The organism is Neorhizobium sp. 2083 (genome assembly GCF_031455615.1).
Classification (GTDB): Bacteria; Pseudomonadota; Alphaproteobacteria; order Rhizobiales; family Rhizobiaceae; genus Neorhizobium.
Genome location: NZ_JAVDTC010000014.1, coordinates 1 through 56,279 on the forward strand (window position 1 = coordinate 1; position 56,279 = coordinate 56,279).

Here is a 56,279-nt window from a genome sequence, read left to right on the forward strand (position 1 = left end):
GACATGAAGTTCGCGGACTACAGCGTCCCGGGAAAAGCCATGGCAGTCGGTATCGCTCTGCATGAGGGCGATCTCGGCGGCGGCTGGAATGTCGCACTCAACACCGTCTTTTGTCTCTCAGTTATCTTCCTGTCCGTCAGCGGGATCGTGATGTGGTGGAAACGCCGGCCGTCGGGAGCAAGCCGGCTCGTCGCGCCTGTCGTTCCGGAAAAGATGGCGGTCTGGAAAACCGGCGCCCTCGTCATGGTCGCGGTCTCGCTGCTGTTCCCGCTGACCGGCATCGTTCTCGTCAGCGTGCTCGCTCTCGACATGCTGCTTATCCGCCACGTGAAGCCGCTAAAGCGCGCGCTCAGCTAACCCCGCGCCGAACATTCCATGGAGCAAACCATGATACGAAATTTTGTCCAACTGGCCACCGTGATCGTCTTTCTCGCACTGCCCCGAATGGTCTTCGCTCAGGAATTCAAGGTCGGCGATATTGAGATCACTCAGCCTTACGCGCGTGCGATGCTCCCCGGCGCCAAGGTCGGCGGAGGATACCTCAAGGTCATCAACAGTGGCTCAGCCGACCGGCTTGTCAGCGCCACAGCCGAACGCGCCGCGTCCGTCCAGCTCCACGAGATGAAGATGGATGGCGGCATCATGGTGATGCGCGAGCTCAAGACCGGGATTGCCATCCCCGCCAACGCTATCACCGCGCTGAAACCGGGCGGTTACCACGTGATGTTCATGAACGTGCGCCAACCCTTCAAGGAAGGCGAAACTGTCAAAGCGACGCTCACCTTCGAAAAGGCCGGTCCGGTCGATGTGGAATTCATGGTGGGCCCAGCCGCCGGCGGCATGCCCAAAATGAATCACGATGATCAGACAAGCTTGCACGGCAGCCACGCTGACCATGCGACAATGACCGGCTCCGATCCCGTATCGAGCGACCCGCAGCAGGCGATCCCTGTAAAACTCAAGGCTATGTTCGAGACCGCCGGCAAACCACTGACTGTCGAGCCGGTCGTCGTCAAGGGTGACTGGGCCATTGCTGGATGGGCTCAAGATGGACGTGGCGGGCGAGCGCTTCTCAAGAAAAAGGATGCCAGCTGGAGCATTCACCTTTGCAGCGGCGACGGGCTGAAGCAGGCTCAGGCTCTGCGGATGATGGGGCTCTCGGAAAATGATGCTGCGGCGATCGCAGCCAAGCTCGCCGAGGCCGAGAAGGGCATGGCCCCGGAAAAGCTTGCCCTGTTCGCCAGCTTCGAAGGAACCGTCATGGTCGAAGGCGACGAGGCCAATGCCGGTCACCAACACGGGGGGCATGGCAAATGAACGCACGGAATCCCTTCGTTCTTGCCGGAGCCGGCCTGACGGCTGTCTTCATGGCGATCCTGATCGGTGTGATGATCTGGGTCGGGACCGCAAATGCCCGTCCAGGGCCATTCCATGCCAAATTTGCGCTCCTGGACGACAGTGGCCGTCCGGTCGACCAGTCGATTTTTAAAGGCGGCCCTTCGCTCGTCTACTTCGGCTATACCCATTGCCCGGAAGTCTGCCCCACGACGCTTTACGAAGTTGCGGGATATCTGAACGCGCTCGGCCCGGAAGGCAAATCGCTCAAGGCGTTCTTCTTCTCGATCGATCCCGAGCGGGACACGCCGGATGTCATGCACGGCTACGTCACTGCCTTCACCGATCGGATCACCGGCATTACCGGCAAACCGGATGAGATGCAGAAGGTCATCGACGGCTGGATCATCCACGCCGCCAAACTTCCAAGCGAGGATGGCGACTATCACATGAGCCATACGACCTCCCTGCTTCTCGTTGGCGCGGACGGTCGGCTCAAGGGCCTCCTGCCTTATGGTGCCGATCAGTCCGACGCTCTCCAGAAGATCCGCGACCTCCTCCTGAAACACGCCTGAACGCTTTGCCGCCCGACTTAGATGTCGCCGTGAAAGGAAACGATCATGAACCGCCGAGACTTTAATCTGCTGCTCGCCGCGACCGGCGCAGGCCTTCTCCTGAACTCTGAAACGTCTTCTGCACAAGGCATGTCTGCCTCTTCCGATGGTCCGGTTTTCGCCTTGCTGGTTCATCCCAAGATGATCCTGCTCGACCTGGTTGGCCCGATGACGGTGTTCAACATGACGATGGGCAAGGTTCATCTGGTCTGGAAGGACAAGACGCCTGTGCCAACCGAAGTCGGCGTCTCGGTGACCCCAACCACCACGTTTGCCGATTGCCCGAGGAAGGTCGATGTCTTCTTCATTCCGGGCGGGCTCGCGGGCTCGACGGCGTTGATGGAGGATCCGGAGACGCTGGCCTTCGTGAAAGATATGGCTGCGAATGCTCGCTTCGTGACGGCCGTCTGCACCGGCTCGCTCGTCTTAGGCGCTGCCGGCGTGCTGAAAGGCAAGCGCGCCACGACGCTCTGGAACGTCCGCGACATTCTGCCGACCTTCGGGGCGATCCCGGTCCATGACCGGGTCGTTGAAGACGGCAACATCATCACCGGCGGCGGCACGACCGCAGGGCTCGATTTCGGGCTCGATATCGTTGCGAGGTTGCGCAGCGAGGACGTCGCCAAGCGCATCCAGCTGATCATCGAATACGATCCGCATCCGCCGTTCGACGCCGGCAGTCCCGAGAAGGCCGGACGCGAGATTACCAACGCGTTCCTGAAGGCGCGCAAACCCGTGATGGACGATGCCAAAGCGGCGGCCCTCAGAGCCGCGGAGCGCCTTAAAGGCTGAATAGCTGACCGACGGCTGCTCAGATCAACAACCTCATCCAGTACTCATGAACGGATAAACCCATGCGCAAACTTCAGACGACCTTGCTCTCAATCGCTACCTGCCTGCTGACGTTTGGAACGCCACACGCGGAGGACTTTGCCCTCGGCGACCTGAGAATAACCAATCCCTACACGCGGGCCATGGCTTCAAATGCCCCGGTGGGAGCAAGCTACATGACGATCACCAATGTCGGAAAGACCGACGACCAACTCCTGTCGGCCCAGTCAGATCGGGCCGGGGAAGTTCAGATCCATGAGATGAAGGTGCAGAACGACGTGATGGTCATGCGCGAGATGCCGAAGGGGCTGATCATCCCGGCCGGCAAAACCGTGGAACTGAAGCCAGGCGGCTATCACGTCATGTATTTGAAGGTTCCCGTGCCGTTCAAGCAAGGTGAGACTGTCAGGACCACCCTGACGTTCGAAAAGGCGGGAAACATCACGCTCGACGTCCCGGTCGGCGGGCTTGCCGGAGAAAAGCCGGCGGCGATGAAGATGCCGGATACGCAGCCGGCGCAGTGAACTTCGCCGCGTGTCCCCGGCCCGTCTCGTTCCATTAGCGACGGTCAACTTCTTCTTGAAATGAGGTCATCATGTCGAAACTCAGAGCATACGTTCTCATTGGCTGCGCAGTTGTGTTCATCGCACTTGCCGGCCAGCTCATGTATTTGAACTTTTTCAGCCGCCCGTCGGTGTCGTTGGCAGGCGCCGGGGCGTCCATTCCCGACGAACAGATTACCTACAGCTTGATCGACGATAGTGGAAAAAGCTGGACGCCAGACCTGCTGAAGGGACACCCTTCGCTCGTTTATTTCGGCTATACGCATTGCCCCGACGTCTGCCCCACGACGCTGTACGAGATGGCGACCTGGTTCAAGACGCTCGGTCCACAGGCCGACGGGGTGAAAGCCTATTTCTTTACCGTCGATCCGCAGCGCGACACGGCGCCAATGATGCACACTTATATCTCCAACTTTACTGACAGGATCACCGGTGTGACCGGTGATCCCGCTGAGATGGAGAAAGCGGTCAACGCTTGGCGGATCTATGCCAAAAAGGTTCCGGCCCCCGACGGAGGTGACGACTATACGATGGACCATACCGCTTCGGTGATGATGGTCGATCCGGATGGAAAGCTGAAGAGCACGATCTCCTACGGAGAAGATACCAACGTGGCCTTGAAGAAGATCCAGAACCTTCTGACGCGGTAAGCATCGATGTCTGGACATGGCGGCTTTCCACAAAGCCAGCATCTATACGGCTTTAGTCGCTGATGCGTTGAGGGTCGAAAACTCTTTGGACCCGGAGGGATATCTATTGAAAAAACTTCTCATTTTGTCAGGCGCAGTATTGGTCTTGGCTGCCGTCGTCGGGATGCCATATGTGACCCACGATGAGACAGGAGATGAGTCTGAGGTCGCGTCCTCCCCACAGCTCGTGGCGCCGCCGCCAAAAGATACATTTGCCCCTGTCTTCGCCCCTTGCGCCCACTGTCATCAGATCGGTCCAGGGGCACGGAACTCGACCGGGCCGGTGCTAACGGGCGTGATTGACCGTCCCGCCGCATCGACTGCGTATCCATATTCGTCGGCCATGCGCAACAGCGGCCTTGTCTGGGACGAAACGACGTTGCACGCATTTCTCAAGAACCCTCACAAACTTGTTCCTGGAACTAGGATGGCGTTGGCAGGCCTGAGCGATGCTCAGATCGATACGTTGCTGGATTATATTCGTTCTGTTGGATCATCTCCGTAGTGAGCGGTCGCCCGTTCCCCGCGATCTCTCGCAAAGTTTTTCAAAGCAGCCAGTCCAGTAGCCGTTTGCGCGACTGTCTCACGAACGAAGCATCAGGCCCATGGCCGCATTCTCAGGGTATCAAATGAAGCAGGTCACAATACTTCGATGGTTTGCTCTTGCCGAGGCCACGACTCTTCTTGTTCTGGTCTTGGTGGCAGTACCTCTCAAACATTTTGCGGGCATTCCCGATGCCACACGTGTAATGGGCCCCATCCACGGCTTGGCTTTTCTCGTATTCTGCTATGCCGTGATCCGATCCGCGAGCGAAGGGTGGCTGACAAAAGGCGAGGTCGCACGATTGCTCATCGGTGCGTTCATCCCCTTCGGGGGCTTCGTCAACGAGCGCTGGCTCAAGGCGAAAAAAGCGGACGGTCAATCTTGAGTCGTGACGTGGCATTACGACGCGCGACGCCGGGGAGAGTTGGCCTAGCTCCACGTGTGCTTAGCTTACTGCGTGGTGCTGTCAGCCCGTAAGCGTACCGTATTCGGAACTTGAGCCTTTGCATTAAGTTCGAGGGCGTTCAACAATGGAGTCGTCATGACTTTTCTCGGTCTCGAAGCAGAAATGCTGGCGCGGCTACAGTTCGCGTTCACCGTCTCGTTTCACTTCATTTTTCCCGCCTTCTCGATCGGTACGGCCAGCTATCTCGCCGTCCTGAACGCGCTCTGGCTCTCGAAGCGTGATGAGGCCTATCTTAGACTCTTCGACTACTGGAAAACGATCTTCGCGGTCACCTTCGCCATGGGCGTCGTATCTGGGATCGTGATGAGCTACCAGTTCGGTACCAACTGGTCAGCCTTCTCCGACAAGGCAGGCCCGGTCATTGGACCGCTGATGGGATACGAGGTCCTTACCGCCTTTTTCCTTGAGGCAGGCTTCCTAGGCATCGCCTTGTTCGGCCGCAAACGCGTCGGAGACACGGCGCACATGGTGGCTGTCGCCATGGTCGCGATAGGAACTCTCATTTCCGCGACGTGGATCACGGCGGCCAATAGCTGGATGCACACACCTGCCGGATTCAGCATCGACGCCAACGGCGTCTTCGTGCCAGAAGACTGGTGGCAGATCATCTTCAACCCCTCCTTCCCCTACAGGATGACCCATACCGTGATGGCGGCTTTCCTGACCACTGCCTTCGCCGTGGGCGCGGTTGGCGCCTGGCACCTGCTGAAGGACCGGGCAAACCGCCAGGCCCGTATCATGTTCTCGATGGCGATGTGGATGGCAGCAATCGTCACTCCGATACAGATCTTCGTCGGCGACCTACATGGTCTGAACACGCTCGAACATCAGCCCGCGAAGATCGCCGCCATGGAGGGACATTACGAGACACACAAGAATGGCGCTCCTCTCGTTTTGTTCGGCATACCGGACGACGACGCGGAGACCACCCGCTACGCGATCGAGGTTCCGAAACTCGGTTCGCTGATCCTGACGCATGAGCTGAACGGCGAGATCAAGGGTCTGAAGGAATGGCCGCGCGACCAGCGTCCTCCGGCGCTCATGCCGTTCATCACTTTCCGGATCATGGTCGGCATCGGCTTTCTGATGCTCGGCGTCGGGCTCTGGTCTCTTTGGGCGCGCTGGAAGGGAAAGCTGTATGACACGCCCTGGCTCCACCGAATCTCGGTAGCCATGGGAGGTTCCGGCTTCGTGGCGGTGCTTGCCGGCTGGTACACAACCGAAGTGGGCCGTCAGCCCTGGACGGTCTACGGACACCTGCGGACCGCCGACAGCCTCTCGCCCGTCTCCGCCCCCGCTGTCGGTACGTCCCTGCTTATTTTCATTGTGGTCTACTTCATCGTCTTCGGCGTCGGGGTCTATTATCTTCTAAAGCTGATGCGGCGGCCGCCTAGTCCTCTCGACGGGGATCTGGAACTGAATGCAGGACCGATCCGGACGGCGGGCATTACGCCGGGTGCGGCGCAGGACCATCCGCATGGAGGACACCATGACCATTGACCTTTCGTTCATCTGGGCAGGCATCATTGCCTTTGCAGTCCTTGCTTATGTCGTGCTCGACGGTTTTGACCTCGGAATTGGCATCGTGTTCCCGTTCTTCCGCAAGAGGCGCGACCGGGATGTCATGACGAACTCCATCGCGCCTGTCTGGGACGGCAACGAAACGTGGCTGGTGCTTGGCGGCGGCGGCCTCATGGCCGTGTTCCCGTTGGCGTATGCGATCATCATGCCCGCAATTTATATGCCCATAATCCTGATGCTGGTCAGCCTGATCTTCCGGGGCGTCGCTTTTGAATTTCGATGGCGCACCCATCACGAGTCTCATCTCTGGGACTTCGGTTTCTGGATCGGGTCCTCGGTCGCTGCATTCATGCAAGGGATCGCGCTAGGAGCCCTGGTTCAAGGCATTGCTGTGGAGGGCCGTCAGTATGCGGGCGGCTGGTGGGACTGGCTGACGCCATTTTCGATCCTGACCGGCGTCGCCGTTCTTACGGGGTACGCGCTCTTAGGGGTCACATGGCTCAACTTGAAGACAACCGGCGACATTCAATCCCGTGCCGCATCTCTCGCGCGCCCTTTCTGCGTTGTACTTCTGGCGCTGATCGGTGCGGTATCGCTGTGGACGCCATTTATCAACGAAATGTACTTCGAACGCTGGTTCGGCTGGCCAACCGCCTTCTTCTCGTCATTCGTGCCGCTGTTGCTTGCTCTCTGCGCCTTCTCGCTCTGGCACGGCCTTACTCACGGGAAGCACCTGCAGCCCTTCCTGTCGGCGCTCGGCCTGTTCGTCCTGAGCTTTGCGGGCCTCGGGATCAGCTTCTACCCGTACATGATACCCGGTGTGCTTACCATCGAAGACGCAGCAGCTCCGGATAGTTCCTTGAAGTTTCTCCTCGCCGGGACGGTAGTTCTGGTGCCGATGATCTTGTGCTACACGGGCTACGCCTACTGGGTCTTCCGCGGAAAGCTCGATCCGGAGGAAGGGTATCACTGATGAAAGACGCGTTGCAAAAGTCCGCATGGTTCCTGGCGCTGTGGCTGGCTGGGGTCGGCACTGTTACAATCGTCGGAATTTTGATCCGCAGCCTCCTCATGTAGGTCGCCGGACCCTTGGCCGCCTTTCCCAAAGTGAACATTCCCCTCCTCTTATCCAAAAGCCAGGCGCTCTCTAAATTGCAGAAGTCCTAGTTGGCATGACGACCTTGATCGACCGGAACAACCTTCCGAACGACATGTATCCGTGAAAAGCGCCGCGTCGTTGGCACAAAAGCCGAAACCAACGGGATCAGAACGCAGACTGCTCCCACTGCGATGAGCAATGCGTCCCGTCCAAGGACACGGGCCAGTGGTGTCATCAGCGTCAAACCTGCGGGAGCAAGACCGTATGAAAAGAGAAAGTCGATCGACGACACCCGCGACAATCGGTCCGGCGGGATTTCGTTTTGGACGGACGTGAACCAGCGGACGTTGAAGATTTCGATCCCGACGCCAGCGACTAAATAGGCGACGACTGGAACGATCCTGCTTTCTGCAAACAACAGGCTGAACGGGATGAGCCCGTACAAGGAGAGCCCGGCCAACGCCACCCAGCCTCGACGTTGCGGGTGCCAGCGTGCCATGATCACGGCGCTGATCAAAGCCCCGAACATATAAGCCGTGGCCGTCGTCGTCATGAGTGTAGCGCTACCGAACGCTTCCTGGCTTATGCCTGGCAGCAGGACCGCCGTCACCGAGTAGCCTGCCGCTATGGTTACGGTGAGCGATGCAAGCCCCGCCACGAACCAGGGATGACGACGAGCCTCCCGCGCGCCCTCTGCGAACTCCCGGATCAACCTGCCGACGGTGAGATTTTCGGGTCGCGACGACCCGGCGGGTATCGCTGTTGCTTTAGGCGGAGCCACTGCGCTGATAAGCCAAAGAAGTGCGATTACAATGAACGCGGCGATCGTTCCGCTCATAAGCGCTATGAAGCTGATTATGGCTGGGCCAAGGATGCTCGTCACGCGAACCGCGATGCTCATTATCGCGTTGGCGGCTTGAAGCCGATCTGACGTTACGATCTCGGGGATGATTGCCTGATAGGCTGGTCGGCACGCGCCCTGCCCAATACCGACAGCCGCCGCTCCTGTTAAGAGCAGCAGAAGGCCGCTGACCCCGGGAACAGATAGGCCGATGATCATCATCGGCACGCTGATCGCCGCGATCATCCCGGACGCAAAGATGATCATTCTCGGACCTCTCTGATCGGACAGGACACCTGCTAACGGTACAGCGACCAGGAAGCCTATCGTGCGCGCCGCAAGAGCAATGCCGAGGTCGCTCGCGGTAAGATCGCCTTCCAGCGTAGCAAGCCCAAGAACGAAAGGTAGAGCCCAGGTCGCAAGCCCGGACGCTGTGCTGCCGAGCCACACGCGCACGAACGCCGGATAAAACAGTGCCTTCATACAGTCATGGCCCGGCATCAGTTGAAGTTTGCTGCAATGATAAATTCGAGATGGCATTCCTGAAGCCTGCGATCAGCCGCTCGGACCGGTCCGGATCCGCAAACACCGAAACATCGGCAAATAGGCGGTCGGACTCTCCCCGGCTCATAAGTCCACATTCAACCGCAGCTTGACCGACTGCGATACCATGCAGCGCGGCATGCTTTACAACTTCTGAAGCAGCCGGGTACCCGTAGATTGCGGCAAGGGCGGTCGATAGAGCGAGCGAACCAGACGCGTCGGCCCGACCACGATCGACGTTTGCCTGGACACCAGAAAGGCAGCGATCAACGAAAAGCGGAATGCCACGCCTCAGAAGGCGAATGGACTCACTGATCGCCTCGAGAATGATCGATTCCCACACATTGAGGTCGAGTTCGCCCTCGGCGGCGCGGGTCACCGTAGCGTCATTGCCCAGCACCCGGAATGCGACTTGCATCATCATTTCCGGCATCACAGGGTTTACCTTGCCCGGCATGATCGAGGAACCCGGCTGGACCGCCGGCAAGGAGATCTCGCCAAACCCTGCGCGCGGCCCCGACGACATGAAGCGAAGATCGGCGGAGAGTTTCGAAATGGTGACGGCGATCGCCTTCAGGCAAGCCGAAACGCGTATCCAATGATCGGCATTCTGCAACGCGTCGAACAGATTTTCTTCCGGGTGATAGGACTTGCCGGTCAGTTCCTGCAACTCACCATAAACGAGGCGTCGGTATTCGGCGGACGTGCCGAGGCCGGAACCGACGGCCGTTGCGCCAAGCGGAAGCCCGAGGCATCCCGTCTCAACAGCCTCAAGCTCGTGCGACTGGCGCTCAAAAGCTGCGCGATAACCGGAAAACTGCTGCCCGAAGGTAATCGGCAACGCGTCCTGCAGGCAGGTTCGCGCGAGCTTGACGATCTCGACCAGTTCGCGCTCTTTGTCCACCAACGCCTCGACAAGGTGGGAAATCGCGTCCTTCAGCTTTGCCAACTCGGCTCCGATCGCAATCCTCATTGCCGCCGGGATGACATCGTTGGTCGACTGGCTCATGTTGACATGCGTGTTGGGATGAACGGGATCCGCACCTTTGCGACCGCTCAAAATCTCGCTTGCACGGTTCGCCAGCACTTCGTTGACATTCATGTTGGCGGCTGTGCCTCCCCCGCCATGATAGATGTCGACTGGATAATCCTCGCGGCGTATTCCTCGGAGCTGCTCGATGGCCGCAACCTCGATTGCGTGCGCTAGACGCGCATCCAGATCGTCAGCCTTTCGGTTGGCTCTGGCGGCAGCCAGCTTGATCGTGAGGAGTGCAGGAACAAAGCCTTCGACATCTGCAATCGTCCGGCCGGAAATGGAGAAATTCTCAGCGGCGCGCGCGGTCTGAATACCATAGGCAACGAAATCCGGTATCAGGCGCGGGCCGAGCGCGTCCTCCTCCAGCCGCATCGAAACCTGCGCGGGATCCTCAGCCTTCCCTGTTGAAGTTATTGGCATTGGCTGATCATTTCGCAGGAACATGGTTTCGGATCTCGTCGAAAATCCTGACCCAGCTCCGCACTCCCTTCCTAAGTCGTTCCGTGTCGTAGCGCTCGTCAGGTGCATGGATCGCATCGCTCGGCAGGATGAAGCCGATAACAACACACTCGGCGCCCAGCACGTCGCTGAACTGCTGCACGAGCGGTATGGCGCCGCCGGTTCCGCGCAGGATCGCCGGCCTGCCCCACTCCTCCTGCAGACCGAGCGCCGCCGCGCTGAGGAAATGGCTATCCTGCGACAGAACGACAGCGGAACTGCCACCTGAACCTACGAATTCAACAGTACAGCTTTCTGGAAGTTGAGAGCGGACGTGCTGCTGAAAGCGCTGCCGGATAGTCTCCGGCGTTTGGCCCCCGACCAGGCGGAATGAGAGACGGGCCGTCGCAGACCCCGGCAAGACCGAGCGCTCGCCGGGGCCCTGGTTTCCGCCGGTGATGCCGTTAATGTCGACAGTCGGCCTCCCCCACATGGCTTCGAGAGCGGAGTAACCGTCTTCGGTGATGCCACCGGCCAAGTCTACGCCACCATAAAGATCCGGCTCCTTCGCCAGTTCCCGCCACTGCTTCCGGACGGCAGCCGGAAGCTCTTGGACGCCGTCGTAGAAGCCATTGATCGTTACCCGCCCCCGCTCGTCATGAAGACCAGCAAGAATCGCACTCAGGATCCGGATAGGATTGGCAGCGACCGCCCCGTAGTGACCCGAATGGAGGTCGGGGTTCGGCGCTGAAATCGTCACACGCTCGTGCACCAGTCCCTTGAGTTGGGTCGTGATTGCCGGCTGTGTGGGGGACCACATCTCAGCATCGCAGATGAAGGCGACATCGCAATCGAGTTGGTCTCGATAGTCCTCGATGAACGCCGGCAGGCTTGGCGAGCCGCATTCCTCCTCGCCTTCGAGAAGCACGATGATGTCGGCCGGGAACTCCCCATGCGTGTTGTCCCAGGCACGCAGTGCCTCGATAAAGGTCCAGAGCTGGCTTTTACTATCGGACGCCCCGCGCCCATAAAAACGATGGACGCCATCTTCCGCGACCACACGCGGTTCGAACGGAGGATGGGTCCACTGCGCCGGATCGCCAACAGGCTGAACGTCGTAGTGTCCGTAGAAAAGCAGCCGTGGACGCTTCACGTCGGAGGAATTCGACGATCGAGCCAGAACCAGCGGATTGCCTTTTGTCGGGATGACCTCTGCGGGCAGCCCGATCGATGCCAACTCCCGCTTCAGCCAGGCGGCAGCCCGATCTATGGCACCTCTGCCTTCTGGCTCGCTCGAGATCGACGGAATCGAAATCAGTTCAAGTAGCTTTCTGAGCGCGACATCGAAATTGCCGTCGATATTGCGCAGCACGTCTTCCATATCTGACACGCGTCTTCCCTTCCTCAATCCTCGAAATGTGGGCCGGTCTAAACTAGCCGCGGCCAACAGCAGGATGCTCGTCGCCACTCGACGTGCCGTTCACGCCCGCTTCTAGGCTTGCAAGCAGCCCCTCGATGTCGGCCCACAACTCGTTTTCGTCCTCGAGACCGACGCTCAGCCGCAGGATGACGTCCGGCCCCGACCAGGATGTGGCGCTCCGAAACCCGTCGATCGACATCGGCGCGGCGAGGCTGCGGGTTCCGCCCCAGGACGCGCCGATCGCAAACACCTTCAGTGTATCCAGTGCGGCCGGAATGTAGGCTATCGCCTCCTTCTTGAAGAGGATGCTGAATACGCCGCTCGATCCGAGAAAGTCCCTTTTCCAAAGGGCATGCTCAGACGAGGATTCAAGCGCTGGATGCAGGACCTGCTTAACGAGCGGATGACGTTCGATCTTTCGGGCGAACGCCAGAGCCACACGCTCCGAGTGTCGCAGTCGCACGCCAAAGGTCTCGAAGCCTCGCAGGACCAATGAGGTGTCGTCGGGCGAAACACCGATCCCCATTCGGCCGATCAGAGAGCGGATCGGCTTGAGCAACGCCATATCCTTGATCGTGATCGATCCCATCAGGACATCGGAATGACCGGACACGAACTTGGTCAGCGCCTCCGTCACGATGTCCGCACCGTGCTTGAGGGGTTTGAAGTTGAGTGGTGTCGCCCAGGTGTTGTCGACGCCAACCAGCGCGCCATGCTCGTGCGCGATCGCCGCGATCCTCGGCAGATCCATAATCTCCATCGTCGATGACCCCGGGCTTTCGCACCAGACGATTTTGGTGGTCGTCCTAATTTTCGATGCGACGTCATCCGGTGACTTCGGTTTAAAGAAGTCGACCTCAACGCCAAGGCGACGCAGATCGGTTTCCGCGAGATCGCGCATCGGCGGATAGGAGGTATCGGCAATCAGGATGTGGTCCCCTGCCGCCAGAAACGGCAGGACTGCTAATGCGTTTGCAGCCTGCCCGGAAGGTGCCAGGAAAGTCCATACGCCGCCTTCAAGGCTTGTCAGCTTTGCCTCAAGGGTGCGCGTCGTCGGCGTTCCGTAGAGCCCGTAGGAATAGCCTTCATGACCGCGATCGCCTCGAGACGCATAGGCGGCTGCATCCTTGAACACAATCGTCGATGCACGGTGCACGCCAACGCCAAGCGGGTCGAAACCTTCCGTCGGGACTTCAGGTGTGAGGACACATTGAGTGAGATCGTTCATGAACGGACCTTTCTAGAGCGGTTTCGATCGCCCGAGGAAATCATCCCGAGGCGAGGCCCTTCGCGGGTGCTATTCGCGGGATTTATTGACGATAATGCAGACAGCGACGGAGCATCCCTGGGTGAAGCGAGAACGTCCTTCGACAGTCACACCCCGCTCACAGCACCTTGGATAGAAATGCCTCGGTACGGGGGTTCTTGGGGCTGGCGAGCATGGTGCGGGGATGTCCCTCTTCGATAACCTGTCCCTGGTCCATGAAGACAAGGTGGTTGCCGACCTCGCGAGCAAATCCGATTTCGTGGGTGACGACGACCATGGTGATACCGCTTTGTGCGAGATCCTTAATGACATCGAGGACCTCACCGACGAGTTCCGGATCAAGTGCCGAAGTCGGCTCATCGAACAGCATCACTTCCGGTTCCATCGCGAGTGCGCGGGCTATCGCAACCCGCTGTTGCTGGCCACCGGAGAGTTGCCCCGGGTACCTGCCGCCGAAGCCGTCCAGTCCGACACGTTTCATGAGCTCGTTTGCCTTTTCACGAGCCCGCTCTTTGGGCCAGCCTTTGACATGTAAGGGCCCTTCCATGACATTATCCAGCGCAGTCATATGAGGAAACAACTGGAAGCGTTGGAACACCATGCCAGTCAGCCGTCGCTGAGCAGCGATCTGGGCCAATGACAGCTGATGAAACCGGCCAGCGCGTTCGACGAAGCCCTGCAGTTCGCCCTTCAGGAATACGCGACCAGCCGAGATGCTCTCCAACTGGTTGATGCATCGTAGAAGCGTCGACTTGCCGGAACCGGACGGACCGATCGCAACGCAGACCTCGCCGCGCCTAACCCGCAAATCGACACCCTTCAGGGCATGCACCGGACCATAGAACTTGTGGATGTTCTGCATTTCGACGCAGAATTCAGAGATGTTCGCATTCATGGCCTTACTCCGCTCGCGCCGGATGAACGGAAACGCCCTTACCGAAATGGCGCTCGAGGAAATGCTGGCCGACCATCAGAAGGCTCGTTATCGCGAGATACCAGGTTCCAGCAACCAGCAAGAGCGGGATCGGAAGATAGAGGCGATTGGAGATCGCGTTCGTGGCGAACGTTAGATCCAATGTGAATGGGATCGCCAGAACAAGGGATGTCATCTTGAGCATGCCGATAGTCTCATTTCCTGTCGGTGGAATGATCACGCGCATCGCCTGCGGCATCAGGATCCGCCACCAGATCTTTGGCGGTTTCATTCCCAGTGCCTGCGCCGCCTCTGCCTGACCGCGGTCGATCGAGTTGAACCCCGCCCGGAAGATCTCGGTCAAATAGGCAGACTCGTTGAATCCGAGACCAAGGATGGCAGCTATGGCAGGCGTCACGATGTATTTCGTCTCGACGCTGATGATGTCGGGACCAAATGGAATTGCAATGCTCAGATTGGGAAACAGAACTGCAAAGAGGCCCCAGAAAAGCAACTGCGTATAGATCGGCGTGCCGCGAAAGAACCAAACCCAGGAATAGGCAAGGCCACGCAAAATTGGGTTATCGCTGTCGCGCATGATAACCAGCAGTCCCGCAACAATGATCGCCACGGTCATGGCAACCACCGTGAGAAGAAGTGTCCAGCCGACGCCCCGAACCACCTGAGGGGCGAACAAATATGTCAGATAGACATCCCAATGAAAGTTAGGATTTGCAGCAATCGCCTGGCCGATCTGAAGCGCGAGGATTGCGAGGAGTGCAATAGCTAGCCAGCGCCCCGTATGACGCCGTGGGGCCACGACATTGCGGGTGATTTCTGGTTTGTTGAAGGAGACCGGCGTTACGCCGGCCCCCAGGTTTTCGGTATCAATGGCCATGATTCTAGATCTTGACTTCGGGGTTGACCAACGCCTTCTCGACGATCACGGAACCGATACCCCATGTGTCGAGGAGTGATTTGTATGTTCCGTCAGCGATCAGTGAGTTGATCGTATCCGCTATGAGCTCTGTCAAAGCCATATCCGACTTGGCAACGGCAATTCCGTTTGGACCGTGTTTGCTCAGTGGTCCGGATGTCGACTTCAGCGTTTCGAGTTGACCTCTCGACTGCTTGGCTGCGTAGCCGATGCCGGCCTCACCAGAGACCGTTGCATCTGCGCCGCCGGCTGCAACACGCGTTAGTGTTTCAGGCTGCTTCGAAAACGGCAGGATTTCGATTTCTGGTTTGCCTTCGGATTTGCACCGAGCGTTTTCTTGATTGATCGATCGCTCGAAATAAGTCCCGGACTGGATGGCGACCTTCCGGCCGCAAAGATTTGCCGGATCGAATTTCGTGGGATTACCAGCTTTGACCGCCCATAGGCTCCCCGTGTCGGCGTAGCTGACGAAGTTGACAGCCTTCATGCGTTCGTTCGTGATGGAAAATGCCGATACCCCGATGTCGAACTTCGTACCCAAGGCGGGAAGAATTGCTTCGAATGCCGACGTCTGGAAATCGATCTTTACGCCGAGCTTCTTGCCGATGGCGTTTGCGATGTCGACGTCGATGCCTTCCGGCGTCTGACCGTCTTTCTCACTCAGAAATTCCCAAGGCGCGTAGGACGTGTCCGAACCGATCGTCAACACGCCGGCTGATTTGATTTTTGCCGGAAGGCGAGCCGCGAGAACCTCATCGATTTTGATCGACGAGGTGTCGAAACTTTGCGCAGATACTGTGGTGTTTGCAGCAGACATAGCCAACGCTGCTATGAGTGGCAGGCGAATGATATTTTTGAACATTGATGTTCCCCATCTTGTTATTGCAACGGATCACCAACTCTCTGGGGAGCCGGACTATGTATCCGTTGAACGCAATATGGTAACGAAACGCACCTCACGTCCAACAATAAAATTCGGGCAATCAATTCCTGTAGGTTATAGCATTGGCCTCCATTGGATTGCCTGTGTTTGGGGAATGCTTGCAGGACGCGCGGGTGGCGGCCGGCGCTGCGGGCATCTTCGAAAAAAGGTTTCAGGCTTCCGAGACGGGAATACGACGAGCGACAAAGTCAGCGACAGACGCCCGTACTTGGCCTATGGGTTCCGGCTGAGAACCGGTTGAGACTAGAACGATGGGTTCGATGGCATGAGCATCGCTGATCCGTACCCGGGCAACCTGTAAACCGTCATATGTCATGGAGCCTGGCGGATTTGTATAGCTTATGCCGTAGCCCTCTCCATTTGCAGACAAACTGCGGAGCAACTCGATCGACGCCGCTCGGTGTTTTACAACGGGATTGAAGCCAATGGCGTGAAACAGGCCCAGGATATGCCGGATCGACAGGCCCTGGTCAGATAGGATGAGCGGGAGATCCGCGATTTCCGCGAGAGTGATGTCGCTGCGAGTTGCGATTTGGGTGTCAGGAGCGGTCCATATCCGAGGGGCTACGCGAAAGAGAACGTCCCGATCGAAGCTGCCATCGAGCCCCAGATCATAGGTCAGTCCGAGATCGATCTGTCCTGATAAGATCGCCCTGGTAAGCGTGTCGAACGACAGTTCGAGGGCGCGGAATTCGATGTCTGGATATTCTTTCGTGAGCCGCACGAGAACCGGTGCGAACCATACCGGCGCCAGTTCCTCAAGGATACCTAAGGTTATCCGGCGTTGGCGTCGCTGGGACAGAACCCCAGGCTTCTCCAATCGTTCGGCGTCATTCAGAAGCGTCTCCGCATCTTTAAGGAAAACTCTCCCGAACGCGGTCGGAAAAATGGGCACACCCTTGCGGCGAATGAACAGCGGCTCTTCCAGACGGCCCTCCACGTGCGTTATAGCCACTGAAATCGCCGGCTGCGATACGCTCAGGAGCTTTGACGCGGCCGATAAGCTACCTGCTTTGCCAACTGCCACCACGTATTCCAACTGGCGCAGGGAAACATGCAACATGAAGTTATACCTCTCTTTCGAAGATATTATTAGAAATTAATTCCTCACTCGTCCACCGTGCAAGCTCAAGCATGGAGGGACACCCAATTGACACATCCGCTTCTCACACCGGACCACATCACCACGTTTCAAAATGACGGCGTCGTTTTGATAAAAGGATTGTTCAAGGATCATGTTGAGACGCTCAGGCGAGGGGTCGAGGTCAACATGGCGGAGCCTGGTCCTTACGCCGCTGAGAACCTGAAGGCAGGAGACAGCGGCCGGTTCTTCGACGATTACTGCAATTGGCAGCGGATCGATGAATTCAGTAGGGTCATCCACAACTCACCGGCGGCAGAGGTAGCGGCAGACCTTATGTCATCGGACACGGTGCAGCTTTTTCACGACCATGTACTGGTAAAGGAGCCCGGCACCGCAAAGCCGACGCCCTGGCACCAGGACGGCCCGTACTACTTCGTCGAGGGACGACAAACGGTTAGTTTCTGGTCACCGCTGGACCCCGTCCGTGAGGCGTCGCTGCGCTGCGTCGCTGGTTCTCACCTCTGGGATAAACCGGTTCTGCCGACACGCTGGTTATCGGAAGAGAACTTTTATGCGGACGACGATCTTTACATGCCAGTGCCGGACCCTGATGCCGAAGGAATGCCCGTACGGGAATGGGAAATGGAGCCAGGCGATGCGGTCGCGTTTAACTATTACGTCCTGCATGGTGCGCGCGGCAATCAAAGCACGACGAGACGTCGCGCGTTCTCGCTCAGGCTCATCGGGGACGACGTCCGATACGTTGAACGTCCAGGTCGTACCTCCCCACCCTTTCCAGGCCACGATATGAAAACAGGGGATCGGCTCAGGGAAGACTGGTTCCCGGTCCTCTGGCGCCGCCCCGGCTAGCAAATGAGGAGATCGAACCTTCACCGAAAGTGGAGGTTCGGTTGTCGATCTGGAGAGAAGGGCGGAGCAACTTTGGTGCCGCCGCTAACCCGATTGCTCTCCGACGCGTAATGACTAGATAGCCTGTTTGAGATCGTTGATGAACTCTTCAAGATGTCGCGAGGCAATCCGGTTCGGTGGCGTGATGAGTAGCGTGCGGAAATACAACCCAGTCTCGAACGGGATCAGTGTCAGACCGCGACCGATATAGGGTTCGGCTGTCAGTGGATCGACAAGTCCAACGCCGATGCCTGCCGCAACCATTGCGCAGATCGTTGTCGAGTACGGTGTCTCCATCACGACCCTCACCTTTACGCCGAGCTCGTCGAAAACGGCTTCAGCTTCTTCTCGGGTGGTATCCTCCGGCGCGAGAGCGATAAACGGGATGCCATCGAGATCTTGCGGGCGTATTATCGCTAGCTTGGCAAGCGGATGACCGTCCGGCACTCCGACAGCAACTCGAAACTGGGAAAATTCAGCGACCGTGACGCCCGTCTGGTCTATTTCATCGGCGACAATACCAAGATCGAACTGGCCGGAGGCGACGAGGTCGCGAACCGTCGACGACATCCGCGCCTGAAACGTGATGGCAACATTGGGGTTACGAGACATGAACGCGCTTAATGCCCGTGGAAGAACATTCGTGGATAAAGCCGAAAGGCAAGCGATTCTCAACTCGCCGGATCCAAAATCCCGAATACGCGCTGCAGCCCCTCGAAGATGACTCAAGCCAAGATAGGCATGTTCGACTTCACGATAAAAAAGTTGCCCTTCGGGAGTGGGATGCAATCTCCCTTTTATTCGGCTGAACAGGTCGAAACCAAGAGACCGTTCAAGATCCTTGATCATTTTGCTGACCGCAGGCTGAGAAACATGCAGTACTTCGGCCGCTCGGGCCGTGGTCCCATTCGTCATCACAACTCTAAAGATCTCCACCTGACGCAAGTTCATCGCATACTTCCAACAGTTCGTAATTGACGTTCGGATCCGATATGCCACTCAATTTCATTTCCGCCGAAAATCAAGGCTTCAAATCTAGAGATCGATCGATGCCTCCCACTCAATGCAAGCAGCTTGCCGCGGCGACTTAGCTGAGCTATCCGGTCACCCTCGCACGGGCAATCCAACCTCCACTTTCGTTTCAAATCTCTGTCGGATAACGAACCGTCTGGGCAGAAACCGTTTATGCCAGATTGGAACATCATGCTTTCAAAGGTCGCATTCATTGGAACCGGCGGAACGATCGCCTCTCTGGGCAAAGACCAATTCGATCTCCTGGATTACAACGCAAGTAACCAAAGGGTTGATGCGGCTTCCTTGATTGAGCACGCCCGCATTCAAGGCAAAATAGCCGAGATCATTCCGATCAACTTTCGGGAAATTGACAGCACCGCTTTGACAAATGAGGATTGGGCAGAACTCGCGGAAGTGTGCTTTGGACTTATGGAGGATCCAGATCTTGCAGGGATCGTGATCGGACATGGCACAGCAAGTCTGGAAGAAACCGCCTGGGTTCTCTCCCTCGTGCTCAAAGCGAAGAAACCGGTGATACTAACGGGGTCCATGCGGCCGCTGACTGGCATATCGACCGACGCTCATGCCAATCTCGCGGCGGCAGTTCGCGTTGCGTCGACATCTTCCATCACCGGAGTTCTGGTTGTTGTGAATGATGAGATTCACTCGCCGAGGTTAGTGACGAAGACTCATACGTTGCGGGTCGGCGCCTTTCAGTCCCCTTGGGCAGGACCGGTCGGGTATGTGGATGGTCCGTTTGTGCGGATGTCGAAATCTGATAATGCCCCGCAATCGGTCTTTCCCCATTTGCTCCTTCGATCCCTGCCAAGAGTCGATATTACTTACAGCCACATCGGGGCCGATGGAACCGCGGCTCGCGCGTTTGCCGCGGCCGGTGCAAAGGGCATTGTGTCCGCGGGTTTCGGGCCGGGAATGGGAACGCCCGCTGAAACGGCCGCCCTAAGGGATTTGATAGAAGCCGGGTTGGTCGTTGTTCAATCGTCGAGGACTGGTTCCGGACTGATAGTCGATAGTGCCCAGCACAGACAGCTTGGAATCATTGCTGGCGGCGATATCGGCCCTGAGAAGGCGCGGATCTTGTTGGCACTGTGTCTCGCGCGAGGTGACAGCCGAGATGATATTGAGCGCTTGTTCCTTTCGCTTTAGCGGTTGGGTTGCGGATCAGGTGAAGGAAGAACGCCCTATCCCGGGCCTTTTATCTGGGGTTTGAGCTCCCCTGCTTTTGAAGGGGTGTGAACCCGCGACCTGCCAAACATTTGGCGCCTACGCGACATCACGAGCTTGGGCGTTACCGGCACTCCTTGAAGCGATGCGGTATCGCTCGGCTATTTTGAGGAAGTTCCATGGGATGTCTTTGGTTTGATCGTCCGCTCTTCTCTTTGGGGCGGTCCTCGCGGCCAGGCTCCCTGTGCCACCCCAGGAAGCACCAATCACGAAGATTTTTCTAGGTTGCTTCCGCCTCTTGTTCCAAGACCTCGCTAAAGACGCTCGTTGAGCTGCCGCAATCACTCCCAGAATCTACGGACCGGAACAAAGGAAGGTCCGGATGCAATATGCACGCGAGGACAGCGCCGATTTCTTTCGGTGCGGAAAAAGTTCATAACAGTTGGCCACACATCGGGTTATAAAGAGAGCGCAATCTAGACATCATCGAAGATCTATCTGATATGAACGAAGGCGAATTTACCCCGCGAGAAATCGAAGCATTTGCTGCCGTTATGTCCCACGGGACAACGACAAAGGCAGCTGACGCCCTTAATATTACCCAGCCAGCGGTCAGCAAGATGCTGGTTAATCTGACAAACAAGGCTGGCTTTCCACTCTTCAGGAACCATCGCCAGCGCTTGATCCCGACGCCTGAAGCGCACATGCTGTATGCCGAAGTCCAGCGCATGTTCGAAACCGTTCGCGGCATCTCGACGGCAGCCAAGGAAATCCGCGAACTCCGCAGCGGCCGCCTGAATATAACCGCGCTGCCGGCATTCGGTTTGACATTGCTGCCGTCGATCGTCGCCAGCTTCACCAGGGAGTATCCAGATGTGGCTGTCACAATCGACATCAGAAGTTCGTCCACGATCGTCCAACGCGCCAGCCGCAACCAGCTCGATATTGGTGTTGCCGCGGAGGTCAATGATGAAACCTCCTCTGTCGTTCGTCGCACGCTGACGGCGACCCCACCCGTTTGCATCATGCCGAAGGGCCATCCGCTCAGCCGGCTTTCCGTCATCCAGGCTGACGATCTCGATGGCTTGGATTTCGTTTCTCTGGGCTCCGGAGATCCGATGCGCCGGCAATTGGACGCTCTTTGCGAGGAGCGCGGCATCAAACGCTCGCTCAAAGTCGAGGCGGCGTTGTCAAACACCTGCGTCAATCTAGTGGCCAATGGCGTCGGGGTATCTGTGATTGACAGGCTGTCAGCCTGGATGGCGCGCGATCTGCCGATCGAAATACGCGACTTCCATCCACAACTAGACATCAATCTCAGTGTCTACAGGCCGTGGGGGACAATCGCGTCTTCAGTCGCCGAAACCTTCATCGAGCACCTTGTCCAAGCAACGCGGGATGTCATGAATACTGTCGATCGGGAGATCAAGTCGCTGAGCGAACGATGAGGGCCAAACTGGCTATCACCAGACGCGGCCCGCTTGTCACGACGTCAAGGCTTCGACGAGTGAAAACAGGCGCGCGATATCCTGTTCATCGTTATAAACATGCGGCGTGATCCGCATCTTGGTCCCACGAATCGTGACAATCGCCCCTGCTTGCTTCAGCTGGCTTGCAAGCTCCGGCCGGAACTTGTTGCCGAGCTCTACCACCGAAATATGCGGTGCGCGCAGCTTTTCGACTGGCCCGGTAAAACCATGCCTCTCCGCCACGGTCCAGATCAGCTTGTTGAGGTGAACGAGACGCTCGTAGACTGCGACCGCTCCCCAACTCTGAAGCAGCTCAAGCGACTTGATCGCGACCGGCAATACGGCGAAGTCGGACCGTTCGCCCATATCGAGCCGACGCGCTCCTGGCAGGTAGTCAGGCATGGTCTGCAGGTAAAAATCCGAGCGTTCGCCGCCTACCCGGTTCCAGGAGTGGAATTCGATCGGTCGTCCTTCTGCCTGCCACCTCTTGCTTGCGTACAGAAAAGCCAGCCGGTATGGGCCAAGAAGAAACTTGTAGGTGGCGAACGACAGGAAGTCCGGGCGAATGCGCGCCACATCGAACGGTACCGCGCCGACCCACTGCGTCCCATCCATGACAAGGCTCGCACCAACATCGCGCGTGGCCTCGGCAACCGCCTCGATGTCGACGCTGGTGCCTTCGAACCAGTGCACGATGGTGCCGGCGACGACCGAAACCGGGGCGCTCGACGAGCGGATCGCTGCAGCAAGTGTCGCACCCCATTCTTCGCCCGGTTGCCGTGGGACGGTTACGACGATCGCCCCTTTGGCCTTTGCCTTTTCATACCAGGCATAGCGATGGGAGGTGTGCTCGTTTTCCATCATGATGATGACGGAGCCGGGAGCAACCGGCACGTTGGCCGCAGCAACGGCAATCCCATAGCTGGTCGCTGGTATAACAGCGACGTCGTCGATCGTTGCGCCGATAAAGGAAGCGGCCAACTCTCGGGCCCGTTCGACCTCGTCGTAATAGTTACCAATCGTCATCTCCCAGGGAGCTGCTTTGACAAGCGTACCCTGCTTGCCCGCCTCCGCGGAGATATTGGGGATCGGCGACATATAGGCCGCATCGAGATAGGTCACATGATCAGGAATAGAAAACTCATGTCTTTGGCTGGGAAGCATTTCAGAACCTCACAATGAAACTTCTGTGCCAAGACCAAGGTCCACGGCTTTTTGATAGATGAAATTGGCAAAGACGATATCCTGGGCGGGAACGCCGAGGGAACGGTAGAGCGTTATCTCGCGGTGGTTGTTGCGCCCGCGGATCGAACCATTCAGCGCGCTACCGATCTCGCCGATCACTAGCGACTGATCGATGATCCCCCTGGAAAGCGGTTCGAAGATATCCGACGCCTGCGTCATAGCCATCGGCATGTAATCGACCCAAATGCTTGAGCGCTTGACGCAGTCCAAGTCGATTTCCTGGAGCGCTGCGACGCTGGCGCCAACGGCATTGACGTGTGTACCCGGCGACAGCCATTCCCCCTTCAAAACAGGAAATTGCGCGGAGGTGACGGTGCAGACAATGTCCGCGCCGTCCACCGCATCGCGAGCGGTGTCGAAGGCGACGACGTCCAGCCCGCCTCGGCGGTTTTTCTCGGCGAAGGCTTTCGCCTTGGCGAAATCCCTTCCCCAGACGCGCACCCGCGACAGGGCGCGGATGGCGCCGAGCGTCTCGATATGGCGCTCAGCCTGCTCGCCATAACCGAGGAGCGCAAGTTCGCACGCGTCTTCCCGTGACAACGTCCTGGTCGCGACCGCGCTTGCCGCCGGTGTTCGCATTCCCGTGACGGCGCTGGCATTGACCAGCGCCACCGGTCTGCCCGTCTCCCGTTCAAACAAAAGAACGCCGCCCTGATGCGACGGCAAGCCGCGCTCGAAGTTCAGCGGCGCGACCGATTGTACCTTGGCGCCGAAGTGCGCAATATCTTCCACCGAGCCATACATCATCGAGAGGCAGCGGCCCGCCTCACCTTGCAAGTCGAGTGTACGCCTGATGTCCTGATGCGCCGTTCCGTCGGACGTCCGGCGCAGGGCGATCTCCGCGAGAGCGATGGCCTCCTCCACGCTGACGAGGCGGTCCGCGGTCGGCCCGTCGATGATGAGCAGGCGTGATCCGGCGGGTGATTTACGTGGTGCGGAAGATGCCATCGTCGCCTCGAAGATTGTCGTCTGGTTTGAAATAACATTCTTCGCGCGATCGATGCCGACGAAGTTCATAACTCGCCGCCGCCAGTTCAGGCCGGTTTGTCATAACTTATCGGCCAATTCCCGAATGCAGCGGGGTCGTCACCAGCTTCATAACTATTGTTTATGAGCAGCCCCTCCTCGGTTGTTTGACCCTGACTGCTCTCGTCTCGCATAGATCGAGGCATCGTACCCGGATCGCAGGCGCCTTTAACGGTAAGCCTGCTCCGCTGAAATCGATAATAGACAGGAGAAGGACATGCGCGTCGTTGTAATAGGGTCGGGGATCATCGGGAGTTCCGTGGCCTATGAGGCGGCTAAGGCCGGCGCTCAGGTAACCGTGTTGGAAGCAGGCAGAATTGGCGGCGGAGCATCGGCGACCAGCTTCGCATGGACAAATGCTACGGGGAAAAGACCGCAGCCTTATTTCGCGCTCAATGTCGCTGGTATGCGCGCCCATCTCGATTTGGCGCGCGAATTCGGTCACGCGCCGTGGTTTCATCAGAGCGGCAGCATCGAGTGGTATTCCAACGAAAGCGACTGGGCCGCGCAACGCGACAATGCCGACCTGATGAGCAATTGGGGCTACGGCGTCGAATGGATCAGCAAGGCGCGCCTGGCAGAGCTCGAGCCTGAGATCGACCATTCCGCCATCAGCAATTCGCCGATCGTCTATTATCCCGAAGAAGGCTGGGTGCACCCGGCTCTCTACGTTGCCTGGCTTCTGCGCGCAGCGAAGGAAAAGTGGAACGCCGAGGTCCGGCCTTTCTGTGGCGCCGCATCGATCGACGTTCACAACGGCGTAGCGAAGGCGGTGAAGACTATCGACGGGTCGGTCTATGAGGCCGATGCGATCATCAACTGCACGGGAAGCTGGGCGGCGAACGGTCTGGACGGTGTGCCGTCGATCCCGATGGCATCGAACATGGGTATCCTGGGCTTCACCCTGCCCATCGCGACCACGCTTCGTCGCCAGTTCCACATGGACGATCTCGACGTGCGCCCGGACGGCGCGGGTCGTCTGATGATTCACAAGATCTCGGTCGATTCCACGGTTACCGAAATACAGCCACTGGATCCGGCGGGCGAGCAAGCCTTGCTTCTGCTCGAGGCCGTCCAGAAAGTGCTGCCAGCGGTCCGCAAGGGAGACATGGAATCCATTCGCACGATCGTGCGGCCAATCCCGAGCGACAACCTGACCTGCAGCGGCTGGATCCCCGGTGTCGAAGGCTATTACGTTGCCGTGACGCATAGCGGCGTTTCGATCGGGCCTCATCTCGGCAAGGCAGTCGCGCAAGAGGTCGTCGGTGGCCAGGCTCACGAGAGCCTCACCGATTTTCGCCCGGATCGATTCCTGGCAGCCAAGAATGGAATGGGAGCGCGGTCATGAAACCACAACGCATCGACAAGACCGAACGCCTTAGCCGCGTGGTCGTCCACAACAAGATTGCCTATCTCTCTGGTCTGACTGCCGATGACAAATCTCTCGACACGGTCGGGCAGACCACGCAGATCCTGGCAAAGGCCGACGCCTACCTCGAAAAAATCGGATCGAACCGGTCAATGCTTCTGAGCGCCACGATTTGGCTGCGTGACATCGGCGATTTCGACGGGATGAACAGAGCTTGGGTCGATTGGATCGACAAGGATGAGCCGCCCGCGCGCGCGACAGTCGAGGCCGTCCTCGGATTGCCCGACATCCGCGTCGAAATCCAGTTCACCGTCGCGATCCCATAAGGACGCCTGGCAATAGGTGGAACACATAGGACGCACCCAACAGGGCGGAGCCGGATTTCTCCGGCTCCGCCCTGTTGTTTGAAAACAGACGCGATCTCCCGCACCACGCCCGCAGCGGCGCGATCAACCCTAAAAGGGGACCGGCAATGACAGAATCCCAAGCGCAGAAGATGACCGTGTCGGCGACCGATGTTGCCGTCGAGATCGTCAACATGAACAAGTGGTATGGTGATTTCCACGTGCTGCGCGACATCAACCTGAAGGTGATGAACGGCGAGCGCATCGTCATCGCCGGCCCGTCCGGCTCCGGCAAGTCGACGATGATCCGCTGCATCAACCGTCTGGAAGAACACCAGAAGGGTCATATTTTCGTCGATGGCACGGAGCTGACCAACGATCTCAAGAAGATCGACGAAGTGCGCCGCGAAGTCGGCATGGTGTTCCAGCACTTCAACCTCTTCCCGCACCTGACAATCCTCGAAAACTGCACGCTGGCGCCGATCTGGGTGCGCAAGATGCCGAAGAAGCAGGCGGAAGAGATCGCCATGCACTTCCTCAAGCGCGTCAAGATACCCGAACAGGCCAACAAGTATCCGGGCCTGCTGTCCGGCGGCCAGCAGCAGCGCGTGGCGATCGCCCGCTCGCTCTGCATGAACCCGAAGATCATGCTGTTCGACGAGCCGACCTCGGCGCTCGACTCTGAGATGATCAAGGAAGTGCTCGACACCATGGTCGGACTCGCCGAAGAAGGCATGACGATGCTGTGCGTCACCCACGAGATGGGCTTTGCCCGCCAGGTCGCCAACCGCGTGATCTTCATGGACCAGGGCCAGATCGTCGAGCAGAATTCGCCGGCTGAATTCTTCGACAATCCTCAGCACGAGCGCACCAAGCTGTTCCTCAGCCAGATCCTGCACTAGGGCCTCGGCGTCCTAGTTTGCAATAAAAGGCCCGACGCAACGAAGCCGGGCCTCATTCGTATGTCGAGTCTGCGTATCGGATCCAGAATCGACCCTCTCAGTAGCGGGGCATTCGGTCTTCCATGAACTTGAAGCCGGACGTGATGATCACCGCAAGCAGGAAATAAGCCAAGGCTGCGGCAAGAAGCGGTTCGTAGACCCTGAACGTCTGGGACCTGACGAAGTTTGCCGACGCCATCAGTTCGAAGACTGTGATCGACGCTGCGAGCGCTGTGCCTTTGAGCAGCAGGATGTTCTGGCCACCGATAGACGGCAACGCCAGGCGGAACGCTTGGGGTAACAGTACCGAGCGCATAATCCGATACTTTGAAAGCCCGAGAGACAGGCCAGCCTCGCGTTGTCCTTGCGAGACGCCTAGAATTGCACCACGCCAGATTTCCGCGCAATATGCTGCAGTATTCAGCGACAATGTGACGAAGGCATAGGTGTTGGCAGTGCGAAGAAGCGGCCAGAACGCGCTGTACCGGATCGCAGGTATCGTCGCCAAAACCTGACCGATCCCGAAATAGAATACATAGAGCTGGACGAGTAGCGGTGTTCCTCTGAACAGCAGGATGAAGGCAATCACAGGGTATCGCAGCCACCGCCTCTCCGAAATCCGCGCCAGCGCAAGCGGGAGGGCCAGGAGGTTTCCGGCGGCCGCGCAGGCGATGAACAAGATAATGGTCGTCTGGAGCCCTGAAAATATCTGCCCTGACAGGTATGTAGCGAAATCGCTCATGCTTATCTCCGCTTCCAGCTATGGTAAGCCCTGACCTCGATGAAGTGCAGGATCATGGTCGATAGGCCCGACATGACAAGGAAGATGACGCCGACCGCGCAGTAAAACAGAAGGTAGTGGCGAGTTGCTCCGGCAGCCATCTTGCCGGCAAGAACGAGCTCGGTGAAGCCGATCAAACTGACCAACGAACTTTCCTTGAGCACGATCAGCCACAGGTTTCCGAGGCCAGGGAGTGCTAAGGGAAACATTTGCGGCAGGATAACCAAAAAGAAGGTCTGCCAGCGCTTCAATCCGACCGCATAGGCCGCCTCCGATTGACCCCGGGGCACAGCGACGATCGCCCCGCGCAATACCTCAGTCGTATACCCCCCTTGAACGACACCAAGTGACAGGGCGGCAGCCTCGAAGCCGTTCAGCTGAAAGTCCGCGGCCAAACCCGTCATAGCCAAGACAGATCGGACTGCATCGGTTGCCGTATAGTAGATCAGGAATATGATCAGGATGTCAGGCACCGAACGGATGACCGTCGTATAGACGCTTGCGGCCACGATTGCCGGGCGGTTCTTCGAGATTTTGGCGACCGCTCCAAGCAACCCGAGCAAAAGACCGATCAAATAGGCCGTGACCGAAATGCCGATGCTCAGATAAGCGCCTTTCAGGAGCTCATCTCCCCAGCCTTGATCTCCATAGCTGAGCAGACCCAGCCAAGACAGTGTCGAATCCATACGGGGCTTCCAATTCAATGAGACTGGTGCCGGCCTCCCGTCAAGGAGCCCGGCACCTTTGCGAGATCAGAAGATCATTCCCCATAGATATCGAAATCAAAGTAGCGCTTGGTGATCGCGTCGTACTCGCCGCTGGCTCGAACCGCCTTGAGAGCTTCATTCAGGCGATCCCGAAGGGCTGTGTCTTCCTTGCGGACGCCGCCACCGTCGCCATAGCCAAACATCTTTTCCTGTGGCAGGGTTACCTTGACCTCGTACGCCTGTCCCTCGGGCTTCTTCAGGAAGTCAGAGATCTGGATTCCTGAAGCAGCGATCAGATCGGCACGCCCGGCCTGAAGGTCGGCAGTTTCGTCATCGAGCGTCGGATAAATCTTGAGGTCTGCGATCCCCGTCAGCTTCTGCTGGAGGTAGGTTGCCTGAAGACTGGCCGTTTGGGCGCCAACGGTGACACCCTTGAACGTTTCGGGCTTCGTTACGTCGAAGACGCGCGTGTCGGCTTTCGCACCGACGAGCACATTTGGTGAGAAGTAGTATTTATCGGTAAAGTCGATGACTTTCTTACGCTCGTCCGTGATCGACATCGAGCTCCAGATGACGTCGAACTTCTTTTCCAGCAAAGCGGGAATGATACCGTCCCAGGCAATATCAACGACCTCGCACTTGGCTTTCATCTGCTTGCAGACGGCGTCCATGAGGTCGATCTCCCAGCCGGTCCATTTTCCGCTTGCGTCCTTGACGGAGAAGGGTGCGTAAGGCTCGGCGGCAACGCCGAAACGAATGACACCATCGGCCGCATGGGACGGAGCAGCAACGCCGAACGTTGCCATGATGACCGAGGCGATAAGTGCAAGTTTCTTCATTTTATTCCCCTTTATGATTGTTCGGATGGAATCTTACCTGAGGTGTTAGCTCAGATGGCTAAGCGCTTGCGCAGCCGAAAACAGTGCCTCCTCGTTACTTGAAAGGGCTGCAATCTGGATGGAAGCCGGAAGGTCGCCAGCAATCGGCAAAGGTATTGCGATGCTTGCGACGTCGAAAAAATTTGCCCAGCGCCGGAAGCTACCCCCTGCCGTTCCGTAGGGGACCCAGTCTGCTCCCACGCGGGTCATTTCATCACTGAGGCGGGGTGCCAACCCCGGTGCAACCGGCGAAGCAAGGACATCAACAGAACCGATCATTTGCTGAAAGTGAGACATGACATCAGCACGATAGGCTAGTGCGGAGCGATAACCGTCTTCTCCAATCGACAGGCCCTCCGAAACGAAATTCCTGACAGCCTCGCCGACCTTCTCCGGATGCGCATTGATGAGGGGGGCGTACTTAAGCGCGAATTCATACATCAAGATCGCTTTGCCGGCCTCTTTAACCTCGTCAGACTGCGCGAAGTGAAGGACCTTTATCGTTGCCCCAGCGCTTGCCGCCGCCTCGAGCCATGTTCTCTGAGCGCTCCCTACTGCAGGGTCGACATCCGCATTGTTGAGGTCCGGGCAAACACCGATCTTCAGGCCGGAGAGTTCGACTTCTCGCAGCTTCGAATCCGGGTTGCCTCGCATGGCCGAGTAGACGAACCACGCATCGCGCACGGTGACGGCAATCGGGCCAATGGCATCGAAAGTTGGCGCGGTCGGTAGTGCACCGGCGTTGCTGACCGCACCCCTTGCGGGCTTGTATCCGACGAGGCCGGTGGCAGCGGCAGGCGAGCGGTTGGATCCTCCGGTGTCGGTCGCGATCGCGGCAACACAATAGCCGGCCGCAACAGCCGCCGCTGAACCGCTGCTGGTGCCACCCGTTCCGCGTTCTGGATTCAGCGGATTGACGACCTTGCCGAACCAGGGGTTCCCGTGTCCGCCGACGGTCAATTCATGCAGGTTCGTCTTGCCGATGATGATGGCGCCGGCCTCTCTGAGTCTTGCGACGCAGTCGGCGTCCTTCTCGGCGACATGGCCCTCGAAGAGCTTGGAACCGGCTGTCGTTGGCCATCCCCTAACATCAATGACGTCTTTGACGGCGATAGGAATGCCATGAAGCGGGCCTCGCCGCCTGCCAGACCGGATTTCGGCGTCCGCTATCTTGGCCTCAGCAAGAGCTTCTTCCGCCTCGACCAGGATCATCGCCCGCGTCTTATGATTAGTCTCAGCGATCCTTCGCACGCACTCCTCGACCACTTGAACCGGCGACACTCCGGCTGTGAAACCAGCCTGGATTTGATCGATGGTTCGGGGAGCAAAACTTACCATTCGGGTGGTTCGTCTCTATTTGATATTTGTCAATGCAAACGCTAGCAGTTCACTTCATCGCATTCCAATTCCCCGCAACGTGCGGATAATCACCAATAGTTATAACTTCGGCAGGCACTACTAGGGTGGATCGCGCGAGAATGATCGATCCGCAGATGAAAGTTCTCTTCGTCGTTTAAGGAAGGGGTCGCGACACCTATCGCGGGTTGCTCCTCAAGTATCGTTAGGCCTTACCGTCGATGGTCGAGTATTGCGAACATCGAGCAGTGCCGACACGAATGCGCGCACCAACCGCGCCTTCTGAACATCTGGACGGAACAGAAGATAGCTTTTGAAATAGACTGCAGGTTCGAACGGCCGGAACACCAGGCCACGTTCCGCAAAGCCATCGATCGCCAGCGGATTGACGATGCCGACGCCGACACCTTCCAGGATCAGAGCGCAGGCCGTGATTGCATAGGGAGTTTCGATGATGAGGTTCGGTTTCGCGCCAGCGTCCTCGCAAAGGCGATCGAACTTCAACCTTGCCCGATCTTCCGGCGACAGGGCGACATAATCTAAGCCATCGAAATCTGCCGGGCGAATAATGTCCTTTGCAGCGAAAGGATGTCCCTTTGGAAAAGCGCAGAGCGCCGGGAAACTGCCGAAGACCTGATGCTCGAGGCCGGAGAGGTCGACCTCGTCAGCAGCAAGCCCGAGATCATATTCTCCATCAACGATGTGATTGCGCACTGATGCGGACGTCATGATGCTGAGCGTCACGACCGCGGACGGAAAGCTTTCGCGAAACTTGCGAACGGCTCGCGGCACAATCGTCGTTCCGGCCGCTGCAAGGCTCGCGACTCGGATATGACCCGAGCCGAAATCTCTGATCCGCGCCGCTGACGAGCGGAGCTTGTCCAGCCCTCGAAAGCTTTGGTCGACATCGCGATAGAACGCCTGCCCCTCTGGCGTCGGGATCAAACGGCCCTTCACTCGATCAAACAGCGCAAAGCCTACTGCCTCCTCCAACTCGCCGACGAGGCGACTGACGTTCGGTTGCGTAACTCCCATTAGCTCCGCGGCTCGCGAGGTGCTGCCGCTCAAGATGACTGCTCTAAACGCCTCGACTTGCCTGAAATTCATCGCACGCTCCTATGCGTTTTACGCATGAAGCTAGACGCCCAGGTCAGTTGTTTGTCTAGGTCATCTACCTCATGATCCTTCAGAATTTACGATGTGAAGGAGAAAAGATGCGCGACAACACGCTCTGCGTAAAACATCCCGCCATATCCCATGACGGCTATGCCAGCCTGGCGACTGCGACGTATCGCGCATCAACGATTGTGTTCGACAGTGCGGAGGCTTATGCCAATAGGTCGAAGCGCGGGCCGGACGGCTATACCTACGGGCTGCACGGGACCCCGACGTCACGCACTCTGGAAGCGTCCATCTGCACCCTCGAACAGGGACAGCGGACCGTCCTCGTGCCCTCGGGACAAGCGGCGATCACGATCGTCTTCCTCTCCGTTCTTCTGCCCGGCGACAGCGTTCTCATCCCCGATTCCGCCTATCCTCCGGTCGCCGGTTTCTGCGAGAACTTTCTCAAACCGCGCGGCATTTCCTACCGCATCTATGATCCGATGATCGGTGCCGATATTGCCGACCTGATCGACGATACGGTGAAGCTAATCTGGACGGAATCCCCCGGCTCGACCACGATGGAAGTCCAGGATATCCCGGCCATCGTGGCCACCGCCAAGACGCGCGGCGTGCTGACGGGCTGCGACAATACCTGGGCAACGCCGCTCTATTTCAAGCCGCTCGCATTCGACATGGATTTCTCGTCGATGGCGCTGACGAAATATGTCGGCGGCCATTCCGATCTCCTGATGGGATCGATCTCCGTCAAGGACATCACCCTGCACCGCAAGCTCAAGGACACGATGCGGATGATCGGCATGGGGCCATCTCCTGACGACTGCGCGCTGGCGCTTCGCGGCATGGAAACGATGGGGGTCCGGCTGGCCCATTCCGGCCGCGTCGCCCTCGATTTTGCCGGGCGCATCGCATCCCGGATAAAGCAAGGTCTCGTATTGCATCCCGCGCTCGAAGGCTCGCCGGGACACCCAGTCTGGAAGCGCGATTTTTCCGGAACGAGCGGTGTCTTCAGCATCGTCATCCCTGCGCACGCGGAGGCGGCCCTGCCCGGATTGCTAACCGCGGCAAAGACCTTCTCCATCGGTGCATCCTGGGGCGGCACACACAGCCTGCTTGCGCCGATGACCATAACGCGCGCAACGGATGATCAGGCCCACAAGGGAACAATCCTGCGGATCAGCATCGGCCTGGAAGACGAAAACGACCTGTGGGCAGACCTGGAGCCGATCGTTGCGGCGATCGCAAGCGGTGACGCAGCCCTCGCCAGATCCGCCTGACGCTTCTTTCAATCATAATCATAAAGGGAACGGACAATGAAAAACTGGAAGATACTCTCGCTAGCGGCAGCGGCCCTCTTGCTGGCAACGGCCGCTGCCCATGCGGGCCCGACGCTCGATGCGGTCAAGAAACGCGGCCATGTGGTTTGCGGCGCAAGCCAGGGCACGATCGGTTTCGGCGCGCCCGACGACAAAGGGTACTGGAAGGGGCTCGATGTCGAGACCTGCCGCGCCGTGGCGGTGGCCGTGTTCGGCGACAAGGACAAGGTCGAGTTCGTGCCGCTGAGCGGCCAGCAGCGGATCCCCGCTTTGCAGACCGGCGAAATCGATCTCCTGCCCCGCACGCTCACCTGGACGCTGCAGCGAGATGCCAACGGCGTCAATTTCACCACCCCGAACTATTACGAATTCACCGGCTTCATGGTCGCCAAATCCTCCAGCGTCACCAAGGCCGAAGACATGACCGGCGCATCCGTCTGCGTTCAGACCGGCTCGACGACCGAAGTGGTGGTCAACGACGTCTCCAACAAGCTGAAGCTCGATCTCAAACCGGTCGTCTTCGACAATGTGGCGGCGACGCGTCAGGCATTTTTCTCCGGCCGTTGCGACGCGCTCATCACCGACGCCTCCGCGCTTGCCTCGGTGAGGGCAACTCAAGCGAAGAACCCCGACGATTACGTCATTTTCCCGGCCAACAAGTACATGGACGCGCTGACACCGGCCGTCCGGCACGGGGATGATCAGTGGCTGGATATCGTCAACTGGTCCATCCAGGCTCTGCTCAATGCCGAGCTCTACGGCATCACCCAGACAAATGTCGACCAGATGCTGCAATCCGACGACCCCCGCATCAAGCGTTTCGTCGGAACCGAACCCGGCAACGGCAAGGCGCTCGGGCTCGACGACAAATTCGCCTACAATATCGTCAAGCAGCTCGGCAACTATGGCGAGATGTACGACCGGAATGTCGGCAAGAACAGCCCGCTCAAGCTGGACCGTGGCCCGAACAGGCTGTTCAACGAAGGCGGGGTGATATTCCCGATGTCGTTCCAGTAATCACACGGAGAGACCCGATGATCACGGCTCTACTGGACAATCGTCGGTTCCGGAATTGGTGCGGCCAGGCAATCCTGCTGGGCGGTTTCGCCGCCCTGCTCGTCTGGCTGGTCGTCAACACCAAGGCAAATCTGAATGCGCGCGGCATTCGCGTCGGCTTCGATTTCCTGTTCCGGCAGGCGAACTTTCCCATTTCGGAAAGCGTGCTCCCGTACAATCCGTCCGACCCTTTCCTCTGGGCCTATGTCACGGGTCTCGGCAACACGCTTTTCATCTCGGTGCTGGCGATCTTCTTTTCGACCGCCCTCGGCGTCGTGGTCGGCCTCGCCCGGCGGTCGAAGCATCCGCTGACATCAGGCGTCGCCGGCGTCTTCATCACGACGATGCGCAACATGCCGCTGATCGTGCATCTGCTCTTCTGGTATGCGCTGGCGACGACCATGCTGCCCGCACCCCGGCAGGCATTCAACCCGCTTCCGGGTGTCTACCTTTCTCTCAGGGGTCTCTATCTTCCCTCGATCGAGATGGATCGCCCGGCAGCCCTGATCCTATTGGCGCTCGTATTGGCGATGATCGTCGTCTCCATCCAGCGCAGAGGGATAGCTCGTTCCGTCGGACTGAATAAGCGCTACGCGACCGTAGCATGGACGGCGCTTTTCGGAGTTGCCATCGCCGTGACGCTCTCCAATGCGTCCGCGACCGTCAGCATGCCCGGCATGAAAGGCTTCAATTTCTCGGGCGGCATGCGTCTTTCGCCGGAATTTGCGGCCCTGATGCTCGGCCTTATCATCTATACCTCCGCTTTCATCGGCGAGATCGTCCGCGGCGGGATCGATGCGGTTCCGCTCGGACAATGGGAGGCAGGCCGCGCCGTCGGTCTTTCGGAACGACATACGCTGACAAGGATCGTCATCCCGCAGGCGATGCGGATCATCATTCCACCGATGACCTCGCAATACCTGTCAACCGTCAAGAACACGACACTGGCATTGGCGGTCGGATATCCGGAACTTGGCTTGGTCGTCGGCACCGTCATCAACCAGACGGGCCAAGCGATCGAGAGCATCACCCTGCTGCTCGCCATATTCCTGACGATCAGCATCGCGGTTTCCGCATTGATGAACTGGTACAACGCCCGCGTGGCACTGGTGGAGGCACGATGACCGTTATCGAAGCAGCGCCGGCCATGAAGCTGCAGGCTTCATCCGCCCCGCCAAAGCCACCCCGCAAGCCGCTCCTCCATCTGTTCTTCGGCGATCTGGTGGCGACATGCCTGACGGTTGCGACGGGCTTCTTGATCGTATCGATGCTGCCGGCACTCAACTGGGCCGTATTCGACTCCGTCTGGTCCACCAGCGATCCGGCCGCTTGCCGGAATGGCGGTGCGTGCTGGGCCTTCATCGCGGCAAAGTTCCGGTTCATCATCTTCGGCGTTTATCCGCCGGATGAACAATGGCGACCGCTCGTCGTCATGGGGCTCATCCTTGCGATGATCCTGGTGTCGCTTTCGCCTCGCCTCTGGGGCATCCGCCTTGTCTATGCCTGGATCGCAAGCGTCGTGGTCATGCTCGTCCTGATGTGGGGCGGCGTGCTGGGGCTCTCACCGGTGCCCAGCTCCAGCTGGGGCGGCCTTCCGGTGACGCTGCTACTTGCCTTGCTGTCATTAGGCCTCGGCTTTCCGTTCGCCGTCGTCCTGGCGCTTGGCCGCCGCTCGGCTCTTCCGATCCCCCGGCTGATGTCGGTGCTGACCATCGAACTGGTTCGCGGACTGCCCTTGGTCGGGCTACTGTTTGTCGCCTCGATCCTGCTGCCGCTTCTTCTCCCGGCCGGATGGACGATCGACAAGCTTGGCCGAACGCTGGCCGCATTGACGGTGTTCGCCGCCGCCTACCTCGCCGAAGTGGTGCGCGGCGGCCTGCAGGGCGTGCCGCCCGGCCAGGTGGAGGCGTCCAAGGCGCTCGGCATGCCGGCCTGGAAAACGGTCTGGCACATCGTGCTTCCGCAGGCGCTTCAGAAAGTGATCCCGCCTCTCACCAATACCGCGATCGTCATGGTCAAGAATACAAGCCTCGTCCTGATCGTCGGCGTGTTCGACATGCTGAGTGCCAGCCGCGTCGCGGCCACCGATCCGGTCTGGCCGGCGCCTTACGTGGAAAGTTATGTCTTCGTGGCGGCGATCTACTTCCTCATCTGCTTCGGCATTTCCAATTACGCGCGCTGGCTCGAAACCCGCGTCCAGGCAAGGAGCTATCGATGAACGGCAACCACGCGGAACTCGCCATTGCGATCTCGTCGCTCAACAAATGGTATGGGACATTCCAAGTCCTGAAGAATATCGACCTGCAGATTGCTGCCCGCGAACGGATCGTCGTCTGTGGCCCCTCCGGATCGGGCAAATCAACGCTGATCCGCTGCGTGAACCGCTTGGAGGAACATCAGGGCGGCAACATATCGGTCAACGGCATCGCCTTGAACGACAGCGCCCGAAACCTTGACGCCATCCGCCGCGATGTCGGCATGGTGTTTCAGAACTTCAACCTGTTCCCGCATCTCACGGTGAAGGAAAACTGCGCATTGCCGCAAATCCTGTCAAGAGGCACGAAACGGAAGGATGCAGAAGAGCTGGCCATGCATTTCCTCACGAAGGTCCGGATCCCCGAGCAGGCCGATAAGTATCCGGGACAACTTTCGGGCGGCCAGCAGCAGCGTGTGGCGATCGCCCGTGCGCTCTGCATGACGCCCAAGATCATGCTGTTCGACGAACCGACCTCGGCGCTTGATCCCGAAATGGTCAAGGAAGTCCTCGACACCATGATTGCATTGGCCGAAGACGGCATGACGATGATCGTCGTCACGCACGAAATGGGTTTCGCCCGCAAGGTTGCCGACCGGGTCGTTTTCATGGAAGCAGGGGAGATCGTGGAGATGGCGAGCCCGCAGGAGTTTTTCGACAGCCCGAAAAGTCAGAGGACGAAGAAGTTTCTTGGCGATATCATGCACTAAGTGAGCAGCATCTTGGATCCGCTCTTGCTCTTATCAGGAGTCGAACGCATGACCCTACAATCTCTTAAAAGCGAACGCCTTGAGCAGAATCGAACCGTTGGCCGTGTCTTTAAGGCAGCGATATCGAGAGCGAAATCAGCGCCTTAAACGCCACGGGCTGTAAATGATTCAACATTGGTACCTGTCCCTATCTTCAATTGATGAAATTCCGGCGGTGCGCCTTACAGGAAGCCGGCATGCTCGCCAGGCGGAGTGTTCTCGTCCCAGTTTATTTGTCCGATCCGATCGCTTTCGCCGGAAAGCTTTCCGACTTCGGAAATACCGGAATCGCGTGGTTCGTCCTGAGAGTGAGCCTTTGCCTCGCCGGACTTCTCGCTCTCCAACCGCATGCGTCTTTCAAACGCCTCGTTGATCGCTCCTTGCCGCACTGCGACCCATCGGCCGTCAGGATCGGAGAAGATCGAACTGGTCTGGTTGATCTCGACCTGTCATGACGGCGCGACCGCGGAAATCGGCATCACTTCCTGAATTCTGCGTCTAGTCATGAACTGTGATCCTTTGATTCAGCGTGCGAACGCCTCAGATGCCGGCGTACCATTCGTAGCCACGGTCTTCCCAATAACCGCCGTTCCCGCCCCACAGGCCGGCGAAGCTGTCGACCAGTTCGATGCGCATGATGTACTTTGCCTGTTTGTAACCCAGCTGCCGCTCGACCCTCAGGCGCAGGGGGGCACCGTGGCCGACGCTGAGATCCTGGCCGTTCATCTGGTAGGCAAGGATGGTCTGTGGATGAACCGCGTCGATGAGATCGATACTCTCGTAGTAGCGGCCGCTGCCATCGAGCGTCTTTTCGAGCTCGTCTGCACAATGCAGCACGACATAGCGCGCCGTGGGCTTGAGCCCGGTCAGATGCAGCAGGCTGCCGAGCGGAACTCCTGTCCATTTGCCGATCGCACTCCAGCCCTCGACGCAGTCATGACGGGTTATCTGGGTGCGGGAGGGAAACGCCCTCAGATCGGCCAGCGAAAGCGACTGAGGCCGATCGACAAGACCATCTATCTTCAGCCGCCAGTCTGCAAACTTGCCTTCCAGCAGTTCCGCATATTCCTCGCTATCGGGAGCACTCGTTCCATTGACGCGGAAGGACGGGGAAATGTCCTTTTCATCAAACTCACGCGCCAGTGCATCGCGCCCTTGAAGCAGTCTCTGGGCCTTCATTGTCAGTTGCTCGGCTGAGCGAAGGACATTCGCGATGTCCGCGTTCTGGTCCAGCAGATCACATCCGGAAAGGGTCAAAGCACTGGCGCCAAGTGTGCCGCCGATCAGAAAGCGGCGTCTGGTGAGAAACGTGCTCATGCATTCGGTCCTTCCTCGTGGATGGCGTAACGTCCGGTGATCATCGAGCGGATATTGTTCCAGGTCCCGGACAACACGACCATCGCCACATGCACGATGACGAAGATGACCAGCGCCGACGCTGTGATGAAGTGGATGGTGCGCGCGGACTGGCGTCCGCCGAAAATATCGACCAGGGCGGGGAAAGCAGCGTCAACCCCGGGTGACATGGTCAGCCCCGTCAGCACCATCAGGGGCAGCAGAATGACAATAACCGCAAGGTAGGTCAGCTTCTGCAAGGCATTGTAGTGCTTGGCCTCCTCCCCTTTCGGAAAGTGCAGCCGAGCATGGTCGAGGACTTCACGGCCGAGGTGGCTCGGCGAGAGCTCACGCGCCGTAGGAGCCAAGTCGCGCCTGAAATGTCCGCTCAGCACGCTGAAGCCGAGATAGACGATGCCATTGATGACAAACAGCCAGGCGAAAAAGAAGTGCCAGCGCCGGCCAGCCGCAAGATCCTGAAACGACGGGATCGTTGCCCAGGACGGGAAAGCGCGTGCAGTCGGCTCCCCACCAACATTGGAAAGACCAAGCACACCGGTCGTCGGTATCTGTACCCCCGCAACACGCACGAAACCGCTTCGCTCGGCGGCATCATTGGCGCCAATCGTCAACACAGCGGGATCGCCATCCGCACCGTAATGACCCCAGTAGAGCTCGGGATGGGCATTGAAGATCTGCAGCCCGCTCAACAGGAGAAAACTAAGGCAGAGCACGTTCAGCCAGTGCGTGAGCCGTGTCACAACCGAGTGGCGGCGGATGAAGACCCTCCGCGGGTAGCGGATATTATCGTTAGAAGCTTCTGCGCTCATCTTAGCGTCTTTCTTCAGTGACATCTCACGGCTGCAGACAGGCAGCATCAATATCTAGTCGCTGGCCGGAGCAGTGGGGCGGGTGCTCCGGCCAGTGACGGCGTGGTCTTCACATGGGGGGAACCACGCCATTCTTGCCGACGACCACCTGATGGGCGATGGGGCCAGTCGCAGCCTTTTCGGCGGTGATGAAGACAACGGCGCCGGGAACGAGATCATCCTTGGCTGCCGCAGCAATGGTCACGACAGGGGTGCCATCCGGGATGGCGATTTTCTTCTCCTTGCCGTGATAGGTCACAGTCACAGTGCGTCCATCGACGCCCTTTACGGCATCAGCAACCGTCGCATTGGTCATGCTGCTGTCGGGTTTGAGATCCCAGCCATAGCTACCTTCGCCCGTGCCCTTCATGGCCGGCGGGAAAATCAGAACCTCGAGCGCGCCATCACCGCCATCGGCCTTCGGCAGAGATGCGATGCCGACAAAATCGCCCGGCTTGATGTCGGTGACCTTTGCGTTGGCCACGCCCGCGACTTTCCAGTCGTCCGCAAGCGCGACATCGATTGTCTCGCCTTCGCGCGTTTTCACTTTGAGCGTTGACCCCTGGTAGTCGACGATGCTGCCGCGAACATGGATCGGGGCGGCTTTCTTATCCTCGGCAGAAGCGAGTGTCGAAAGGACAGTTACAGAAAGGATGCTGGTCAGCCCGAGGGCTAAAGTTGGGAAAACATTTTTCACTCTTATCTTCCTACTAGTTGGTAGTTTTGTTGGACGCGATTTACCTGAGCAGCCTCGCCACGCAGGATTAGTGAGAGACGGTCGGCGTGAGCCGGTTGAGGACAGGTGCGAGGATCATCGGGAAAACATCCGCTTTCCCATAGGCTCTTGCCGACAGCATCGCCCCATAGACGGTCGCGAGAAATGCTTCTGCTTCGACGTGGGGCTCACTGGTGAGGATTAGTGCGCCTTCCCTGGAGCCACGCTCCATCACAGATGTCAGCCACGAAGAGATGAAGCGGAAGAACGCCGTAACCTCCTTGGCGACCTCCGGCGGCAGGGACGGAAGCTCACTGGCAAGCAAAGCGCACACGCAGTAGGGTCGGCCGGCATCCTCGATGCATTTTGCCCAGTGGTTGGCATACACTTTGAGAATGTCCAAGGCGTCAGGGACGTTTTGCTCAAGGATCGCCACAGTTGCCTGACCATCTTCGCGATAACGTTTGACCAGCTCACGCACTAGATCCACCTTGCTGGGAAAATGATGGTGGATGCTGGCCTTGCGGATCCCAACCTCTTCCGAGATGTCAGCATAGCTGAAGCCATTATAGCCCCCGTTCATGAGGAGAGTTCGGGCAGAAGCCAAAATGTCGTCGGAAGTGGTCGAAAGATTGCTCATACGCTCCATCTACCTTTTAGTAGGTAGAAGGTCAAGAGCAAAATGCTTCTCTATTTCCGCCGTCGGTGGGCATCGACGTTCCGTCGCTTGAGCGGCCATGTTGACCAGACAGAACACCCATGACCGGGCTGGCCATGGACGCACGCAAGCTCGAGGCCAACCCGTTGCGTCAGGAAAACCCAACAACCGCGTGTGGAATGTAGTTGATCTCGAGAGCTTGTATTTCAGCAGCGGTGAGCCTGACGTCTAGCGCAGCGGCAGCATCGTCCAGGTGATACAACTTGGTTGCGCCAATGATGGGTGCCGTGATCTCGGATTTAGATAGAACCCATGCCAACGCAATCTGTGCTCTGGGCACTTCCCTCTCCTGCGCAATCCTGGTAACCGCCTCCGCCACGCGTCTGTCGGCGTCGTCGGTGGTTCGGGTGTAAAGACCCTTTCCGATCTCATCGGTTTCGGAGCGCTCGCTCTGCGCGCTCCAATCGCGGGTCAGACGGCCACGTGCGAGTGGGCTCCACGGGATAACGCCGATACCGTCTGCTTTGCAAAGCGGGAGCATCTCTCTCTCCTCTTCACGATAGAGCAGGTTTAGGTGGTTCTGCATGGAGACGAACCTTGACCATCCGTTCGCCTGCGAGACGGAAAGCATTTTCGAGAACTGCCACGCGTACATCGACGACGCACCGATGTAGCGGGCTTTGCCCGCCTTTACGACGTCATGCAAAGCTTCCAGCGTTTCCTCGATCGGCGTGTGATGGTCGAAGCGGTGGATCTGGTAGAGATCGACATAGTCAGTCCCCAACCGCTTCAGGCTGGCATCGATCTCCGAAAGAATAACTTTGCGGGACAGACCGGCGCCATTTGGTCCCGGCTTCATCCGGCCGTTGACCTTCGTCGCGATGACGACGTCGTCTCTCGTCGAGAAGTCCCTTATAGCGCGGCCGAGAATTTCTTCGCTCGTTCCATCAGAGTAGACATTGGCGGTATCGAAGAAGTTGATCCCCAATTCGATCGCTTTGCGGATAAAGGCGCGACTTTGCTCTTCCGTCAGCGTCCATGGATGACTGCCACGATCGGGTTCCCCGTAGCTCATGCACCCAAGGCAAAGGCGAGATACCTCAAGGCCGGTATTTCCAAGGCGCGTATATTCCATATCTATCTCCAATTTTGCAGCGAGAGCGTGGTTTGCCAATCGGCAGGTCTCGCCTTGCCTAATGATCAAGCGCTTATGCCGCCATCGACGAGAATGCCCGAGCCGGTGATGTAACCAGCGCCCGGCCCCGCAAGGAAGGCAACGGCCTCTGCAACCTCTCGAGTGCGACCGTAGCGGGCAATCGACAGGCTCGGCAGGATAGCAGGCGCCAGGGCGCCGTTGGCGGGGTTCATGTCGGTGTCGATTGGGCCCGGCCGTACCAAATTGACAGTAATCTCCCGCGGACCCAGTTCGCGCGCGAGACCACGGGTGAAACTTTCCAGAGCGGACTTAGTCGCTGCATAGACCGCAATCCCTGCGAAGGGGACAGCTAGGCCTGCATTGCTGCCGGTACTGATGATGCGGCCTCCGTTGGGGATATGCTTTAGCGCCGCCTGCGTCATCAAGAAGACGCCGCGAGCATTGACGTCCAGCTGCAATTGAATTTCCTCCAAAGGCTGAGTGGCAAATTCACCAGCAAAAAGGACGCCGGCGTTGTTGACCAGTATGTCGAGGCCGCCAAGGTCACCGACAGTCTTATCGACAGTGGCCGTCGCGGTCTCGACTCTCGCGGCATCGGCCTGGATGGCGGCAGCTTTGCGGCCCAGCGCGACGATCTGTGCGGCGAGGGCTTCGGCCTTTTCGGCCGACTTCTCGTAAGTGATCGCAACATCGGCGCCATCCTCAGCCAGCTTCAGCGCGATGGCCGCACCGATACCGCGTGCTGCACCGGTCACGAGTGCTCGCTTCCCGGCAAGAGGAAGGTTTGGGGTGATGTCCATGGACGGTTACCTCGAATTGATGCGTTTTACGTTATGGGGAGATGATTGTGTGCAGGTTGCAGGTGAGGCATTGGCAGCGGTCTCGCCCCCAACGGACAATCCGATGATCAAACCCGCCGAGGCTCGCGCTCATCGGACGACCTCTTTCTTCGGTCCGAGGTCGGCAGAAAGCCAACCTGCAATGAGAAGACAAAGACCGATCGCGACTGCTGCAACGCAGTAGGCATGGCCAATCGATCCGACATCGTTCGATGAGCCCAGGATCGAAAAGAACAATCCGCCGATCAGAGCTGTCGCTAAAGCGCCGCCAATCTGAAGCATCGAATTGACCAGGCCGGACGCCAAACCAGACTGCGTCGGGTCAACCCGCTGGACGACTGTCCTCACGAGATTTGGAAGGGCAATTCCTTGTCCGGCACCTACGACGAACAATGCAACGAAAAGATACTCCGGCGTCCCGAACGAGATCAGGGCTGCCGTGCCGAACAATCCGGCAGCCTCCAGGGACATGCCTGCCGCGGTGGAATATCGACCGAAAAGGCGGAAAATGTACCCACTCGCAAATGGCCCCAAGACGAAGCCAACCGCCGCGGGAAGGATTGCAAGCCCGGCCTCAAATGGTGTGCGACCAAGGCCGCTTTGTTGATAAACCGAAAATGTCAGCCAGAAGGCCGCAAAGGCATAGAAGAACAATGCGGCGAGTAGCCCGCGCTTCAATCCCGGAACCTGAAGCAGGCGCGGTGCGAGGATCGGATCTCTTCCAGCCGCCTCCACCTTCTGCTCGTACTGCCAAAACAGGACTAGAAGCGGCAGCGAAGCGGCAAGCATCAGAAGTGACCAGACCGGCCAGCCATGCTCACGGCCCTCGATGAGCGGCCAGATCAGCGCACAAAGCGCGAGTGCAATCAGCACAGCTCCGCCAAGATCCAGTTTGCTTGCGTGCTCAGATCGCGTCTCACGCAATACCATCACCGCGGACGGCGCCGCTATGGCGATCACGGGAAGGTTGATGAGGAAGATGGCCCTCCATCCCAGCCCAAAAATATCGAGCGCAATCAGAGCCCCACCGAGAAACAACCCCGCCATAGATGCGATACCGAATGTCAGCGCGTAAAAGCTGAGCGCCTTTGATTTCTCGTGCTCGGGAAAGATTGCGTTGATGGAGGCCAAAGCCTGCGGCGCCATGATCGCTGCAGCGAACCCCTGAAGGATCCGGCCGAGAACCAGTACCGCTGGCGACCAAGCAAAGCCGCATAAGGCGGAGGCGCCTGCGAACGCGACCATCCCTGCCAGGAAGACATTCCGACGACCGTAGAGATCCCCAAGTCTGCCGCCAGTGATCAGCATGACGGCGTAGGTGGTGGCGTAGCCCGAGATGATCAGCTGCATTGTCGATGCAGCGGCGTGGAAATCCTCACGGATCGAGGGCAGCGCCACGTTGACGATGAAGAAATCCAGGGGCGGCAAGAACGCCCCGGTCAATAGAATGACCAATGCGGTCCATCTGCGCGGGTCATTGGCTTGCTCAAGATTACGAACATGTTCCAAAAGTCTCTCCATGTCGATTGGCAGAGCCGACCAATCGGCTTGTACAGATGCGTCTTTTAGGAACCATTTGGTTCCAAATTAAAGTCAGTCGAAAGGTTTCAGCGCGAAGTCGACCATTGCCTTTGTCGCGTTGCGATCCGCTCCTGCTTTCCCTAAAACTCTCATTCCTTGAATCTGACACACGAGGAACCGCGCTAGCGTTCGATCGTCCAGTTCAGGATCAATCTCACCCAGGGCTTGAGCTCTTATGATCGCCGCCGCGTATAAATCTTGCAGTCGCCGAAACAATCGCGCAATTCGAGCAGAAACCTCTTCGTCTGCCGGAAGCATTTCCACAGCCGACAACACGACAAAGCATCCACGCAGTCCCTCCTTGCCGGAAGACTCTTCGACTTGCCGCGAGAATGCTTCTTTGATGGCAGCTTTCGGCGACGAGTTGGAATGCAGGATTTCCCCAGTCTTTCGAATGGCATCGTCGATGTAGACATCAAGCGCACGGAGATAGACGCCCCGCTTGTCTACAAACGCCTTGTAGAAACTGCCTCTCGATAATTCCATGCCTTCGAGCAAGTCAGGCAAGGAGGCATCGTGATATCCACGATCCCAGAATACGCCCATCGCCTTGCGCACGGCGTCATCAAGCTCGAATTCGCGAGGGCGTCCGGCGGACGGGGATGTCTGACTGTGTTTAACCATGAAGCCAATATGGAACCATTCAGTTCCTATTGCAAGTGATGTTTTCTGTGATTATGGAGAAAGGCCGTTACGTTGAGGCGCCGCCTTTCTCTGACTGGGCCGCCTCTCTCTAAGAGGAAAAGGGCAGGACGATGGATCGAGAAGTCATCATTCCGGAGGAAATGCGCGAAATCGTGGCACGCGCAGGATATGCCCCGGCGGTTAAGGTCGGCCACACGATCTACGTCGTCGGGCAAGTCGGCCGCACGAGGGACCTTGAGGTGATTGAGGACGCGCAAGAGCAGTTTCGCGCCATGTGGGAAAACCTGCGCATTGTCCTTGAGGCAGCGAACTGCACCTTTGACGACGTGGTGGAGATGACTAGCTATCATGTTGAGATGTCGAAGCACATGGATATCTTCCGGACGGTGAAGAACGAAGTCTTCCCAAAAGGAACCTACGCATGGACGCGCATCGGCGTATCCGAGCTTGCACATGCGGGCTTGCTTGCCGAGGTGAAATGCGTCGCGGTAAAGCAATCGCAGACAACCTCAAGCTGATTGGCCAAACAGGCTCAGCCAGCCACTCCGCCTTGAAAGGATTCGAACCCTCAACCCAATTTGTGGCTTTCTTAGTATCAGATATCAAACGCCTGAAAACAAAAGGTTATTGCTGCAATCCGTTCGGTTGGTTCATGAGACGGCGCGACTGCGGCTTAGCGGAAGCGGCGCCGACGTGAATGCCCTGCGTTCATGTTCGTCCACGTCCTTCTTCGCTTCTTCTCTTTCTTTCTCAATCGGGTGGTGTCGGCCGACCCGTCGGTTATCAGCTTGCGAATAACTGTCTGGGCGGAACTTTGTACCCGTCACCCCTTCCGGATCGAAAGGTCGTCAACCCTCTCCGCTCGCTAGGTCTCGCCGCGCTGTTAAGCTTACCCCGCCCTTTGCATCGGGGTTCACCGCTCCAGCCTCACCCTCAATCGACGCGCCCGTTCCTTGAAGGCCTCCTCGCCGCCTTCGAGGATATCGCAAACCTGCTTACGCATGTCGGCATCTTCGAGGCCACCGGAAACATAAGTGATTGGCGGCAATTGACCGGGGGTGTGGGTGCCGGCGCTTGCGACGATGATCTGGTCCGCGTCTGTATTGATAACAAGATTGGCGTTGTGCGTCACCATGATGACCTGGCGCTTCGCCTTGGCGGCGATGAACAGGCTGACGAGTTCGTCGAAGATGGATTTTGGATCGAGATTTTCCTCGGGCTGATCGATGATCAAGGGCCGATGATCGCTTTCGTCGAGCGCGAGATAAAGCAGTAGCAGGACTATGCCGCGCGTGCCTGGCGAGAGCTTGGTGATGTCTGTACCTTCATAATCGATGCCGTACTCGATCTGAATGTGATCGGTGCTGAACAGCCACTTAGCAAACCGCATGAGCCAGGCTCGGTATGCCGCCTGATCATTTGACGCCACGTTGGCGACAGCGAGCAACTCGTCCTGCCAGGCCTCGGTGAAGCGCTGGATCGCTTCATCAACCGCGGCGACGTCGCCTTCCTCCCAAGCCTTCCGCAGATTCGTGTTTGCCCACTGTTCGAGCGTTCCCTTGCCCTTGAAATCACCGGCGCGACGAAGATCGAAAAGTTTTTCGCCGAGTGAAGCCCACTGCTTGACATCGGCATGCCGTCTTGCGGAAAAGGAAAGCTTCTGCAGCGTGCCCTTCGCGGTCTGAAGGCGATCGACCAGTGGCTGATACAGGTCCCGCAAGACCTGTTCTTCGGCGATAAGCGAACCAAACACGCGAAGGTAGGTTTCCCGCCGCTGCTTGCTTAATTCAGTCATCCGTTCCGCCGCGCCTTCGCAATCTGACAGCCTCTGGCGCGTGTTCTCGATCTGCGTGTTTTCTTCCGCGATCCGCTTTACGAGGTTGCCGAACTTGGTCGCTGTCTCGGTGTCGATGTTGATGAGCGCCTGTAATCGCGCTGCCTCTGCCTCAAGGACTGCGAGCGGCGATTTCTCGGGATCGGCATCCGCCGCGAGATAGGATTGGTTGGGGTCGGTCAGAGGCGTTGGCGCAACGCCACGCCAACCAGCCGCGTTCTTGCGCGCGGTGTCAATCCGGGCCGCAAGTGCAGCATCGACGTCACCCTGATATTCGAGAAGAAACGCCTTCCAGTCGGCATCGTCCAATCGAGCGGCAACGAAACTCGCCTTGGTCTGACGGAGTGCTTCGGGCGCCTTATTCTGCCGGAAGGCTTTCACTTCATCCTGCAGGGCAAGGAGCGACGTTTCTTGGTTCGCGAAGAAGCGCAGGTAGGAACGTACCTTCTCGGCCACGTTAGCGATGATGGTGAGGCGGTCGGCGCGCACTTCGCTGCCTTTGACAATGAGCTTGTCCCGATCCGCTTCCAAGCCCTTGACTGTTTGTTCCTTCTGGGTGAGCTGCTGTTTGAGCCCAGGAATCTGCCGTCTTTTTTCACGCTCGAGCCCGATCTCATCCGACAAAGTTCCGATCGCCTCTTCCTCGCGCTGGCGGGCCAGACGATGGCGTGTGGCGCGCAGCTCGAGAAGCTGATCGAACCTGAATGTTCCATCCTTCTCTGGATGCGCCTCAAAGATCACCCGCTCGATCTCTCTGAGCAGGGCGTCGGTTATGCCATCGGCCGAGCAAAGTTCCTCGACGAATTTCTGAGAGAGATATCGTGCCCGGGGAAACCGTCCGTCCAGCTCCGGATCGTATTCATAGTCGAGGAGGTCGCACAACGAAGGATCGCCGCTTCCCCAATCCAGCTGAACACTGGCGCCGTTCAAAAGGTCCCCGGCGCGAACGAGAAAGGAAGCGGGGCTCAGATGCTCGGATGCCGCATCGCAGCCGGCAGCGATGGCGTCAGCAAGCGCGGTCTTGCCGGAGCCGCGGGCACCGATGATCGCAACCAGGCCGGGATTGAGCTCAAGCGTTGGCGTCGTCGCCCAAACGGCATCCCGAATCGTGACACGGGAAATTACCTGCGACGGTGTCGCCCGAATGGGAGGCGCGGCGCCGACGAACGCGCGACCTGCTGGGTCGATCACAGCTTGTCGCAACGAATCGAAATGTGCTCCGCCCTTGACCCAGGAGTAACGATCGCCATCGGGCGCGCCGATTTTCCCTGTCTCGTGGGCGTCGCTGCCGTGCAGACATGGCTTAAGAGCTCCATAGCGGGAGCGGATATCATCGGGACTGGCGCTTGCCTTCCTGCCCAGCCAGAAATCGCGTTGGGTGGCACTGCTGGCGAAGATGACGTGCGCGAAGCGTTCGACCTCCTGTCTTTGTGCGCCCTCCGCCTCGCCTCGCATTCCGGACGTCCCGTCATGCTCGCTGCCGGCAACAGCGATAAGAATGTTGTTTTTGGCCCAGTCGATGGCGCGATAGAGTTCTGCCAATTGTTCGAAGCTGACCTTGAACTGTGTCGCGCCACGCGCGAGAGCGGCTCGCCCAGACAGGCCGGCGTCGATTTTCGAACCGAGGCGGGTCAACTCGTCCGGCGTACAGGCGAACCTGTCTCCGGAATATTCAAAAGTCAGCTGTGAGAGGAACCGCTGTGTCGCGCCGATGTGATCCGGATCCTCGGGATTGATGAGGAGATGACAGTTAACCCAGTTGCCCTTCACCGTACCGAAAGCCAGACGCAGCTCGACATTCGGAAAAACAAGATCGACGCCGGGGAGACGTCCATCGCGGTGCTTCGCATCACGAACTCGCTCATAGGTATCTAGCAGATAGTAGTCGGTCACACCCAACGCGCGGATCGCTGGCGTACTCGCCTCGATTTTCGAAAGATATTGTTCCCAGGTGTCTGAGCCTTTGAACTGGTCATTGAGCACCGTCCCCGGCGCATGAATATGAGGCTCCCACCGGAGCCATCGCGATCCCGAGTTTCCCACAATATCCCCACTGCACAATCGACTGTCTCTAAATGAAGTTGGTGCACCGTCAGGTGGCTGATGCCGATCCCCGTCGCCGTTCTTCCGAGCTCTTCAGCAGCCGAACGACATTGGGATGCATCCCTGCTTCCCCGGCACGCTTCCAAGCACCCATATCCGGCCACTTCTCATTGACGATCAAGGGATAGTTCGCCAGCCACGCATCCATGTCGTATCCGTCAGCCCGCAGAGCAGCTTCGGCAGCCGGATCTACAGAAAGATGCTCTGGCAAAAGATAGGTGAACAGGTTGCTGGGTAGTCCTTCGACGGAGCGGAGGCGGAAGCCAGCGCCGGTTTTCGTCAGTATCGCGCGCGCCTCGCCGAAGCCGGCGCCTACTGCACGCAGGATCGTGTCGTAGGTCATGACCTGGATCTGTTTGTCGGCGCGTAACGCGGCCAAGCGCTTTCGCTTGGCTTCGTTGCTGTCTTTCTCGGCTGACCGCCCGATGACCAGGACACATTCGAGCGATACGGCGTTCCGGCGCATGCCGGGCGGAACGAGCAGATATTCGAGCGAGTCCAGAACCGTTCGACGGTTTTCGCTCCAAAATTCCCGCCATACGTCGACCTGTGCGATCGCGTCGTTCATCTCTGCGGTGAAGCCTACATGCTTGCTGGATTGAGTGAAGAGCTTCTTACCTGCGTCTTCGAGTTCCACAAGAACGAGTTTCCATTCATCCGACGATTTCGTCAGATAGGCGTAATCAGCAATTCGCTCCCCGATCGGGAATTTGGAAATAATGGTGTTCAGGTGAAGACGGTGGTTGAGCAAACCCGGCGTCGGCAGAAAGGTCGTATGTTGCTCGAGGAAAGCCTGGATCGCGTTCTCTTGTCGTCCGGGTTTGGAAAGCAACGCCTTGAATTCTTCAATGTACTTCTCTTCTATCAGCGATTTCATGAAATGAATGCCCCCTCTAAAGCCCGATAAAACATTTCGCGTGTACAACTGAAGTTTGCAATAGATTTCATTGCTTTCTGCCTGTGAGATCAGCATAACCCTTCGAGGGGCGTGTTTGGAGAATGGCATGGGTGAAGCCAAGATTGGGCGGGAAAAGCTTAGAGCGGCAATGATCGCCGAGCTAGAGCGGCTGATGGTTCCTGCCTCGGCCGAAGAAAACGTGCTTAACGACGAAATACGTGCATTAACATTCTATAAGTTCGACCGAGTGCCAGACCAGCAGTTGGCTTATATGAAAATGGAAGCGCAACGCTGCCATCAGAACGCGGCGGCATATGCTAAGCTCGATCCGTCTGGTGAAAGTCGCCATGTGTCTGGCTGGTGGAAACGCAACGGCATATTTTACTTCCACTCTGTTATCCTGTCCCAGACTAAATTGTATTGCATCACCCCGCACCCAGATCGTGCTCCGCTACAATTCGCACCCGACTTCGAAATTGTTTGGCGCGAGAGTGGCGGGGTGATGAATGCTGATCGGCGTGGCTCAAAGCTACCATATCTGGTCCGCGACTTTCCCGAGAAGGTGATCGAAGAGGCGACAGCAGCTCATGAGGCTTTGATAAAAGGTGCGGACCCTCGGTCGATCAAGATTGCTCTGTAGGTCGTCGCCATCGAACCCCGCGGCTTTGGAGTCGATCGCCGTATCGGTTGGATGACGACGCCACACGCTTTGCCATGCTAACTGGCGGTGCTTCGAAGCAAGACTACTAGCGCCCACAGTGAAAAACCACGCGCCGGTGACCTTAAATAATCGCGGGATGGCACCCAAAGCATGCAGATACCCGGCGACATAAGCCGATCTCCCGTATAATGATCGTTCTGGTAGTAGAGGGGGTGCTTTGACGATGGATTTTATTACCGCTCATTTCTCGGAAATCGTATCGCTTGTTATTGGGTTGATCGGCGGTGGCACGATTGGCTCTCTCGTGACCTTCAAAATCGTCGGCGGCCAGAAAGCGTCCAGCGGCGGCAGCAATGTGAACCAATCTGGCTCAAAGGCAGGCGGCGATATCGTCGGCGGCAACAAGTCCAGCAGGTAACCGGTAGGCCTAACGTGGTACCAGCAGTTGTAACGCAGTCAAACTCGTCTGCCGGCGGTGATATCGTCGCTGGAAATAAGACTATCCATCACAACTACCCAGTCGTGGCGTCGAGAATTGAGGCCCTGATGCTCGGGCTCGCCAAAGAAATTGAGACGAAGCAAGAGGTGCAGGGCATCATCGACAGTTTGCAGTTTTATTTCAAGCAAATAGCTCCTGATGGGATTGCAGGTCTAGAGGCCAAGCTTAACCACGCCGACCGTGGCGGGGAAATCTATATTGCATACGAGAAGAAGGAGTTATTCGTGAAACTCCTCGACAAATACTCGCTCTATGAATCTGCACAAAAGATCTTCGCTTACCTATTGGCCAAAGTCGAACACGAATTCAATTTTGCCGTTCACCCTCGGGTCACCTATTGCGACGCTCTTCAGATCAACCAACTAATTAGCACTAAAATCGTGGAACCCATTGTCGCTGAATGCGGCGTTGGTCCTTTGGATGTCAACCATAACGTTGCTATGGGCATGGTCTATTGGCTCGCCGAGCAGTGCTTTGTAAGGTGGCACTGATGGTTCAGCTTTCATTCGAACCAGCGCTCGACCCGTACCACACCATGTTTCGCGCGCTTCGTCTCATGCCCATTATTGCGACTATCGGTAGGCTCGAACGCGACCACGTTCGAATACTCGATTTTTTCCTGGTTTTCCCATTCAAGCTTCTCGATCTTCGCTTGAAGCCAGAGCACCGTCGCTTTCGGGCCCTTGGCAAGCGATATGCTGCAGAGAAGCCTTACGCCGAGCAACCTGAGAGCGGCCAGTTGATCAAAAGGATGGCTCCAATCTCGGACGCGGCATATCAAAGCCTGGCTGCGAAAGGTTTTATCGACGGCAGTGATTATGACGCTGGATGGGTCAAGCCCACTGAGAGCTGGATGCCGGACATCTTGGCTGAAAAAATAGTCGCAGCTAACACTGATCAGCAGGATCTGATGGATCTATTGGCCACACTCGCTCGAGAATACGACTTAGGCGGCGAGAACGGTCTAAAGCACCGTTCCGGTCTTATGGAGCATCGTTATGATGCAGTATAACCCTACCCTTAAAGTCAAACGTCTTGTCGTGATGCGGAACGATATTACCGTCTACGACGGTCGTTTCCATTCCGGGGTCAACATTCTTCGCGGCGACAACTCGTCGGGAAAATCGACAATCTTGAACATGCTATTTTATGGCCTCGGTGGAGAGCTAACCGACTGGAGCGACGTAGCTCTCTTGTGCACACATGTACTGGTCGAGGCTACTTTCAATGGCATGGTAGCCACATTGCGGAGAGAGATATCCGAGAGCGCCGGCCGGCCTATGGAAATCTACTCAGGCGACTACGAGCAATCGTTACAAGCTCCGATCACAGATTGGAGCCGTTATCCCTATCGTCGATCCGAGACGATGGAAAGCTTCTCTGAGGCGCTATTTCGCCTCCTCGATATTCCTGAGGTGACAAGCGATCAGACCGGCAATCTTACAATCCACCAAATTCTGCGGCTGCTCTATGCTGATCAATTAAGCCCTGTTGAACAGCTATTTAAGTTCGAACCGTTCGATCCTCCGACGCTCCGTGATACGGTAGGACGTCTTCTCTGCGGCGCATACAACAGCGAAGTCTATAACAATGACGTTCGATTGAAGGCCCTGGTGCGGAACTTCGATCAAACAAGCGCTCAACTGAAGAGCCTGTTTGCCGTTCTCGGCCGTACCGATCAAGCGCACACACTCGATTGGGTCCAAGCGGAAAAAACCATTCTGCAGCAAAAACTCGAAAGCATTCAGGGCCAGATCGAGGATGCAGAACGTCAGCTTTATCAGTCAACGTCACAAGACGAGTTGACGCTCACCGCGCAGCAGCAGGCTTACGACAATGTGCAGAAGCTGCAGCAGCAAATTGCGGTAGCGAAAGAGGCGCGGGATGCTATCTCGTTTTCGATCGCTGATTCCGACCTTTTCATTTCAAGTCTCCAAAGGAAACTGGACGCCCTTTCAGACTCTGAAACTGTTGCCAAGAGTCTCGGCGATATTCAGTTTAGAACCTGTCCGTCATGCTACTCGGCCGTAGAAGCCGCGGACGAACCAAATCATTGCCACCTATGCAAGGCCGATTTGAACGAAGGGCCTGCCCACACGCGAATTGTTGCGCTCTTGAACGAAACCGGCCGCCAGTTGAAGCAGTCGCAGCTTCTTCAACAACGACGTATCAATGAGCTTGAAAAACTAACTGCGCAGCTCAACTCTTTAGAAGCCGAGTGGCTGCATGCTTCCCGCCGCCTTTCTGAGCTTCAACGGCTTCCGTCGACAGCTCTGAGGGGACTCTTGCGTCAGCTCGGTCGCGATGCAGGGTACGTAGAGCGCCAACTTGAGGATCTCGATCATAAGCTGGCAATCGCGACTGAAATCCAGCAGCTGACAGACGCGAAAGAAAAGCTCAATACTGAAATCACGAGACTTAGAAACCGCAACGATCTCTTAAGGGCAGGGCAATCCAAACGCCTGCAGAAGGCTTACGCGGCTATCGATCAAGAAGTAGTCAAGCTTCTCCACCGAGATTTACCGAGGCAGGACGCCTTCATCTCGGCGAAGCATGTTGAGTTTGACTTTGGCGCCAACAGCATCACAGTCGACGGGCAGGGATACTTCTCTGCAAGCTCACGTGTTGTGCTCAAGACCGCCTTTTTCGTCGGTTTTCTTTGGGCAGCCACCAAGGACAGAGAATTCCGTCATCCGCGTTTCTGCATCTTGGACACCATCGAAGACAAAGGGATGGAGCAGATCCGCAGCCATAATTTCCAACGGATGATTGTCGAAGATTCAGACGCGTGTAACGTTGACCATCAGATCATCTTCGCGACTGCTATGATCGCACCCGAACTGGATGACCCGAAGTACACAGTCGGCGACTACTCAACGCTTTCTGAAGCGACGCTGGCGATCAGGAAGCCATCAGTGGGATGAAGCGACACCGGCTCTGAAATTCGTTCGGTGAACTTTGGCCAACCTGCAAGCACGGGATGGAAATCAAATCGCCGCGGTCATTATATTCGCCTCAGCGACGCGCCTTCGTCGAGTCGACGTAACGCCGCCTCAATTTCGGCCATAAGAGGACGACCGCGTAAGCGATGGACACGATGCTCAACAACGCCGGAACAAAACTGGACGTAGTCAGCGTCGTCACGATCGGAGAGACGTCCGGCCGGAGGTGCGAAATGATTTGCACCAGCGCCACTGCTACGTAGCAGATCCTTGTTGTAATGCCGAGTAGGTCACTAAGTTGTTTCACTTCGCTCCCCCGTCTGGAAGCTTTTTGGTCGCAGGGGATGCACTGGAAGATATGCGCCGCTGTTTCGATGTAACTGTGGTGATCACGCCCCTCACCACGAAAGGCCATCCAAGGCCAAGCGTGATTGCCTGCAGTGTAACCCTCGGCTCGTACATGCCGATGACAAGAAGCGGACCAAAAAGGGCGTAGAACGCGACGTCGCCGAGTAGGAGCCAACCTGGCCGCAAAACAATTCCGTACTTTTCGAGCACCGAACCGATGCCAGCGTAGTCGGTCGCATTAATGTTCAGCACGAACCCGCCCGCCGCTCCGGCTACACACCACCAGTATAATGCAAGTTCGCTCAAATTCGGCTCGCGATGAACAACATACTGCATTGAAGACGAATTCCCATGAGGTTGCAATGCCTCAGGCGTAAGTTAGCGTGGGCCCGCCTACAGAGGGACCAGCGGTTGCTAATGGTGATAGTAAAATATGCAAGCTAAAGGACTTTAAGATTTGGTCCCGAGCTTAGTAATCTACATAACTCCCCATGCCCGAAACCTCCCCCTGCCCGTCATCTCGCGCAGGCCGAGTTCCATCACGATCCGCCGCGCCGCCTGCGGCGTCACCTCGAGCGTCTTCGCGACCATCGTGCCGGACACGAGAGGCTTTGCCATGACAAGCTCGACCAGCGCCGGCAATTTGGAGGACGTCCGGCGCCCTTCCAGTTTCCGATCCATCATCCTCTTTGCCAGCATCAGCCGGTCATGCTCCTTCATGCCGATCTCGGCGGCTGCCAAAAGACCGCGAGCAATGGCAAGCAGCCGCGTCTCGCGATCGCGATGCCGGCGCCGATCGACGGGTATGGATTTCAGTCCGAGATTGAGCGCCGCGAGATGAGCGCCGGTGGTGACGCCGGCCTGGCGCAGGATAGAGGCGGCAAACAGCCGGCCGAGCCAGGGCGCATGCTGCAGGACGGCCATCTCATTCCAGGCATCGAGGGCGACAATCGCCTGCAGCACCGCCGGCAGGCTTTCAGCCTGGCGCAGCACAGCGCGCCACTCGTCGAGCCGGGCATCCTCGTCCCAGTCGACATCATAGATGAGAGGATCCTTTTCGGCCGGACGGCCACCAGTTCGATCGGGTCGGGTCGCATTCTCGATGGCCGCATTCGATCGGGCTAGCACCGCATCGATGGCGGCGTAGTCGACGCCGGGTAGATCCTCCGCGTCGTTGTGATCCTTCCCCTCCCCTTCCGGATCAAACACGGCCGCGATCGCCGGGCGGACGGAGCCGGCCATCTCCGCCTCGCTCTGGTCGGCCGAGGTGATCTCCGAAGTCTGTCGCAGCGTGCGCAAGCCGTCAGCCGATAACGCCCAGTCGGGTGACTGGCCAGAAATGCGCCGGCGGCTGCGAAGAACGTCGCGGGCGATGGTCAGTTCGTGGGTTGGGGCGCGAATATCGCGGGTGGCGTCGTGGAGGACGAGGTCTTCGAGATGGACGAGTTCGCCGTCGACCCACAGCGAGGCGCAGGCATCGGCAAAATGCATGCGCTCGACAAAGCCGGCGCCGACCGGCGAGCGGGCGATGCGCTCGTCGAGACGGGTGAGCGCGATGCCGGCGTCGAAAGCTGGCCCCATCAGGGCTGTCATGCTGATTTTCGCAAGATCGTAAGCCATTGATTTTATGGTAAACGGTTTGCTAAACGAATGCTATCTCGGAGTTATCATTCCTCACTCCCTATGATGCACCGGCGCACCGCTGACCATCGATAAGTAACCCCTATCGGAAGTGAGATGTACACTGCAATTGTACGCGCGGGTCTGCGATGCTATTGTGCTATCCGAATGGCAAATTCGGAGCTCAGAATGCCCCAGACCAGCTACAAGATCAGCGAAGCCCGCAAAAAGTTCGCCGAAGTCCTTGAGCGCGCCAACCAAGGCGAGGAAATCGTCATTATGCGCGGCAACGAGGTCTACGCCCGCATCGGCCCGGCCGACGGCGGCAAACGGCCGTTCGGCCTGTTGCGTAAGCGTGGCCTACCCGACGATCTGTTCGACGATGTCGATGCTGAACAGGCGGCCATCGATTCGGGCGATTGGAACGACGATACAGGCGTCTGGCAAGGCAAGCCTGCGGAGCAAGAGAGCCGCTCGTGAAAATTCTGCTCGACAGCCACGCCGTCTACTGGTGGACGATCGGCAGCGACCGACTTTCCTTGAAGGCTCGGTCGCTGATCGAGGACAAGGCCAACACCATTCTAGTCAGCGCCGTCTCCTTCTACGAACTGGGCAACAAGATGCGGCTGAAGAAGCTCGACCTCAAGCCGCAGGAATTGCGCGCCGCGGTGACGGCCAGCGGCCTGCAGACGCTCGCCATCAACGATCTGCATGCCGAACTGGCGGCAAGCTTCGATTGGGAGCACCGCGACCCCTGGGACCGGATTCTCG

General features: G+C 57.9%; 57 protein-coding genes (1 of these 57 running past the window's edge). 29 read left to right on the forward strand and 28 right to left on the reverse strand.

The features are described from left to right. The 10 genes from J2X76_RS30630 to cydB all read left to right on the forward strand — a co-directional run. Window positions 1-357: PepSY domain-containing protein (locus J2X76_RS30630; RefSeq protein ID WP_310221568.1), on the forward strand; the 357-nt coding region annotated here is incomplete at its 5' end. 30 nt (window positions 358-387) lie between these two features. Beyond that, window positions 388-1,317, forward strand: a complete 930-nt coding sequence (locus J2X76_RS30635) for a copper uptake system-associated protein (protein WP_310221569.1) — start codon at window positions 388-390, stop codon at window positions 1,315-1,317. Then, window positions 1,314-1,910: an SCO family protein gene (locus tag J2X76_RS30640; RefSeq protein ID WP_310221571.1), complete on the forward strand. Its 597-nt coding sequence runs from the start codon at window positions 1,314-1,316 to the stop codon at window positions 1,908-1,910. Before J2X76_RS30635 ends, J2X76_RS30640 begins: the two co-directional genes overlap by 4 nt. Before the next feature lie 45 nt (window positions 1,911-1,955). Beyond that, window positions 1,956-2,741: a DJ-1/PfpI family protein gene (locus tag J2X76_RS30645; protein WP_310221573.1), complete on the forward strand. Its 786-nt coding sequence runs from the start codon at window positions 1,956-1,958 to the stop codon at window positions 2,739-2,741. Window positions 2,742-2,803: 62 nt separating this feature from the next. Further along, complete coding sequence (locus tag J2X76_RS30650) at window positions 2,804-3,304, forward strand: copper chaperone PCu(A)C (RefSeq protein ID WP_310221574.1); 501 nt, start codon at window positions 2,804-2,806, stop codon at window positions 3,302-3,304. Between the two features lie 71 nt (window positions 3,305-3,375). Next, on the forward strand, window positions 3,376-3,993 hold the full coding sequence (locus tag J2X76_RS30655) for an SCO family protein (protein ID WP_310221576.1): 618 nt from the start codon (window positions 3,376-3,378) through the stop codon (window positions 3,991-3,993). Window positions 3,994-4,009: 16 nt separating this feature from the next. Continuing rightward, window positions 4,010-4,537, forward strand: a complete 528-nt coding sequence (locus J2X76_RS30660) for a c-type cytochrome (protein WP_310221579.1) — start codon at window positions 4,010-4,012, stop codon at window positions 4,535-4,537. Window positions 4,538-4,661: 124 nt separating this feature from the next. Beyond that, a complete protein-coding gene (locus J2X76_RS30665) occupies window positions 4,662-4,961 on the forward strand; it encodes a DUF3817 domain-containing protein (RefSeq protein ID WP_310221580.1) in 300 nt (99 codons plus the stop codon). Window positions 4,962-5,117: 156 nt separating this feature from the next. Then, window positions 5,118-6,542, forward strand: coding sequence for a cytochrome ubiquinol oxidase subunit I (locus tag J2X76_RS30670; RefSeq protein ID WP_310221581.1), 1,425 nt, complete (start codon window positions 5,118-5,120; stop codon window positions 6,540-6,542). Continuing rightward, window positions 6,532-7,536 (forward strand): cytochrome d ubiquinol oxidase subunit II, encoded by a 1,005-nt coding sequence (gene cydB / locus J2X76_RS30675; RefSeq protein WP_310221582.1) that lies wholly within the window; start codon window positions 6,532-6,534, stop codon window positions 7,534-7,536. The genes J2X76_RS30670 and cydB overlap by 11 nt, the downstream gene beginning before the upstream one ends. 190 nt (window positions 7,537-7,726) lie before the next feature. On the opposite strand, the gene J2X76_RS30680 is transcribed toward cydB, so the two are convergent. From J2X76_RS30680 to J2X76_RS30715, 8 genes are all read right to left on the reverse strand, one after another. Beyond that, window positions 7,727-8,986: an MFS transporter gene (locus J2X76_RS30680; protein ID WP_310221583.1), complete on the reverse strand. Its 1,260-nt coding sequence runs from the start codon at window positions 8,984-8,986 to the stop codon at window positions 7,727-7,729. A gap of 4 nt (window positions 8,987-8,990) precedes the next feature. After that, a complete protein-coding gene (locus tag J2X76_RS30685; RefSeq protein WP_310221584.1) occupies window positions 8,991-10,526 on the reverse strand; it encodes a lyase family protein in 1,536 nt (511 codons plus the stop codon). Next, window positions 10,510-11,901 (reverse strand): M20/M25/M40 family metallo-hydrolase, encoded by a 1,392-nt coding sequence (locus J2X76_RS30690; RefSeq protein ID WP_310221689.1) that lies wholly within the window; start codon window positions 11,899-11,901, stop codon window positions 10,510-10,512. Before J2X76_RS30690 ends, J2X76_RS30685 begins: the two co-directional genes overlap by 17 nt. Before the next feature lie 52 nt (window positions 11,902-11,953). Next, window positions 11,954-13,168, reverse strand: a complete 1,215-nt coding sequence (locus J2X76_RS30695) for an aminotransferase class I/II-fold pyridoxal phosphate-dependent enzyme (protein WP_310221585.1) — start codon at window positions 13,166-13,168, stop codon at window positions 11,954-11,956. Between the two features lie 157 nt (window positions 13,169-13,325). Further along, on the reverse strand, window positions 13,326-14,102 hold the full coding sequence (locus tag J2X76_RS30700) for an amino acid ABC transporter ATP-binding protein (RefSeq protein ID WP_310221587.1): 777 nt from the start codon (window positions 14,100-14,102) through the stop codon (window positions 13,326-13,328). 4 nt (window positions 14,103-14,106) lie between these two features. After that, a complete protein-coding gene (locus J2X76_RS30705) occupies window positions 14,107-15,018 on the reverse strand; it encodes an amino acid ABC transporter permease (RefSeq protein ID WP_310221589.1) in 912 nt (303 codons plus the stop codon). A gap of 4 nt (window positions 15,019-15,022) precedes the next feature. Further along, window positions 15,023-15,919: an ABC transporter substrate-binding protein gene (locus J2X76_RS30710; RefSeq protein WP_310221591.1), complete on the reverse strand. Its 897-nt coding sequence runs from the start codon at window positions 15,917-15,919 to the stop codon at window positions 15,023-15,025. 232 nt (window positions 15,920-16,151) lie between these two features. Further along, entirely contained in the window at window positions 16,152-17,063 is a 912-nt protein-coding gene (locus J2X76_RS30715; RefSeq protein ID WP_310221593.1) for a LysR family transcriptional regulator, read from the reverse strand. 87 nt (window positions 17,064-17,150) lie between these two features. Between J2X76_RS30715 and J2X76_RS30720 the strand changes: the two genes are divergently transcribed. Further along, window positions 17,151-17,954: a phytanoyl-CoA dioxygenase family protein gene (locus J2X76_RS30720; protein ID WP_310221594.1), complete on the forward strand. Its 804-nt coding sequence runs from the start codon at window positions 17,151-17,153 to the stop codon at window positions 17,952-17,954. A gap of 114 nt (window positions 17,955-18,068) precedes the next feature. Here the strand turns inward: J2X76_RS30720 and J2X76_RS30725 are convergent, their stop codons facing one another. Then, window positions 18,069-18,944, reverse strand: a complete 876-nt coding sequence (locus tag J2X76_RS30725; RefSeq protein ID WP_310221596.1) for a LysR substrate-binding domain-containing protein — start codon at window positions 18,942-18,944, stop codon at window positions 18,069-18,071. Window positions 18,945-19,178: 234 nt separating this feature from the next. Between J2X76_RS30725 and J2X76_RS30730 the strand changes: the two genes are divergently transcribed. Both J2X76_RS30730 and J2X76_RS30735 read left to right on the forward strand, forming a co-directional pair. Further along, the gene (locus J2X76_RS30730) at window positions 19,179-20,174 is read left to right on the forward strand and encodes an asparaginase (RefSeq protein ID WP_310221598.1); all 996 of its coding nucleotides are present in this window, start codon (window positions 19,179-19,181) and stop codon (window positions 20,172-20,174) included. A 521-nt stretch (window positions 20,175-20,695) separates the two neighbouring features. Continuing rightward, window positions 20,696-21,640 (forward strand): LysR substrate-binding domain-containing protein, encoded by a 945-nt coding sequence (locus J2X76_RS30735; RefSeq protein WP_310221600.1) that lies wholly within the window; start codon window positions 20,696-20,698, stop codon window positions 21,638-21,640. Window positions 21,641-21,676: 36 nt separating this feature from the next. On the opposite strand, the gene J2X76_RS30740 is transcribed toward J2X76_RS30735, so the two are convergent. Together J2X76_RS30740 and J2X76_RS30745 are read right to left on the reverse strand one after the other, a co-directional pair. Then, entirely contained in the window at window positions 21,677-22,825 is a 1,149-nt protein-coding gene (locus tag J2X76_RS30740; protein ID WP_310221602.1) for an aminotransferase class V-fold PLP-dependent enzyme, read from the reverse strand. 9 nt (window positions 22,826-22,834) lie between these two features. Then, window positions 22,835-23,923, reverse strand: a complete 1,089-nt coding sequence (locus tag J2X76_RS30745) for an ornithine cyclodeaminase (protein ID WP_310221604.1) — start codon at window positions 23,921-23,923, stop codon at window positions 22,835-22,837. A 202-nt stretch (window positions 23,924-24,125) separates the two neighbouring features. Here J2X76_RS30745 and J2X76_RS30750 point away from each other — a divergent pair, with 202 nt between their 5' ends. The 3 genes from J2X76_RS30750 to J2X76_RS30760 all read left to right on the forward strand — a co-directional run bounded on the left by J2X76_RS30750 (window position 24,126) and on the right by J2X76_RS30760 (window position 26,547). Next, window positions 24,126-25,280: an NAD(P)/FAD-dependent oxidoreductase gene (locus tag J2X76_RS30750; protein WP_405030130.1), complete on the forward strand. Its 1,155-nt coding sequence runs from the start codon at window positions 24,126-24,128 to the stop codon at window positions 25,278-25,280. Next, a complete protein-coding gene (locus J2X76_RS30755; RefSeq protein ID WP_310221608.1) occupies window positions 25,277-25,627 on the forward strand; it encodes a RidA family protein in 351 nt (116 codons plus the stop codon). Before J2X76_RS30750 ends, J2X76_RS30755 begins: the two co-directional genes overlap by 4 nt. A gap of 146 nt (window positions 25,628-25,773) precedes the next feature. Further along, entirely contained in the window at window positions 25,774-26,547 is a 774-nt protein-coding gene (locus tag J2X76_RS30760) for an amino acid ABC transporter ATP-binding protein (RefSeq protein WP_310221611.1), read from the forward strand. Between the two features lie 97 nt (window positions 26,548-26,644). Here J2X76_RS30760 and J2X76_RS30765 read toward each other — a convergent pair whose 3' ends face one another. The 5 genes from J2X76_RS30765 to J2X76_RS30785 form a co-directional block, all read right to left on the reverse strand. Continuing rightward, complete coding sequence (locus J2X76_RS30765; protein WP_310221613.1) at window positions 26,645-27,328, reverse strand: ABC transporter permease subunit; 684 nt, start codon at window positions 27,326-27,328, stop codon at window positions 26,645-26,647. A gap of 2 nt (window positions 27,329-27,330) precedes the next feature. After that, on the reverse strand, window positions 27,331-28,053 hold the full coding sequence (locus J2X76_RS30770) for an ABC transporter permease subunit (RefSeq protein ID WP_310221614.1): 723 nt from the start codon (window positions 28,051-28,053) through the stop codon (window positions 27,331-27,333). Between the two features lie 74 nt (window positions 28,054-28,127). Beyond that, window positions 28,128-28,913, reverse strand: a complete 786-nt coding sequence (locus tag J2X76_RS30775) for a transporter substrate-binding domain-containing protein (RefSeq protein ID WP_310221616.1) — start codon at window positions 28,911-28,913, stop codon at window positions 28,128-28,130. Between the two features lie 45 nt (window positions 28,914-28,958). Next, window positions 28,959-30,290, reverse strand: a complete 1,332-nt coding sequence (locus tag J2X76_RS30780; RefSeq protein WP_310221617.1) for an amidase — start codon at window positions 30,288-30,290, stop codon at window positions 28,959-28,961. Between the two features lie 213 nt (window positions 30,291-30,503). Then, window positions 30,504-31,415, reverse strand: coding sequence for a LysR substrate-binding domain-containing protein (locus J2X76_RS30785; protein ID WP_310221619.1), 912 nt, complete (start codon window positions 31,413-31,415; stop codon window positions 30,504-30,506). A gap of 107 nt (window positions 31,416-31,522) precedes the next feature. Between J2X76_RS30785 and J2X76_RS30790 the strand changes: the two genes are divergently transcribed. Genes J2X76_RS30790 through J2X76_RS30810 form a run of 5 tightly spaced genes read left to right on the forward strand, consistent with a single transcriptional unit; the run spans window position 31,523 to window position 36,766 of the window. Next, window positions 31,523-32,707, forward strand: coding sequence for a PLP-dependent transferase (locus J2X76_RS30790; RefSeq protein WP_310221621.1), 1,185 nt, complete (start codon window positions 31,523-31,525; stop codon window positions 32,705-32,707). 36 nt (window positions 32,708-32,743) lie between these two features. Then, window positions 32,744-33,763: an amino acid ABC transporter substrate-binding protein gene (locus tag J2X76_RS30795; protein WP_310221623.1), complete on the forward strand. Its 1,020-nt coding sequence runs from the start codon at window positions 32,744-32,746 to the stop codon at window positions 33,761-33,763. A 17-nt stretch (window positions 33,764-33,780) separates the two neighbouring features. Beyond that, window positions 33,781-34,926, forward strand: coding sequence for an ABC transporter permease subunit (locus tag J2X76_RS30800; RefSeq protein WP_310221625.1), 1,146 nt, complete (start codon window positions 33,781-33,783; stop codon window positions 34,924-34,926). Further along, window positions 34,923-36,020 carry an amino acid ABC transporter permease gene (locus tag J2X76_RS30805; protein ID WP_310221626.1) on the forward strand — a complete coding sequence of 366 codons (1,098 nt, stop codon included), beginning with the start codon at window positions 34,923-34,925 and terminating at the stop codon, window positions 36,018-36,020. Before J2X76_RS30800 ends, J2X76_RS30805 begins: the two co-directional genes overlap by 4 nt. Next, entirely contained in the window at window positions 36,017-36,766 is a 750-nt protein-coding gene (locus tag J2X76_RS30810) for an amino acid ABC transporter ATP-binding protein (protein ID WP_310221628.1), read from the forward strand. Before J2X76_RS30805 ends, J2X76_RS30810 begins: the two co-directional genes overlap by 4 nt. 579 nt (window positions 36,767-37,345) lie before the next feature. On the opposite strand, the gene J2X76_RS30815 is transcribed toward J2X76_RS30810, so the two are convergent. The 8 genes from J2X76_RS30815 to J2X76_RS30850 all read right to left on the reverse strand — a co-directional run bounded on the left by J2X76_RS30815 (window position 37,346) and on the right by J2X76_RS30850 (window position 44,504). Next, window positions 37,346-38,122: a molybdopterin-binding protein gene (locus J2X76_RS30815; RefSeq protein ID WP_310221630.1), complete on the reverse strand. Its 777-nt coding sequence runs from the start codon at window positions 38,120-38,122 to the stop codon at window positions 37,346-37,348. Next, window positions 38,119-38,970, reverse strand: a complete 852-nt coding sequence (locus J2X76_RS30820; RefSeq protein ID WP_310221632.1) for a cytochrome b/b6 domain-containing protein — start codon at window positions 38,968-38,970, stop codon at window positions 38,119-38,121. Before J2X76_RS30820 ends, J2X76_RS30815 begins: the two co-directional genes overlap by 4 nt. Before the next feature lie 109 nt (window positions 38,971-39,079). Then, window positions 39,080-39,706 carry a hypothetical protein gene (locus tag J2X76_RS30825; protein WP_310221634.1) on the reverse strand — a complete coding sequence of 209 codons (627 nt, stop codon included), beginning with the start codon at window positions 39,704-39,706 and terminating at the stop codon, window positions 39,080-39,082. Between the two features lie 67 nt (window positions 39,707-39,773). After that, entirely contained in the window at window positions 39,774-40,364 is a 591-nt protein-coding gene (locus tag J2X76_RS30830; protein ID WP_310221636.1) for a TetR/AcrR family transcriptional regulator, read from the reverse strand. Between the two features lie 169 nt (window positions 40,365-40,533). Then, window positions 40,534-41,517 carry an aldo/keto reductase gene (locus J2X76_RS30835; protein WP_310221638.1) on the reverse strand — a complete coding sequence of 328 codons (984 nt, stop codon included), beginning with the start codon at window positions 41,515-41,517 and terminating at the stop codon, window positions 40,534-40,536. Between the two features lie 65 nt (window positions 41,518-41,582). Beyond that, a complete protein-coding gene (locus J2X76_RS30840; RefSeq protein ID WP_310221640.1) occupies window positions 41,583-42,338 on the reverse strand; it encodes an SDR family oxidoreductase in 756 nt (251 codons plus the stop codon). 129 nt (window positions 42,339-42,467) lie between these two features. Then, window positions 42,468-43,886, reverse strand: a complete 1,419-nt coding sequence (locus J2X76_RS30845; RefSeq protein WP_310221642.1) for an MFS transporter — start codon at window positions 43,884-43,886, stop codon at window positions 42,468-42,470. Window positions 43,887-43,970: 84 nt separating this feature from the next. Continuing rightward, complete coding sequence (locus J2X76_RS30850; RefSeq protein ID WP_310221691.1) at window positions 43,971-44,504, reverse strand: TetR/AcrR family transcriptional regulator; 534 nt, start codon at window positions 44,502-44,504, stop codon at window positions 43,971-43,973. Between the two features lie 209 nt (window positions 44,505-44,713). Here J2X76_RS30850 and J2X76_RS30855 point away from each other — a divergent pair, with 209 nt between their 5' ends. Then, window positions 44,714-45,121 carry a RidA family protein gene (locus tag J2X76_RS30855; protein WP_310221644.1) on the forward strand — a complete coding sequence of 136 codons (408 nt, stop codon included), beginning with the start codon at window positions 44,714-44,716 and terminating at the stop codon, window positions 45,119-45,121. Between the two features lie 395 nt (window positions 45,122-45,516). Here the strand turns inward: J2X76_RS30855 and J2X76_RS30860 are convergent, their stop codons facing one another. Continuing rightward, the gene (locus J2X76_RS30860) at window positions 45,517-48,483 is read right to left on the reverse strand and encodes a TrlF family AAA-like ATPase (protein ID WP_405030131.1); all 2,967 of its coding nucleotides are present in this window, start codon (window positions 48,481-48,483) and stop codon (window positions 45,517-45,519) included. A 46-nt stretch (window positions 48,484-48,529) separates the two neighbouring features. Next, window positions 48,530-49,417 (reverse strand): Shedu immune nuclease family protein, encoded by an 888-nt coding sequence (locus tag J2X76_RS30865; RefSeq protein WP_310221648.1) that lies wholly within the window; start codon window positions 49,415-49,417, stop codon window positions 48,530-48,532. Window positions 49,418-49,544: 127 nt separating this feature from the next. Between J2X76_RS30865 and J2X76_RS30870 the strand changes: the two genes are divergently transcribed. The 5 genes from J2X76_RS30870 (at window position 49,545) to J2X76_RS30890 (ending at window position 53,522) form a co-directional block, all read left to right on the forward strand. Further along, window positions 49,545-50,078 (forward strand): hypothetical protein, encoded by a 534-nt coding sequence (locus tag J2X76_RS30870; RefSeq protein ID WP_310221650.1) that lies wholly within the window; start codon window positions 49,545-49,547, stop codon window positions 50,076-50,078. A 244-nt stretch (window positions 50,079-50,322) separates the two neighbouring features. Beyond that, window positions 50,323-50,517 (forward strand): hypothetical protein, encoded by a 195-nt coding sequence (locus J2X76_RS30875; protein ID WP_130785370.1) that lies wholly within the window; start codon window positions 50,323-50,325, stop codon window positions 50,515-50,517. Between the two features lie 14 nt (window positions 50,518-50,531). After that, window positions 50,532-51,089 carry an ABC-three component system protein gene (locus tag J2X76_RS30880; RefSeq protein WP_310221667.1) on the forward strand — a complete coding sequence of 186 codons (558 nt, stop codon included), beginning with the start codon at window positions 50,532-50,534 and terminating at the stop codon, window positions 51,087-51,089. Beyond that, window positions 51,089-51,610 (forward strand): ABC-three component system middle component 5, encoded by a 522-nt coding sequence (locus J2X76_RS30885; RefSeq protein WP_310221669.1) that lies wholly within the window; start codon window positions 51,089-51,091, stop codon window positions 51,608-51,610. The genes J2X76_RS30880 and J2X76_RS30885 overlap by 1 nt, the downstream gene beginning before the upstream one ends. Further along, on the forward strand, window positions 51,597-53,522 hold the full coding sequence (locus tag J2X76_RS30890; RefSeq protein ID WP_310221671.1) for an AAA family ATPase: 1,926 nt from the start codon (window positions 51,597-51,599) through the stop codon (window positions 53,520-53,522). The genes J2X76_RS30885 and J2X76_RS30890 overlap by 14 nt, the downstream gene beginning before the upstream one ends. A gap of 321 nt (window positions 53,523-53,843) precedes the next feature. On the opposite strand, the gene J2X76_RS30895 is transcribed toward J2X76_RS30890, so the two are convergent. Together J2X76_RS30895 and J2X76_RS30900 are read right to left on the reverse strand one after the other, a co-directional pair. Next, window positions 53,844-54,194 carry a hypothetical protein gene (locus J2X76_RS30895; protein WP_310221674.1) on the reverse strand — a complete coding sequence of 117 codons (351 nt, stop codon included), beginning with the start codon at window positions 54,192-54,194 and terminating at the stop codon, window positions 53,844-53,846. A gap of 171 nt (window positions 54,195-54,365) precedes the next feature. Further along, window positions 54,366-55,508, reverse strand: coding sequence for an RHE_PE00001 family protein (locus J2X76_RS30900; protein WP_310221676.1), 1,143 nt, complete (start codon window positions 55,506-55,508; stop codon window positions 54,366-54,368). Window positions 55,509-55,697: 189 nt separating this feature from the next. On the opposite strand from J2X76_RS30900, the gene J2X76_RS30905 reads away from it, so the two are divergent. Both J2X76_RS30905 and J2X76_RS30910 read left to right on the forward strand, forming a co-directional pair. Continuing rightward, a complete protein-coding gene (locus J2X76_RS30905; RefSeq protein WP_310221677.1) occupies window positions 55,698-55,988 on the forward strand; it encodes a type II toxin-antitoxin system prevent-host-death family antitoxin in 291 nt (96 codons plus the stop codon). Then, on the forward strand, window positions 55,985-56,279 hold the 5' portion of the coding sequence (locus J2X76_RS30910; protein WP_310221679.1) for a type II toxin-antitoxin system VapC family toxin. The gene runs 83 nt beyond the window's last position; the window shows 295 of its 378 coding nt (coding positions 1-295); its start codon is at window positions 55,985-55,987; its stop codon lies off the right edge, out of view. Before J2X76_RS30905 ends, J2X76_RS30910 begins: the two co-directional genes overlap by 4 nt.

Coding starts and splice junctions, on each gene's coding strand:
- J2X76_RS30635 (WP_310221569.1), top strand. CDS start 388: ATGATACGAAATTTTGTCCAACTGGCCACCGTGATCGTCTTTCTCGCA.
- J2X76_RS30640 (WP_310221571.1), top strand. CDS start 1,314: ATGAACGCACGGAATCCCTTCGTTCTTGCCGGAGCCGGCCTGACGGCT.
- J2X76_RS30645 (WP_310221573.1), top strand. CDS start 1,956: ATGAACCGCCGAGACTTTAATCTGCTGCTCGCCGCGACCGGCGCAGGC.
- J2X76_RS30650 (WP_310221574.1), top strand. CDS start 2,804: ATGCGCAAACTTCAGACGACCTTGCTCTCAATCGCTACCTGCCTGCTG.
- J2X76_RS30655 (WP_310221576.1), top strand. CDS start 3,376: ATGTCGAAACTCAGAGCATACGTTCTCATTGGCTGCGCAGTTGTGTTC.
- J2X76_RS30660 (WP_310221579.1), top strand. CDS start 4,010: ATGGCGGCTTTCCACAAAGCCAGCATCTATACGGCTTTAGTCGCTGAT.
- J2X76_RS30665 (WP_310221580.1), top strand. CDS start 4,662: ATGAAGCAGGTCACAATACTTCGATGGTTTGCTCTTGCCGAGGCCACG.
- J2X76_RS30670 (WP_310221581.1), top strand. CDS start 5,118: ATGACTTTTCTCGGTCTCGAAGCAGAAATGCTGGCGCGGCTACAGTTC.
- cydB (WP_310221582.1), top strand. CDS start 6,532: ATGACCATTGACCTTTCGTTCATCTGGGCAGGCATCATTGCCTTTGCA.
- J2X76_RS30680 (WP_310221583.1), bottom strand. CDS start 8,986: ATGAAGGCACTGTTTTATCCGGCGTTCGTGCGCGTGTGGCTCGGCAGC.
- J2X76_RS30685 (WP_310221584.1), bottom strand. CDS start 10,526: ATGTTCCTGCGAAATGATCAGCCAATGCCAATAACTTCAACAGGGAAG.
- J2X76_RS30690 (WP_310221689.1), bottom strand. CDS start 11,901: ATGGAAGACGTGCTGCGCAATATCGACGGCAATTTCGATGTCGCGCTC.
- J2X76_RS30695 (WP_310221585.1), bottom strand. CDS start 13,168: ATGAACGATCTCACTCAATGTGTCCTCACACCTGAAGTCCCGACGGAA.
- J2X76_RS30700 (WP_310221587.1), bottom strand. CDS start 14,102: ATGAATGCGAACATCTCTGAATTCTGCGTCGAAATGCAGAACATCCAC.
- J2X76_RS30705 (WP_310221589.1), bottom strand. CDS start 15,018: ATGGCCATTGATACCGAAAACCTGGGGGCCGGCGTAACGCCGGTCTCC.
- J2X76_RS30710 (WP_310221591.1), bottom strand. CDS start 15,919: ATGTTCAAAAATATCATTCGCCTGCCACTCATAGCAGCGTTGGCTATG.
- J2X76_RS30715 (WP_310221593.1), bottom strand. CDS start 17,063: ATGTTGCATGTTTCCCTGCGCCAGTTGGAATACGTGGTGGCAGTTGGC.
- J2X76_RS30725 (WP_310221596.1), bottom strand. CDS start 18,944: ATGAACTTGCGTCAGGTGGAGATCTTTAGAGTTGTGATGACGAATGGG.
- J2X76_RS30730 (WP_310221598.1), top strand. CDS start 19,179: ATGCCAGATTGGAACATCATGCTTTCAAAGGTCGCATTCATTGGAACC.
- J2X76_RS30735 (WP_310221600.1), top strand. CDS start 20,696: ATGAACGAAGGCGAATTTACCCCGCGAGAAATCGAAGCATTTGCTGCC.
- J2X76_RS30740 (WP_310221602.1), bottom strand. CDS start 22,825: ATGCTTCCCAGCCAAAGACATGAGTTTTCTATTCCTGATCATGTGACC.
- J2X76_RS30745 (WP_310221604.1), bottom strand. CDS start 23,923: ATGAACTTCGTCGGCATCGATCGCGCGAAGAATGTTATTTCAAACCAG.
- J2X76_RS30755 (WP_310221608.1), top strand. CDS start 25,277: ATGAAACCACAACGCATCGACAAGACCGAACGCCTTAGCCGCGTGGTC.
- J2X76_RS30760 (WP_310221611.1), top strand. CDS start 25,774: ATGACAGAATCCCAAGCGCAGAAGATGACCGTGTCGGCGACCGATGTT.
- J2X76_RS30765 (WP_310221613.1), bottom strand. CDS start 27,328: ATGAGCGATTTCGCTACATACCTGTCAGGGCAGATATTTTCAGGGCTC.
- J2X76_RS30770 (WP_310221614.1), bottom strand. CDS start 28,053: ATGGATTCGACACTGTCTTGGCTGGGTCTGCTCAGCTATGGAGATCAA.
- J2X76_RS30775 (WP_310221616.1), bottom strand. CDS start 28,913: ATGAAGAAACTTGCACTTATCGCCTCGGTCATCATGGCAACGTTCGGC.
- J2X76_RS30780 (WP_310221617.1), bottom strand. CDS start 30,290: ATGGTAAGTTTTGCTCCCCGAACCATCGATCAAATCCAGGCTGGTTTC.
- J2X76_RS30785 (WP_310221619.1), bottom strand. CDS start 31,415: ATGAATTTCAGGCAAGTCGAGGCGTTTAGAGCAGTCATCTTGAGCGGC.
- J2X76_RS30790 (WP_310221621.1), top strand. CDS start 31,523: ATGCGCGACAACACGCTCTGCGTAAAACATCCCGCCATATCCCATGAC.
- J2X76_RS30795 (WP_310221623.1), top strand. CDS start 32,744: ATGAAAAACTGGAAGATACTCTCGCTAGCGGCAGCGGCCCTCTTGCTG.
- J2X76_RS30800 (WP_310221625.1), top strand. CDS start 33,781: ATGATCACGGCTCTACTGGACAATCGTCGGTTCCGGAATTGGTGCGGC.
- J2X76_RS30805 (WP_310221626.1), top strand. CDS start 34,923: ATGACCGTTATCGAAGCAGCGCCGGCCATGAAGCTGCAGGCTTCATCC.
- J2X76_RS30810 (WP_310221628.1), top strand. CDS start 36,017: ATGAACGGCAACCACGCGGAACTCGCCATTGCGATCTCGTCGCTCAAC.
- J2X76_RS30815 (WP_310221630.1), bottom strand. CDS start 38,122: ATGAGCACGTTTCTCACCAGACGCCGCTTTCTGATCGGCGGCACACTT.
- J2X76_RS30820 (WP_310221632.1), bottom strand. CDS start 38,970: ATGAGCGCAGAAGCTTCTAACGATAATATCCGCTACCCGCGGAGGGTC.
- J2X76_RS30830 (WP_310221636.1), bottom strand. CDS start 40,364: ATGAGCAATCTTTCGACCACTTCCGACGACATTTTGGCTTCTGCCCGA.
- J2X76_RS30835 (WP_310221638.1), bottom strand. CDS start 41,517: ATGGAATATACGCGCCTTGGAAATACCGGCCTTGAGGTATCTCGCCTT.
- J2X76_RS30840 (WP_310221640.1), bottom strand. CDS start 42,338: ATGGACATCACCCCAAACCTTCCTCTTGCCGGGAAGCGAGCACTCGTG.
- J2X76_RS30850 (WP_310221691.1), bottom strand. CDS start 44,504: ATGGGCGTATTCTGGGATCGTGGATATCACGATGCCTCCTTGCCTGAC.
- J2X76_RS30855 (WP_310221644.1), top strand. CDS start 44,714: ATGGATCGAGAAGTCATCATTCCGGAGGAAATGCGCGAAATCGTGGCA.
- J2X76_RS30865 (WP_310221648.1), bottom strand. CDS start 49,417: ATGAAATCGCTGATAGAAGAGAAGTACATTGAAGAATTCAAGGCGTTG.
- J2X76_RS30870 (WP_310221650.1), top strand. CDS start 49,545: ATGGGTGAAGCCAAGATTGGGCGGGAAAAGCTTAGAGCGGCAATGATC.
- J2X76_RS30875 (WP_130785370.1), top strand. CDS start 50,323: ATGGATTTTATTACCGCTCATTTCTCGGAAATCGTATCGCTTGTTATT.
- J2X76_RS30885 (WP_310221669.1), top strand. CDS start 51,089: ATGGTTCAGCTTTCATTCGAACCAGCGCTCGACCCGTACCACACCATG.
- J2X76_RS30890 (WP_310221671.1), top strand. CDS start 51,597: ATGATGCAGTATAACCCTACCCTTAAAGTCAAACGTCTTGTCGTGATG.
- J2X76_RS30900 (WP_310221676.1), bottom strand. CDS start 55,508: ATGGCTTACGATCTTGCGAAAATCAGCATGACAGCCCTGATGGGGCCA.
- J2X76_RS30905 (WP_310221677.1), top strand. CDS start 55,698: ATGCCCCAGACCAGCTACAAGATCAGCGAAGCCCGCAAAAAGTTCGCC.